The organism is Streptomyces sp. NPDC014764, from assembly GCF_043082785.1.
GTDB classification, from domain to species: domain Bacteria; phylum Actinomycetota; class Actinomycetes; order Streptomycetales; family Streptomycetaceae; genus Streptomyces; species Streptomyces althioticus.
In genome coordinates, this window is record NZ_JBIBXY010000007.1 from 163962 (window position 1) to 219662 (window position 55701).

Annotated in this window: 51 protein-coding genes and 1 pseudogene (2 of these 52 running past the window's edge); 20 read left to right on the forward strand and 32 right to left on the reverse strand. The window is 72.9% G+C overall.

From position 1 onward, the window contains the following. On the forward strand, positions 1-574 hold the 3' portion of the coding sequence (locus tag ACF1AG_RS19510; protein ID WP_359604208.1) for a metal-dependent hydrolase. Its footprint begins 221 nt before the window's first position; only the last 574 of its 795 coding nucleotides appear in the window; its start codon lies beyond the left edge, outside the window; it ends in the stop codon at positions 572-574. Positions 575-629: 55 nt separating this feature from the next. Here ACF1AG_RS19510 and ACF1AG_RS19515 read toward each other — a convergent pair whose 3' ends face one another. The 5 genes from ACF1AG_RS19515 to ACF1AG_RS19535 form a co-directional block, all read right to left on the reverse strand. After that, positions 630-902, reverse strand: coding sequence for a type B 50S ribosomal protein L31 (locus ACF1AG_RS19515; RefSeq protein WP_359604206.1), 273 nt, complete (start codon positions 900-902; stop codon positions 630-632). Positions 903-953: 51 nt separating this feature from the next. Beyond that, a complete protein-coding gene (locus ACF1AG_RS19520; RefSeq protein ID WP_359604204.1) occupies positions 954-1424 on the reverse strand; it encodes a DUF5709 domain-containing protein in 471 nt (156 codons plus the stop codon). Between the two features lie 452 nt (positions 1425-1876). Further along, positions 1877-3658, reverse strand: coding sequence for an ABC transporter ATP-binding protein (locus ACF1AG_RS19525; protein ID WP_359604202.1), 1782 nt, complete (start codon positions 3656-3658; stop codon positions 1877-1879). Beyond that, positions 3655-5499 carry an ABC transporter transmembrane domain-containing protein gene (locus ACF1AG_RS19530; RefSeq protein WP_387797122.1) on the reverse strand — a complete coding sequence of 615 codons (1845 nt, stop codon included), beginning with the start codon at positions 5497-5499 and terminating at the stop codon, positions 3655-3657. The genes ACF1AG_RS19525 and ACF1AG_RS19530 overlap by 4 nt, the downstream gene beginning before the upstream one ends. Positions 5500-5644: 145 nt before the next feature. Next, complete coding sequence (locus ACF1AG_RS19535) at positions 5645-6133, reverse strand: MarR family transcriptional regulator (protein WP_359604199.1); 489 nt, start codon at positions 6131-6133, stop codon at positions 5645-5647. 85 nt (positions 6134-6218) lie between these two features. On the opposite strand from ACF1AG_RS19535, the gene ACF1AG_RS19540 reads away from it, so the two are divergent. Then, positions 6219-8021 (forward strand): ABC transporter ATP-binding protein, encoded by a 1803-nt coding sequence (locus ACF1AG_RS19540; protein ID WP_387797119.1) that lies wholly within the window; start codon positions 6219-6221, stop codon positions 8019-8021. A gap of 43 nt (positions 8022-8064) precedes the next feature. After that, positions 8065-8922, forward strand: a complete 858-nt coding sequence (gene mltG, locus ACF1AG_RS19545) for an endolytic transglycosylase MltG (RefSeq protein ID WP_387797118.1) — start codon at positions 8065-8067, stop codon at positions 8920-8922. Positions 8923-8929: 7 nt separating this feature from the next. Here mltG and ACF1AG_RS19550 read toward each other — a convergent pair whose 3' ends face one another. After that, the gene (locus ACF1AG_RS19550) at positions 8930-10006 is read right to left on the reverse strand and encodes an NAD(P)-binding domain-containing protein (protein WP_391810097.1); all 1077 of its coding nucleotides are present in this window, start codon (positions 10004-10006) and stop codon (positions 8930-8932) included. Positions 10007-10097: 91 nt separating this feature from the next. On the opposite strand from ACF1AG_RS19550, the gene ACF1AG_RS19555 reads away from it, so the two are divergent. After that, positions 10098-10520 carry a secondary thiamine-phosphate synthase enzyme YjbQ gene (locus tag ACF1AG_RS19555; RefSeq protein WP_359604191.1) on the forward strand — a complete coding sequence of 141 codons (423 nt, stop codon included), beginning with the start codon at positions 10098-10100 and terminating at the stop codon, positions 10518-10520. Positions 10521-11249: 729 nt separating this feature from the next. Here the strand turns inward: ACF1AG_RS19555 and ACF1AG_RS19560 are convergent. The 4 genes and pseudogenes from ACF1AG_RS19560 to ACF1AG_RS19575 all read right to left on the reverse strand — a co-directional run. Further along, positions 11250-12734, reverse strand: a pseudogene (locus ACF1AG_RS19560) (exo-alpha-sialidase); the annotation flags it as partial. Between the two features lie 416 nt (positions 12735-13150). Further along, on the reverse strand, positions 13151-15559 hold the full coding sequence (locus ACF1AG_RS19565) for a family 20 glycosylhydrolase (RefSeq protein WP_387797115.1): 2409 nt from the start codon (positions 15557-15559) through the stop codon (positions 13151-13153). 239 nt (positions 15560-15798) lie between these two features. After that, positions 15799-17097, reverse strand: a complete 1299-nt coding sequence (locus ACF1AG_RS19570) for a GDSL-type esterase/lipase family protein (RefSeq protein ID WP_387797113.1) — start codon at positions 17095-17097, stop codon at positions 15799-15801. A 747-nt stretch (positions 17098-17844) separates the two neighbouring features. Then, positions 17845-18681: a universal stress protein gene (locus ACF1AG_RS19575; RefSeq protein WP_359601603.1), complete on the reverse strand. Its 837-nt coding sequence runs from the start codon at positions 18679-18681 to the stop codon at positions 17845-17847. A 303-nt stretch (positions 18682-18984) separates the two neighbouring features. Between ACF1AG_RS19575 and ACF1AG_RS19580 the strand changes: the two genes are divergently transcribed. Next, entirely contained in the window at positions 18985-19455 is a 471-nt protein-coding gene (locus ACF1AG_RS19580) for a TrkA C-terminal domain-containing protein (RefSeq protein WP_359601604.1), read from the forward strand. Positions 19456-19459: 4 nt separating this feature from the next. Next, positions 19460-20707: a cation:proton antiporter gene (locus tag ACF1AG_RS19585; protein ID WP_359601605.1), complete on the forward strand. Its 1248-nt coding sequence runs from the start codon at positions 19460-19462 to the stop codon at positions 20705-20707. A 141-nt stretch (positions 20708-20848) separates the two neighbouring features. Here the strand turns inward: ACF1AG_RS19585 and ACF1AG_RS19590 are convergent, their stop codons facing one another. Further along, positions 20849-21922 (reverse strand): MerR family transcriptional regulator, encoded by a 1074-nt coding sequence (locus ACF1AG_RS19590; protein ID WP_391810098.1) that lies wholly within the window; start codon positions 21920-21922, stop codon positions 20849-20851. A gap of 158 nt (positions 21923-22080) precedes the next feature. Here ACF1AG_RS19590 and ACF1AG_RS19595 point away from each other — a divergent pair, with 158 nt between their 5' ends. After that, complete coding sequence (locus tag ACF1AG_RS19595; protein WP_359601607.1) at positions 22081-22674, forward strand: hypothetical protein; 594 nt, start codon at positions 22081-22083, stop codon at positions 22672-22674. Here the strand turns inward: ACF1AG_RS19595 and ACF1AG_RS19600 are convergent. Then, a complete protein-coding gene (locus ACF1AG_RS19600; protein WP_387797109.1) occupies positions 22643-23128 on the reverse strand; it encodes a hypothetical protein in 486 nt (161 codons plus the stop codon). The two genes, ACF1AG_RS19595 and ACF1AG_RS19600, sit on opposite strands and share 32 nt — an antisense overlap. 185 nt (positions 23129-23313) lie before the next feature. Next, a complete protein-coding gene (locus ACF1AG_RS19605) occupies positions 23314-23715 on the reverse strand; it encodes a DUF5997 family protein (RefSeq protein WP_359601609.1) in 402 nt (133 codons plus the stop codon). Between the two features lie 82 nt (positions 23716-23797). Here ACF1AG_RS19605 and ACF1AG_RS19610 point away from each other — a divergent pair, with 82 nt between their 5' ends. Next, complete coding sequence (locus ACF1AG_RS19610) at positions 23798-24586, forward strand: LysR family transcriptional regulator substrate-binding protein (RefSeq protein WP_391810099.1); 789 nt, start codon at positions 23798-23800, stop codon at positions 24584-24586. Positions 24587-24605: 19 nt separating this feature from the next. Here the strand turns inward: ACF1AG_RS19610 and ACF1AG_RS19615 are convergent, their stop codons facing one another. The 3 genes from ACF1AG_RS19615 to ACF1AG_RS19625 all read right to left on the reverse strand — a co-directional run bounded on the left by ACF1AG_RS19615 (position 24606) and on the right by ACF1AG_RS19625 (position 26702). Further along, the gene (locus ACF1AG_RS19615; RefSeq protein WP_391810100.1) at positions 24606-25355 is read right to left on the reverse strand and encodes a DUF4142 domain-containing protein; all 750 of its coding nucleotides are present in this window, start codon (positions 25353-25355) and stop codon (positions 24606-24608) included. A gap of 143 nt (positions 25356-25498) precedes the next feature. Then, complete coding sequence (locus tag ACF1AG_RS19620; RefSeq protein ID WP_391810101.1) at positions 25499-26206, reverse strand: HAD family hydrolase; 708 nt, start codon at positions 26204-26206, stop codon at positions 25499-25501. Positions 26207-26225: 19 nt separating this feature from the next. Further along, positions 26226-26702 carry an Lrp/AsnC family transcriptional regulator gene (locus tag ACF1AG_RS19625; RefSeq protein ID WP_391810102.1) on the reverse strand — a complete coding sequence of 159 codons (477 nt, stop codon included), beginning with the start codon at positions 26700-26702 and terminating at the stop codon, positions 26226-26228. A gap of 203 nt (positions 26703-26905) precedes the next feature. Between ACF1AG_RS19625 and ACF1AG_RS19630 the strand changes: the two genes are divergently transcribed. Beyond that, entirely contained in the window at positions 26906-28393 is a 1488-nt protein-coding gene (locus ACF1AG_RS19630) for an FUSC family protein (RefSeq protein ID WP_391810103.1), read from the forward strand. A 355-nt stretch (positions 28394-28748) separates the two neighbouring features. Here the strand turns inward: ACF1AG_RS19630 and ACF1AG_RS19635 are convergent, their stop codons facing one another. The 5 genes from ACF1AG_RS19635 to ACF1AG_RS19655 form a co-directional block, all read right to left on the reverse strand. After that, on the reverse strand, positions 28749-29672 hold the full coding sequence (locus ACF1AG_RS19635; RefSeq protein WP_359601615.1) for a hypothetical protein: 924 nt from the start codon (positions 29670-29672) through the stop codon (positions 28749-28751). An 84-nt stretch (positions 29673-29756) separates the two neighbouring features. Next, on the reverse strand, positions 29757-30764 hold the full coding sequence (locus ACF1AG_RS19640; protein ID WP_387797102.1) for an N-acetylglucosamine kinase: 1008 nt from the start codon (positions 30762-30764) through the stop codon (positions 29757-29759). Beyond that, a complete protein-coding gene (locus tag ACF1AG_RS19645; protein WP_359601617.1) occupies positions 30761-31438 on the reverse strand; it encodes a uracil-DNA glycosylase in 678 nt (225 codons plus the stop codon). The genes ACF1AG_RS19640 and ACF1AG_RS19645 overlap by 4 nt, the downstream gene beginning before the upstream one ends. A gap of 73 nt (positions 31439-31511) precedes the next feature. Further along, a complete protein-coding gene (locus ACF1AG_RS19650; protein ID WP_387797100.1) occupies positions 31512-32666 on the reverse strand; it encodes a WD40/YVTN/BNR-like repeat-containing protein in 1155 nt (384 codons plus the stop codon). A gap of 135 nt (positions 32667-32801) precedes the next feature. After that, on the reverse strand, positions 32802-34490 hold the full coding sequence (locus tag ACF1AG_RS19655; RefSeq protein ID WP_359601619.1) for a DNA alkylation response protein: 1689 nt from the start codon (positions 34488-34490) through the stop codon (positions 32802-32804). A 199-nt stretch (positions 34491-34689) separates the two neighbouring features. On the opposite strand from ACF1AG_RS19655, the gene ACF1AG_RS19660 reads away from it, so the two are divergent. Then, on the forward strand, positions 34690-35454 hold the full coding sequence (locus ACF1AG_RS19660) for a PaaX family transcriptional regulator C-terminal domain-containing protein (RefSeq protein WP_391810104.1): 765 nt from the start codon (positions 34690-34692) through the stop codon (positions 35452-35454). 83 nt (positions 35455-35537) lie between these two features. On the opposite strand, the gene ACF1AG_RS19665 is transcribed toward ACF1AG_RS19660, so the two are convergent. Both ACF1AG_RS19665 and ACF1AG_RS19670 read right to left on the reverse strand, forming a co-directional pair. Beyond that, entirely contained in the window at positions 35538-36341 is an 804-nt protein-coding gene (locus ACF1AG_RS19665; protein WP_391810105.1) for a pectate lyase, read from the reverse strand. A gap of 263 nt (positions 36342-36604) precedes the next feature. Beyond that, on the reverse strand, positions 36605-37684 hold the full coding sequence (locus ACF1AG_RS19670; protein ID WP_391810106.1) for an NADH:flavin oxidoreductase/NADH oxidase: 1080 nt from the start codon (positions 37682-37684) through the stop codon (positions 36605-36607). Between the two features lie 123 nt (positions 37685-37807). Between ACF1AG_RS19670 and ACF1AG_RS19675 the strand changes: the two genes are divergently transcribed. Continuing rightward, on the forward strand, positions 37808-38161 hold the full coding sequence (locus tag ACF1AG_RS19675; RefSeq protein WP_359601623.1) for a helix-turn-helix transcriptional regulator: 354 nt from the start codon (positions 37808-37810) through the stop codon (positions 38159-38161). A gap of 125 nt (positions 38162-38286) precedes the next feature. Here ACF1AG_RS19675 and ACF1AG_RS19680 read toward each other — a convergent pair whose 3' ends face one another. Next, on the reverse strand, positions 38287-38910 hold the full coding sequence (locus ACF1AG_RS19680) for a TetR/AcrR family transcriptional regulator (RefSeq protein WP_391810107.1): 624 nt from the start codon (positions 38908-38910) through the stop codon (positions 38287-38289). An 89-nt stretch (positions 38911-38999) separates the two neighbouring features. Between ACF1AG_RS19680 and ACF1AG_RS19685 the strand changes: the two genes are divergently transcribed. Beyond that, complete coding sequence (locus tag ACF1AG_RS19685; RefSeq protein ID WP_391810108.1) at positions 39000-40442, forward strand: amidase; 1443 nt, start codon at positions 39000-39002, stop codon at positions 40440-40442. Between the two features lie 138 nt (positions 40443-40580). Here the strand turns inward: ACF1AG_RS19685 and ACF1AG_RS19690 are convergent, their stop codons facing one another. Next, positions 40581-41939: an FAD-dependent oxidoreductase gene (locus ACF1AG_RS19690; RefSeq protein WP_359601626.1), complete on the reverse strand. Its 1359-nt coding sequence runs from the start codon at positions 41937-41939 to the stop codon at positions 40581-40583. 203 nt (positions 41940-42142) lie between these two features. Between ACF1AG_RS19690 and ACF1AG_RS19695 the strand changes: the two genes are divergently transcribed. Further along, positions 42143-42598, forward strand: a complete 456-nt coding sequence (locus ACF1AG_RS19695) for a DUF6214 family protein (protein WP_359601627.1) — start codon at positions 42143-42145, stop codon at positions 42596-42598. Between the two features lie 39 nt (positions 42599-42637). Here the strand turns inward: ACF1AG_RS19695 and ACF1AG_RS19700 are convergent, their stop codons facing one another. After that, positions 42638-43300 carry a DUF305 domain-containing protein gene (locus tag ACF1AG_RS19700; protein WP_359601649.1) on the reverse strand — a complete coding sequence of 221 codons (663 nt, stop codon included), beginning with the start codon at positions 43298-43300 and terminating at the stop codon, positions 42638-42640. 208 nt (positions 43301-43508) lie between these two features. Here ACF1AG_RS19700 and ACF1AG_RS19705 point away from each other — a divergent pair, with 208 nt between their 5' ends. Further along, positions 43509-45011: an LVIVD repeat-containing protein gene (locus tag ACF1AG_RS19705; RefSeq protein ID WP_391810109.1), complete on the forward strand. Its 1503-nt coding sequence runs from the start codon at positions 43509-43511 to the stop codon at positions 45009-45011. On the opposite strand, the gene ACF1AG_RS19710 is transcribed toward ACF1AG_RS19705, so the two are convergent. From ACF1AG_RS19710 to ACF1AG_RS19725, 4 genes are all read right to left on the reverse strand, one after another. Next, positions 44999-45676, reverse strand: coding sequence for a helix-turn-helix domain-containing protein (locus tag ACF1AG_RS19710; RefSeq protein ID WP_359601629.1), 678 nt, complete (start codon positions 45674-45676; stop codon positions 44999-45001). The genes ACF1AG_RS19705 and ACF1AG_RS19710 overlap by 13 nt on opposite strands. An 86-nt stretch (positions 45677-45762) precedes the next feature. Next, positions 45763-46548 carry a phosphatase PAP2 family protein gene (locus ACF1AG_RS19715; RefSeq protein ID WP_391810110.1) on the reverse strand — a complete coding sequence of 262 codons (786 nt, stop codon included), beginning with the start codon at positions 46546-46548 and terminating at the stop codon, positions 45763-45765. A gap of 452 nt (positions 46549-47000) precedes the next feature. Beyond that, a complete protein-coding gene (locus tag ACF1AG_RS19720; protein WP_387797089.1) occupies positions 47001-47936 on the reverse strand; it encodes a M56 family metallopeptidase in 936 nt (311 codons plus the stop codon). A 125-nt stretch (positions 47937-48061) separates the two neighbouring features. Beyond that, a complete protein-coding gene (locus ACF1AG_RS19725; RefSeq protein WP_387797088.1) occupies positions 48062-48628 on the reverse strand; it encodes a DUF5134 domain-containing protein in 567 nt (188 codons plus the stop codon). 158 nt (positions 48629-48786) lie between these two features. Between ACF1AG_RS19725 and ACF1AG_RS19730 the strand changes: the two genes are divergently transcribed. Both ACF1AG_RS19730 and ACF1AG_RS19735 read left to right on the forward strand, forming a co-directional pair. Next, a complete protein-coding gene (locus ACF1AG_RS19730) occupies positions 48787-50679 on the forward strand; it encodes an FUSC family protein (RefSeq protein ID WP_391810111.1) in 1893 nt (630 codons plus the stop codon). Continuing rightward, positions 50676-51263, forward strand: a complete 588-nt coding sequence (locus tag ACF1AG_RS19735; protein WP_359744838.1) for a MarR family transcriptional regulator — start codon at positions 50676-50678, stop codon at positions 51261-51263. Before ACF1AG_RS19730 ends, ACF1AG_RS19735 begins: the two co-directional genes overlap by 4 nt. Before the next feature lie 153 nt (positions 51264-51416). On the opposite strand, the gene ACF1AG_RS19740 is transcribed toward ACF1AG_RS19735, so the two are convergent. Then, positions 51417-51815, reverse strand: coding sequence for a VOC family protein (locus ACF1AG_RS19740; protein ID WP_391810112.1), 399 nt, complete (start codon positions 51813-51815; stop codon positions 51417-51419). Between the two features lie 137 nt (positions 51816-51952). Here ACF1AG_RS19740 and ACF1AG_RS19745 point away from each other — a divergent pair, with 137 nt between their 5' ends. Beyond that, positions 51953-52528: a GNAT family N-acetyltransferase gene (locus ACF1AG_RS19745; RefSeq protein WP_387797083.1), complete on the forward strand. Its 576-nt coding sequence runs from the start codon at positions 51953-51955 to the stop codon at positions 52526-52528. Here the strand turns inward: ACF1AG_RS19745 and ACF1AG_RS19750 are convergent. Beyond that, positions 52518-53201, reverse strand: a complete 684-nt coding sequence (locus ACF1AG_RS19750) for a glycerophosphodiester phosphodiesterase family protein (RefSeq protein WP_359601637.1) — start codon at positions 53199-53201, stop codon at positions 52518-52520. The genes ACF1AG_RS19745 and ACF1AG_RS19750 overlap by 11 nt on opposite strands. Before the next feature lie 254 nt (positions 53202-53455). On the opposite strand from ACF1AG_RS19750, the gene ACF1AG_RS19755 reads away from it, so the two are divergent. The 3 genes in view from ACF1AG_RS19755 to ACF1AG_RS19765 are tightly spaced (at most 38 nt apart) and all read left to right on the forward strand, a layout consistent with a single transcriptional unit that may run on beyond the window. Then, positions 53456-54853, forward strand: a complete 1398-nt coding sequence (locus ACF1AG_RS19755; RefSeq protein WP_359601638.1) for a DUF6421 family protein — start codon at positions 53456-53458, stop codon at positions 54851-54853. Between the two features lie 38 nt (positions 54854-54891). Continuing rightward, positions 54892-55638: an SDR family NAD(P)-dependent oxidoreductase gene (locus tag ACF1AG_RS19760; protein WP_359601639.1), complete on the forward strand. Its 747-nt coding sequence runs from the start codon at positions 54892-54894 to the stop codon at positions 55636-55638. Next, positions 55635-55701, forward strand: partial view of a low specificity L-threonine aldolase gene (locus ACF1AG_RS19765; protein WP_359601640.1) — the 5' portion only. 1004 nt of this gene lie beyond the right edge of the window; the window shows 67 of its 1071 coding nt (coding positions 1-67); it begins with the start codon at positions 55635-55637; its stop codon lies off the right edge, out of view. The genes ACF1AG_RS19760 and ACF1AG_RS19765 overlap by 4 nt, the downstream gene beginning before the upstream one ends.

The window sequence follows — 55701 nt, forward strand, 5'->3', positions numbered from 1 at the left end:
GTCCTACGCCGTCTACAAAGCGACGAAGAAGCCGGCCGACCCCCGTCGCTCGGGCGGTCACCGCACCCTCACCCACACCTGGCTGTGGGCGGTCATGATCGGCGGCGGCACTTCGGCGCTGGCGATCACCGGCGACCGCTGGGCTGTGCTCTTCATCCTCTTCGTGCACATGGTGCTGGCCATCGAGGGCCTGCTGTGGCGGGCGACCCGAGGCTCCAGCAGCGACGTACTGGTGTGGCTGCTGGCCGCGACGAGTGCCTGGATCATCGCGGGCATCCTCGACGAGCCCGGCAACGGCGCGAGCTGGCTGTTCACGGAGCCCGGTCAGGAATACCTGTGGCTCGGCCTGCCCATCGTGCTCGGCGCGATCGTGCACGACATCGGGGACGCGCTGACCGTCTCCGGCTGCCCGATCCTGTGGCCCATACCCGTGGGGCGCAAGCGCTGGTACCCGATCGGCCCGCCGAAGGCCCTGCGGTTCCGCGCCGGCAGCTGGGTGGAGCTGAAGGTGTTGATGCCTGCCTTCATGCTGCTGGGCGGGGTGGGCTGCGCAGCGGCGCTCAACGTCATATAGCGCCCGACGTCATGCAGTGCCCGACGTCATGCAGTGCCCGACGTCGGAGGGCGGGTCAGCTGTCGCTCCCGCCGCCCTCGACCCCTTCGCCGCCGTAACGGCGCTGGAAGCGGGCGACACGGCCCTCGGTGTCCACCGTCCTGGCCTTGCCCGTGTAGAACGGGTGGCTCTCCGAGGAGATCTCCACGTCCACCACCGGGTAGGTCTCGCCGTCGTCCCATTCGATGGTCTGCGCGCTGGACGCGGTCGACCGGGTGAGGAAGGCGTAGCCGGCGGCCCGGTCACGGAAGACGACCGGGTGGTAGTCGGGGTGCTTGTCCTTCTGCATGGGTGCTCCTCGGGCGGCTGGGTTCCGCGAGCGCGGCCGGAAACGGCGGGGTCAGCCGGGCAGGCTGTCCTCGTCGACGATGTGCACGGCGGCCTCCTCGGCGGAGGCGGCGGCGCCGTCGATGCCCACGTCGTAGGCGACCAGCGCCTCCTCGTCGTCCTCGTGCGCCCCTTCGTCGGGGGCGACGAGCCGGCCGGAGCGTGCCGCACCGACCTCGTTGTCCAGGAGTTCCCCGTCGGTGCCGGTGGAATCACCGACGCCGTCGCCGTCCGGCACGGGCAGATCCGGCAGCTCCTCGGTCAGCCGCTGCTCCAGGGTCTCGCCCTCGTGCTGCTCGGCGGCGGTCACACCGTAGTGCTCCACGGCCCAGGGCCGCTCGGGAGGGGACCAGCCCCGGTCCAGGGGGTCGGCGACACCGTCGGTCTCCAGCGTGTCCTCGGCGTCCAGCAGTCCGGCGTCGTCCTGGATCTCGGACGCGTCGGGCTGGTAGACGTCGTCTCCCCAACCGTCACCGCTGTTCACGGACACCTCCAGGGGGTGGGGCGGGCCGCGTTGCCCGCCGTGGCCCGCACCCGGGCCGTCTCCACGGGCACCGGACCCGCCAAGACCCGATCACCGGGCCCCGGACGCTCCCGTAGCCGATGCCTGCTTCCAGCCTTCCACCGGATCTCCCGACCCCGCAACGCCACAGGTGGTGACCGCCGGGGGCCGGCCCGCTGTCCCAGGCGCCGTCGCCGCCGACCCGAGCACCACCCACGGGGCGCACGCCGCCTGTGGAGGAGGGTTCGGATGGCCCGTTCGCGAGCCATGCGCGCGGGGTGTGGGCTCACCTGCCGACGGCGAGGCGCCCGGTTGCCCCGCCTCCGGGGTTGCCCCTGGGGCCCGCCCCGCCCCTGGGGACCCGCCGGCCTGTGTCATACCCGCGATCCGACAGTCCCCGCGGGCCCAGGGCAGCCCCGGGGCGTGAGCCCCGGTCACCCGTGCCAGCTGCGCCACAGGGCCGCGTACGCCCCGTCCGCCGTGACCAGTTCCTCGTGGCTGCCCAGTTCGCTGATGCGGCCGTTCTCGACGACGGCGATGACGTCCGCGTCGTGGGCCGTGTGCAGACGGTGGGCGATGGCGACGACGGTGCGGCCGTCGAGGACGCGGGCCAGGGACCGCTCCAGGTGACGTGCCGCGCGCGGGTCGAGCAGCGAGGTCGCCTCGTCGAGGACCAGCGTGTGCGGGTCGGCCAGCACCAGCCGGGCCAGCGCGATCTGCTGCGCCTGTGCCGGGGTGAGCGCGAACCCGCCCGAGCCGACCTCCGTGTCCAGGCCGTCCTCCAGTGCCCGCGCCCACGCGTCCGCGTCGACCGCGCCGAGCGCCGCCCACAGTTCGGCGTCCTCCGCGTCGGTGCGGGCGAGTCGCAGGTTGTCGCGCAGGGAGCCGACGAAGACGTGGTGCTCCTGGTTGACGAGGGCGACGTGGGAGCGGACCCGTTCCGCGGTCATGCGGGACAGTTCCGCGTCGCCGAGGGTGACGCGTCCCTCCCGGGGCGCGTAGATCCCCGCGAGCAGCCGGCCCAGCGTGGACTTGCCCGCGCCCGAGGGACCCACCAGGGCCATCCGGGTCCCCGGCGGCACGTCGAGGGACACCTTGCGCAGGACGTCCACGCCCTCCGCATAGCCGAAGTGCACGGTGTCCGCCCGCAGCCGCCGCCCCTCGGGCGTCATGCCCGGGTCCCCGGCGTCGGGCTCGATGTCCCGCACGCCGACCAGCCGGGCCAGCGACACCTGGGCGACCTGCAGCTCGTCGTACCAGCGCAGGACGAGCCCGACCGGGTCCACCAGCATCTGCGCGATCAGCGCGGCCGTCGTCAGCTGGCCGACGCCGATCCAGCCCTGGAGCACGAACACCCCGCCGATCATCAGGACCGACCCGAGGACCGTGACGTGGGTGATGTTCACGACGGGGAAGAGCACCGAGCGCAGCCACAGCGTGTAGCGCTCCCAGGCCGTCCATTCCCGCACCCGCTGGTCCGTCAGCGCAACACGGCGCGGGCCGAGGCGGTGCGCCTCCACCGTCCCCCCGGCGTCCACGGTCTCGGCGAGCGCGGCGGCCACCGCCGCGTACCCGGCCGCCTCCGAGCGGTAGGCGCCCGGCGCCCGGCGGAAGTACCAGCGGCAGCCGGCCACCAGCAGCGGCACCGCGACCAGCACCGCGGGCGCCAGCTCCGGCGCGGTGACGACCAGGCCGCCGAGCAGCAGGGCCGCCCACACCACGCCGATCGCCAGCTGGGGCACGGCCTCGCGCATGGCGTTGCCGAGCCGGTCGATGTCGGTGGTGATCCGCGACAGCAGGTCACCGGTGCCGGCCCGTTCCAGCACGCCCGGCGGCAGTCCGACCGACCGCACCAGGAAGTCCTCGCGCAGGTCGGCCAGCATCCGCTCGCCGAGCACCGCCCCGCGCAGCCGCACCTGCCGCACGAACCCCGCGTGCACCACGAGGGCGGCGACGAACACGGTCGCGGTGAGCCCCAGGTGCAGCTCCCGCGCGCCGGACGAAACCCGTTCCACGAGCCCGCCCAGCAGGTAGGGGCCGACCATCGAGGCGATCACCGCCACCGTGTTGACGGCGACCAGCAGCAGGAAGGCCCGCCGGTGCCGGCGCAGCAGCTCGGCCACGTAGGCGCGTACGGTCGCGGGCGTGCCCACCGGCAGCGTGCTGGCCGCGGTGGGTGCCGCCGGGTCGTACGCCGGTGGCGCGACGCCGATCATGCCGTCTCCTCGATCTCTTCGAGCGTTTCCAGTTCCTCGAGGACGTCCGGGACCTCGTCCGTGCGCCGCCCGGCGCCGTCGGCACGGTGCGCTGCGGACGACGCCGTCTCCTCCTCCGTCTCGCGGGTCACCACGGCCCGGTAGCGGGGCTCGGTGCGCACCAGTTCCCGGTGGCCGCCCGCTGCGACGACCGTGCCCTCGTGCAGGAACACCACGCGGTCGGCGCGGTCCAGCAGCAGCGGGGACGAGGTGAACACCACCGTGGTGCGCCCGGACCGCAGGCCGCGCACGCCCTCGGCGATGCGCGCCTCGGTGTGCGAGTCGACTGCCGAGGTCGGCTCGTCCAGCACCAGCACCTCCGGGTCGGTGACCAGCGACCGGGCGAGCGCGAGCCGCTGGCGCTGCCCGCCGGACAGCGACCGCCCGCGTTCGGTGATGCGGGCGTCCATCGGGTCCTCCGCGCCCAGCGACCCCTGGACCAGCGCGACCAGCACGTCCTGGCACTGCGCGGCCTCCAGCGCCGCCCCCGGGTCCACCGAGCCGGACGCGGGCACGTCGAGCAGCTCCCGCAGCGTGCCGGAGAGCAGCACCGGGTCCTTGTCCTGCACCAGCACGGCCGTGCGGGCACTGTCCAGCGGCAGTTCGTCGAGGGGCACCCCGCCGAGCAGCACCGAGGTGCCTTCCTGCGCGGCGTGCCCGCCGAGCCGCTCGGCCAGCCGTCCCGCCGCGTCAGGGTCCCCGCACACCACGGCGGTGAGCAGCCCGGACGAGGCGCACAGCCCCGTCTTCGGGTCGTACAGCTCGCCCGCCGGGATCTCGGCGGCGCGTGTGCCGGCGGTGTCCGTGGCCCGCTCCAGCGACAGAACGCGCGCGGCCCGCCGGGCCGAGGGGCGCGAGAAGGAGTACGCCATGGCGATCTCCTCGAAATGCCGCAGAGGGTAGGTCAGGAGCATCACCGAGCTGTAGACGGTGACCAGTTCGCCGACGTCGATCCGGCCGTCGCCGGCCAGACGGACGCCGTACCAGACCACCGTGATCAGCAGCAGGCCCGGCAGCAGCACCTGGACGGCCGCGATCAGCGCCCACATCCGCGCGCTGCGCACGGCCGCGTGGCGGACCTCCTGCGAGGCGCGCCGGTAGCGGTCGAGGAACAGGTCCTCGCCGCCGATGCCGCGCAGCACCCGCAGACCGGCGACGGTGTCGGAGGCCAGCTCGGTGGCCCGTCCGGCCTTCTCGCGCTGGACGTCGGCCCGCCGGGTCGCCTGGGGCAGCAACGGCAGTACCGCGAGCGCCAGCACGGGCAGTCCCACGGCGACGACGACACCCAGGGCGGGCTGGTAGACGAGGAGGCCGACGGTGACCGCGACGATGGTGACCGCGGCGGCGGTGAACCGAGACAGGGCCTCCACGAACCAGCCGATCTTCTCCACGTCACCCGTGGAGACCGCGACGACCTCGCCCGCGGCCACCCGCCGGGTCAGCGCCGAGCCCAGCACGGCGGCCTTGCGGCCGAGGAGCTGCTGCACCCGGGCGGCGGCGGTGATCCAGTTGGTGACGGCGGCGCGGTGCAGGAAGGTGTCGCCGGCCGCGACGCCCGCGCCGGCCAGTGCCAGCAGCCCGCCCGCCAGCGCGAGCCGCCCGCCGGAGCGGTCGACCGCGGCCTGGACGGCGGCGCCGACGCAGAACGGCAGCGAGGCGACGGACGCGAAGTGGAGCAGGCCCCAGGCCAGCGCCTTCAGCTGTCCGCCGAGCTGGTTGCGGAAGAGCCACCACAGGAATCGAGGACCCGAGCGGGCGTCGGGCACGCCCGGGTCGGGATACGGAAGGTCGTGAATCTGCATGGTGTCCCAGTGGCTCGGAGCAGGGCCGCGGACGTCCTCGGACGGCGGCAGCAAACCGTGACAGGTTGACTCCGCCACGTACCCCCGGGCAACTGGTTTTCCCGGCCACGGCCGGCGCGCGGGACGCGTGCGTCCGGGACGGGCGTCAGCTCTCGCCGTCGTCCGGTCGCGGAGCCGCGCCCTCCTCGCACGGCGGCCCGGGCGGACCGTCGACCAGGGTGTCCAGCAGCTCCCCGAGCTGCTCCCGCTCCCGTTCACCCAGCGGGGCGAGGATCTCCGACGCCGCCGCCCGCCGCGCCGCGCGCAGTTCGCGGAGCGTCTCACGGCCCTCGTCGGTCAGCTCGATGCGGATCACCCGCCGGTTGGCCGGATCCGGGGCCCTGCGCACTTTGCCGTGTGCCTCCAGCCCGTCGACCAGCGTGGTCACCGCGCGGGGCACCACCTCCAGCCGCTCCGCGAGGTCGGCCATACGGGGCGGCGAGCTGTAGTGCGCGAGGGTGCGCAGCAGCCGGGACTGGGCAGGAGTGATGCCGAGCTCGCGCCGCTCCAGATGGCGTTTCTGGATGCGATGCACCCGGCGGGTGAGCCGGAGCAGCTGCTCGGCCAGCAGGCCGTCGGGGTCGGGGGCGGTCATGCGGGAACATTATCAGGATGGCGCTCATTGTGAGTACAGGTAACAATGAATACTGTTCATCGAGAGCCGCACCCCGAAGGAGACCATGCACCCCGATCACGCACCCGCGTGGACGCCGCCCGCCGGAGCCGAGCAGGAGCCCCGGCAGGTGCGGCGCATCCTGCGCCTCTTCCGCCCCTACCGGGGCCGCCTCGCGATCGTCGGACTGCTCGTCGGGGCGTCGTCGCTCGTGTCGGTCGCCTCGCCGTTCCTGCTGAAGGCGATCCTCGACGTCGCGCTCCCCGAGGGCCGCACCGGCCTGCTCAGCCTGCTGGTGCTCGGCATGGTCCTCAGCGCCGTGCTCACCAGTGTCTTCGGCGTGCTGCAGACCCTGATCTCCACGACCGTGGGCCAGCGCGTCATGCACGATCTGCGCACCGCCGTCTACGGGCGTCTTCAGCGCATGTCGCTCGCTTTCTTCACCCGCACCCGCACCGGCGAGGTGCAGTCCCGCATCGCCAACGACATCGGCGGCATGCAGGCCACCGTCACCTCGACGGCGACCTCGCTGGTCTCCAACCTCACCAGCGTGGTCGCGACGATCGTGGCGATGCTCGCGCTCGACTGGCGCCTGACGGCCGTGTCGCTGGCACTGCTGCCCGTCTTCGTCTGGATCAGCCGCCGCGTCGGCAACGAACGCAAGAAGATCACCACCCGGCGCCAGAAGCAGATGGCGACGATGGCGGCCACGGTCACCGAGTCGCTGTCGGTCAGCGGCATCCTGCTCGGCCGCACGATGGGCCGCTCCGACTCGCTGACCGCCGCCTTCGCCGACGAGTCGGAGCGGCTGGTCGATCTGGAGGTGCGGTCGAGCATGGCGGGCCGCTGGCGGATGGCGGTCATCACGATCGTCATGGCCGCCATGCCGGCGGTCATCTACTGGACGGCCGGCCTCGCCCTGCACTCGGGCGGCCCGGAAGTGTCGATCGGCACCATCGTCGCGTTCGTCTCGCTCCAGCAGGGTCTCTTCCGCCCGGCGGTCAGCCTGCTGTCCACCGGCGTGCAGATCCAGACCTCGCTCGCCCTCTTCCAGCGCATCTTCGAGTACCTCGACCTGCCGATCGACATCACCGAGCGCGAGGACCCGGTGCGCCTGGACGGGGTGAAGGGCGAGGTCCGTTTCGAGAACGTCTCGTTCGGCTACGACGGCAAGGGCGGCCCGGTGCTCGACGGCATCGACATCATCGTCCCGCCCGGCGGCAGCCTCGCCGTCGTCGGCCCGACCGGCGCAGGCAAGTCCACGCTGGGCCACCTGGTGCCGCGGCTGTACGACGTCACGGGCGGGCGGGTCACCCTCGACGGGGTGGACGTGCGCGACCTCGACTTCGACACCCTGGCCCGCGCGGTGGGCGTCGTCTCCCAGGAGACGTACCTCTTCCACGCGTCGGTCGCCGACAACCTGCGTTTCGCCAAGCCCGGCGCCACGGACGAGGAACTGCACGCGGCGGCGAAGGCGGCCCAGATCCACGACCACATCGCGGCCCTGCCGGACGGCTACGACACCGTCGTCGGTGAGCGCGGCCACCGCTTCTCCGGCGGCGAGAAGCAGCGCCTGGCGATCGCCCGGACCATCCTGCGCGACCCGCCGGTGCTCGTCCTCGACGAGGCGACCAGCGCGCTGGACACCCGTACCGAGGCGGCGGTCCAGGCCGCGATCGACGCGCTGTCGGCCGACCGGACCACCATCACGATCGCCCACCGGCTGTCCACGGTCCGCGGCGCGGACCAGATCGTGGTCCTGGACGCGGGGCGCGTCGTGGAGCGCGGGGCCCACGAGGAACTGCTGGAGCGCGGCGGCCGGTACGCGGCCCTCGTGCGACGGGACGCCCGACTGGAGCCGACAAGCTGAAAATATGCCGGGTTTGTGGCGATATGCGGGTTACCGTGCCCGCATGCAGACGAACACTCCGTCACGGAACTCGATCCGACTGACGCGCCGCGGCCGTTTCGCCCTGGCGACGCTCGGGGCCGTCGTGGCCGGCACCGCCGTGGCGGTGCCGCTGCTGATCATGGCCGACGAGGAGGAGCCCCGTCCCGACGCCCTCGTCGTCCCCGCGGGATGGCGGGCGAGCCAGGTCTACGCCGCCATCGACAAGACCCTCGACCTGCCCGCGGGCACCACCAAGAAGTCCCTCGCCAAGGCAGGCCTCAAGCTGCCGAACGAGGCCGAGGGCAACCCCGAGGGCTACCTCTTCCCGGACACGTATCCGCTCCCGGAGAACGCCACCCCGCAGAAGCTGCTGGCCCGCATGGTCGACACGGCCAACAAGAAGTTCAACGGCGCTCCCGTCGCCGCCGGCGCGCAGCGCAACGCGATGAACGTCTACCAGGCGGTCACCGTTGCCAGCATCGTCCAGGCCGAGGCGGCCACCAAGGCCGACATGGGCAAGGTGGCCCGGGTGATCTTCAACCGCCTCGAGCGCGGCATGCCGCTGCAGATGGGCTCCACGGTCGACTACGCCCTCAACCGCAGCAAGGCGCGCACCGCCCCCGCCGACACCGAGGCCGACAGCCCGTACAACTCCTACCGGCGCATGGGGCTGCCGCCGACCCCCATCGACAACCCCGGAGAGGACGCGGTGCGCGCCGCGATCAATCCCACTCCGGGTGACTGGCTGTACTTCGTCACGGTCCGGCAGGGGGAGACGCGCTTCACCGCGGACCTCGCGGAGCACCAGCGCAACGTGGCGGAGGCGGAGGCCGAACGGAAGAAGGCGACGGAGAGGTCCGCGGAGCCGTCCTCGACATGACCGCAGGTCAGGCCGCGGCGGGCTCCTCGGCCAGCAGCCGCCTGATGTCCCGCACGGCGGCCCGTCCGGCCCGGTTGGCGCCGATCGTGCTCGCCGAGGGGCCGTAGCCGACCAGGTGGATCCGCGGGTCGGCGACCGCCCGGGTACCCTCCACGCGGATCCCGCCGCCCGGCTCCCGCAGCCGCAGCGGCGCGAGATGGTCGATCACGGGACGGAAGCCGGTCGCCCAAAGGATCACGTCCGCGGCGACCCGGCGCCCGCCGTCCCACACCACGCCCTCGGGCGCGATGCGGTCGAACATCGGCAGGCGGTCGAGCACTCCCTCCTCGAGCCCTCGCCGGATCGCGTCGTTCAGCGGCAGCCCCGTCACGGAGACCACGCTGCGCGGGGGCAGCCCCTGCCGCACCCGCTCCTCGACGAGGGCGACGGCCTCACGGCCGGCGTTCTCGTCGAACGGCTCCTCCCGCCAGACGGGGGGCCGGCGGGTCACCCAGGTGGTGGCCGCCGCGTACGGGGCGATCTCCAGCAGATGCTGCGTGCCGGACGCGCCACCGCCCACCACGACCACCCGCAGCCCGGCGAACGCCTCGGGCCCCGGGTACTGCGCGGTGTGCAACTGCCGTCCTCGGAACGTCTCCTGGCCGGGGTAGCGGGGCCAGAACGGCCGGTCCCAGGTGCCGGTCGCGTTGATCAGCGCGCGGGTCGCCCAGGTGCCGTGCGAGGTCTCCACCAGCAGCCGCCCGCCGGGCCCCTCCCGCACCGCGTGCACGTCCACCGGACGGCGCACCCGCAGGTCGAACGTCCTCTCGTAGCGGTCGAAGTACGCGCCGATCACCTCGGAGGAGGGCCGCAGCGGATCGGCGTCCGTCAGCTCCATCCCGGGCAGCGCGTGCATTCCGTGCACCTTGCCGTACGTCAGCGAGGGCCAGCGGAACTGCCAGGCGCCGCCGGGGGCGGGGGCGTGGTCCAGGACGACGAAGTCGCGGTCCGGCTCGAAGCCGGTCCGCCGCAGGTGATAGGCGCTCGACAGTCCGGCCTGCCCGGCGCCCACGACGACCACCTCGACCTCGCGCACATCGTTCACGTCTGCACCAACACCCCGGGTGCGGTGGATCTTCCCGGACGCGCAGCGCCGGGACGCACGGCCGGGGCGCCGAGTGCGTCAGGATGGGCGCATGTCCGACGCCTTCACCACCCGAGTCCTGACCTTCACCACCGGCTCCACCGAGCGGGTCGTCGACATCACCGGCGACTGCGAGGCCTTCCTGCGGGAGGCGGCGGCCGGCCGGGACGGCCTGCTCAACGTCTTCGTGCCGCACGCCACGGCCGGCATCGCCGTCATCGAGACCGGCGCCGGCAGCGACGACGACCTGCTGTCCGCGCTGCACACCGTGCTCCCCGCCGACGACCGCTGGCAGCACCGCCACGGCAGCCCCGGCCACGGCCGCGACCACGTCCTCCCCGCCTTCGTCCCGCCCCACGCGACGCTCCCCGTGATCAACGGCCGTCTGGAACTGGGCACCTGGCAGTCGGTCTGCCTGGTCGACACCAACCGAGACAACCCCGACCGCAAGGTCCGGCTCAGCTTCCTCGGCTGACCACTGCGCCCGGCACAGGTGACGCGTACCCGCCGGCCGAGCAGGCGGTCAGCGGGGGCGGCCGACACGTGCCGGTCACCCGTCCGACCCGCATGGCGCGGACGCCGCGGCCGGGGGGGGGGGGGGGGGGGGGGGGGGGGGCGGCCCCCCCCGCGGCGCCCGGCGCGGGCGGGGGCGCCCCCCCGGGGAGGCGAGGGGGCGACCGCCCGGCCGGGGGGGGGGCCCCCCCCCGGGCCCCCCCCCCCCCCCCCCCCGGGGGGCGCGGGGGGGGGGGGGGGGCCCCCCCCCCCCCCGGGCCCCCCCCCCCACGGCCGCGGCGTCCGGCTCGTGCGCCCGGTCACCCGGTGGACTTCGCGAAGTCCACCGCGGCTAGTGGATCCGGGCGCGGTCCCCGGTGACGGTCGAGGACACCTGGGTTCCGTCCGGGGCGGTGCCGACGACGGTCACCTGCGGGGCGAAGCCCTGGTCGAGGTCGGCCTGGGTGACGGTGCGCCTGGCGCCCTTGCACACGTACTCGGCGCCGGGAGCCAGCGTCGCCCTCGCGCATGCGGTGAGGTTGGTCAGGTTCCCGCTCAACTGGACGTCGCTCAGCGTGGTGTTGCCGACGTTGGACACGCGGGTCCAGTACACCATCGTGTCACCGACGGGACCGGTCGCTCCCGCTGCCTGGAGGTTGTCCAGGACGGGCAGGGACGAGATCGCGGGCGCCGCGGGGGCGCCGGCCGCCGCGGTGACGTTGAAGGTCCCGGTTCCGTAGGAGCGCGCGTCCCGGACCGAGTACACGCCCTTGGCCTGCCGGAGGCCGACAGCGGTCAGGGGGACATCGACCGTCACCTTCATGGTGGCGCCCTGCCCCGGATTGAGGGCGGGCACCGTCGCCGCCGTGGCGTCCCAGCCCTCGGGGAGGTCGAGATCGACACTGCCCGCGGGCAGGGGGCGGTCGTTCTGGTTGACCACCCGGACGTCGAACACGGCCTTCTCGCCCGCCCTCACGGTCGCGGGCGCCGTGACCGTGACGGGGGCGCAGACCCCGCCGAGCCACTTCAGGTCGAAGGAGGAGTAGGACATGTGCTGGTAGCCCTGACGCTCCCAGAGCATGCCGACGCGGGGGTTGGAACCGGTGCCGTCGGACAGCGGGGTGAGCGTGGAGTACGCGGACGCGCCCGTGTTGAGGACCTTGCGGATGGGCCAGGTCCTGCCGTCGTCGCAGGACATCTTCACGGTGAGGTTGCGCCGGATGCCGGTGTCCTCGGTGTTGCTGAACAGCAGCCACTTCGACCTGGGGTGGCTGGCGGGCACGTCCGGCGCGAAGCGCGTGACCGATCCGTTGTTCGCCGGGTCGGGGAGCGCCGTGTCCCTCTGGTAGGGGGTGTAGGTGACGCCGCCGTCGGTGGAGTAGGCGATCGTGCGGTACGGCGCGGAGCGGTTGTTGAGCATGATCCGGCCGTCGGACAGTTCGACGACCTTGTTCTCGTCCCCGCCCCCGGCCGTGGGTGTACCGGCCTTCCAGGTCTCGCCGTGGTCGTCGCTGTAGACGCTGACCGCGCGGTTGGCGCCGTCGGCCCGGACCGCGTACTGCTGGATCAGCCTTCCCTTGTGGGGGCCGTGCCGCAGCTGGATCCCCTCACCGGAGGCGGCGAACATGCCGGCCCAGGCCGGGTTCTTGATCTGCGCGGTGATGCGCCGGTGCTTCCAGGTCAGGCCGTCGTCGTCGGAGTAGCTGTAGTCGGCCTGCCGGACGTTGGGGTTGGTCTCGTCGTTACCGGTCTCCGAGCCGGCGAAGCCCCGGTTCACCGTGGACGAGTAGAAGAGGAAGATCCGGCCCGTGTCACGGTCGACGAGAAGACTGGGGTCTCCGTTGCCGTTGGGTGCGGGCTCGCTCCGGACGGTCTGCTGCGTCTGCCAGGTGGCGCCGCCGTCCGTGCTGCGCCGGACCACCACGGAGATGTTGCTGGGCAGATCGGCCATCGAAGGACGTGCGTCGTAGGCGGCGATGAGCGTGCCTTTGACGGTCCTCGTCAGTGCCGGGATGCGGTAGACGGGAGATCCGTCGTTACGGGTCGCCAGATCCTGGGTGACCAGGCCGTCGGCGGCCGCCTGTCTCTCGACGGCCGGCGCGGCAGGAGCGGCGGGGGCGCCGTGCGCGGTGTGGGCGGCGGCCGGCGTGGCGGTGATGGTGAAGGACAGCAGGAGAGGGACGATTCTTCGCTGCATGTGATCCCTTTCGGGGACGGAGGCCTGGTGCTGCGCGCGTCAGCCGGGAGAGCCTCATCTGTGGTTCAGAAACCAGACCGCTAAGACAGCAGACGTCTGATGTTCGGAGGAATGGGAGGACAGTAGGTCGACCTGTGGCCGTCGTCAAGGGAACGTCCGTGTCCCGGTGAGCCGGGCATGCTGCCGCACGCCGGAACGACGAGGACGCCGGTCGCCGTTCAAGGCAGTCGAGCCGAAAGCCCTGCGTGGGAAGGGGTTTTGAGGAGCGCGCCGGGCAGCCGGACGCATGTGCCGGATGCCCGACACGCCGGCCGGGCAACCGGACTCCTGCGCTGGATGCCCGCTACGGTGGCCGCGGCGTCCTGTTCCGAGGAGGAGCGCCGCGGTCGCCGTCGTCCGGTCCGGCCCGGGCCGGGTCAGCCGAACGACCAGCGCCGGTCGGCCGCCCCGGTGTCCGCCTGCTGGACCAGCGGGGCGCCGTCGCCGGTGCCACCCGCGGCCAGCACGAGTCCGCTCTTCTTCGACTTCACGGCGAAGCCGCCGCCCGGATGGGCGGTGACGGACCAGCGCTGGTTCTCCCCGCCGGTGCAGGTCCACTGGACGATCTCGGCGCCGGCCGTCGACGCCCCTCCGCGCAGGTCGAGGCACAAGCCGTTCTTCACGTTCCTGATCGTGTGGCTGCCGTCGGGTGCGGAGACCGCCGTGAAGGTCTGGTTGCCGCCGCCGTGCGGCGCCCAGGTGACCAGCGGGGTGCCGGGCGTCGCACTCGAGGCGGGCACGTCGACGGCCTTGCCGGATCCCGCGTTCAGCATCGAGAACGTACTGCCGGGCCCCGGGACGGAAGCGGGTGTCAGGAGCGTGAGTTCGGCGGCACCCGCGTGCGTGAGGCCGTTCCCGGCGGAGAGCGCGACGAGCCTCACGTAGCGGGCCTGGGCCGGCGCGAAGGTTGTCTCCTTCTCCGTCACGTCGTCCGCGAAGGTGCCCCGGGCCACCGTCTGCCAGGAGGCGCCGTCGGAACTGACGTCGAGGGTCCAGCCGCTGATGCGCCCGTTGGCCGCGCCGTCCTGCCGGGGCAGGTAGCGGAAGCCGGCGAGCCGCCGCTGTGCGCCCAGGTCCAGGGTGACGTGGTGCGGCAGCGGCGTCGTGGCGGGGGTGTAGGCGGTGTGCCAGGCCGTGTACGGGTTGTCGTCGACGACATTGGCGGCACGTCCGTTCTCGGCGGAGGTCTCCTGACTGTCGGCGGTGACGGTGATGCCCGCCTTGGGCAGGGCCGTGAGGTGACCGGCGGGGGAGCCCGGCGGGCCTCCTACGGCGTCCACCCGGGCCAGGAACTCCCACACGGAGGAGGACCGCGGTGAGCCCCAGGCGCGTTCGGCCAGCACCTGCAGGGGCCTGCGCGCGAAGTGGTCGAAGAAGGCGGTGCTCTTCGTCTCAGCCTTGTCGGCCCAGCGGGCCACCTTGTAGCCGAGGACGCGTCCGCCTCCCTGCTCGGGGGTGGGGAAGGCGTAGTTCTCGTACACCTCGCCGATGTCGACGTAACCGTACTGGCCGGGCCTCTGCCCGAGCCCGGGGCTCACGTACAGCACGGCTTCCGGAGCGGCGACCACGGTGTAGCCCTTGGAGACCAGCGGCGTCGGGTCACGGTCGATGTAGTCGTCGAAGACGATCGTCCTGTCGGGCTGGATCGACGACTTCTGCCCGTACTGGTCCCACCACTCCCACGCCTGTGTGGTCTTGCCGTGCGAACGGACCTGGTCGTTCAGAGTGTTCAGGAAGTCGACGAAGACGTCTCCCGCGTAGGTGAAGCCGCGGGCCTTCTGGTGGGCGACCAGCTCCGGGCAGGCTTCCTTGCGGTTGTCCAGACCGATCTCGTCACCGCCCACGTGGAAGTACTCGCCGTCGAACAGGGGGATGACGGCCTCCAGGAGGTCGTGCACGAAGGTACGGGTGTGTTCCTTGGTGATGTCCAGGGTCCAGCCGCCGTTCTCCCCGCCGGGCCATGTGCCGTAGTCCATAGAGGCGCAGGCGAAGCGCAGCGACGGGTCGTAGGAGGTGATGGCGGTGGCGTGTCCGGGCAGGTCGATCTCAGGGACGATGTCGACGTGGTACTTGCGGGCGTAGTCCTGCAGTTCCCGGAGCTGGGCGGGGGTGTAGGCGTCGTCCGAGGCGAGGCCGGGGAAATCGTCGAGCTGGATGCGGAAGCCGTTCCAGTCGGTGAGATGCAGATGGAACGTGGTCAGTTTCCGCCAGGCCATCTCGCGTATCTGCGCCTTGAGTTCGTCCAGGGGGAAGAACTTGCGCCCGAGGTCGAGCATCTGTGCTCGCTGCTCGACGGCGGGCCAGTCCCGGGCGCTGCCACGAGGTACCGACCTGCGGTGCTCGTCGAGCTTGAGGGCCTGCTCGACGGTCTGGGTGGCGTAGAACACCCCGGTTTCACCGGCGGCCGTCACGGCCAGCACCTCGCCGATGTCCAACGCGTAGCCCTGGACGCCGAGTTCGGGATCTTCCGGGCCGATGCGCAGGCTGATGTCACCGGGACGGGGGGAGCCTCCGGTGACGACGGGGAGGGTCTGTCCGGTGACGATCGCGAGATCGGCGGCGAACGTACGGGCGGTGTCGGCGAGTGAGGAGCCCTCGACGACGATCCGCGAGGTGGGTTTCAGACGGAACGTGCCCTCGCCGCCCTGCCACTCGCGCAGGGCGGGGTGGACGGCGGGGGCGGCGTTGCCGGCGGCGGAGGCGGGGCTCGCGGCCCCCAGGTGCAGGAGTCCCGCGGTCAGCAGGACGGCCATCAGGAGAGGAAGAACGGATTGTCTCGTGCGCATGACCACCTCAGTCAGGGCTGGGTCGATCGACAGGACATGGGACGCCTTGCGTGTCGGAAGGACTGGGTGTGGTGCGGGCCTTCTGTTCCTCGGGTTCGCTTCAGCGGCGAGGCCCTTGGGGCGCCCGGCTTTCCGGCCTGCCGCCCGAGGGCCTCACTCGTCGTGCTCCGCGGTGTCGCGTGATCAGGTGCGGCTCGGTGCCCCCCCCGGCTGCCCGATCCCGGTCCCGTCCCGTCGCGCTAGGGAATGGTCAGGGAGCAGACGCGGCTCCCGGGGTCGAAGATGCGCAAGTCCTTGATCATCTTGTGGGCCAGGAACAGGTGTCCGCGCTGGTCGGGGTGGAGCCCGTCCGCCAGGAGCCGGGTGGGCGCGCTGCCGCCGTTGGACGCCAGCCAGTGGGTGTGGTGATCGATGAGGACGACACCTTCCGCCTGCGCGACCTCCCGCATGGTCTCGGCGTAGTCGCCGAGTGCCGTGCGGTTGCTCCACCGGGTCAGGTCGACGGCGTTGGGCGTCTGCAGGATCGGTATGACTCCGCCGGGCAGGGCCCGGACGGCGTCGACCAGCCTGACGAGGTTCGCCCGGTAGACCGCCCGGCTGATGGCCGCGGTCGCGACGTCGTTGGTGCCCAGCATGATCGACACGACACGCGGTGTGAACGCCGTCACCCGCTGGGAGAACACGGCCACGAGGTCGTTGGTCGTGCTGCCGCTGACACCCGTGTCGACCACGAAGTCGCTGTTCTTGGTCTTGCCCAGCTCCCAGCGGACGCGCTCCTGGAAGTGTTCGGCGTAGCTGCGCCAGCCGTACGTGTACAGAGCGCCGTGCGTGATGCTGTCCCCGGTGATCACCCAGTTGGCCGGAGTGTCGGAGTTGAGGATCGTGGAGATGGTGCCGAAGTCCGCGACGTCCACGCGGACGCTCTCCGCCTGCAACTCGGCCTGGGTCAGCACCCGGTCGTAGACGGAGACCCGGCGGATGCCGCCGGTGTAGAACCATTCGCCGCCGGGGCTGGTGCTGTCGACGTTGCGTCCCACGTTGACCGAGGCCATGCCGGAGACGGCGGAGAAGAACGCGGTGTTCGCCAGGGTCAGCACGGGGCGTCCGTCGGCGTGGAAGGTGGTGCCGCCGGCGGACACCGTCACGGCGAAGGTGTGCCATTCGCCGTCGTCGTACATCGTGCGGGTGAGGCGGTTCACCTTGACGGAGGCCTTGTCACGGACGACGAACTGCAAGGCGCCGCCCGCCAGTCCGAAGAAGACCTCACTGGAGGGGTCCGCCGGGTTCGAGGCGCTGAGCAGGGTCATCGCCAGATTGCGGCTGGTCGTCCTGCATGTGGCGAGGATGGTCCCGGAGGTCAGTCCTCTGACGGCGCCCACCTGCGCGGAGAGGTCTGTGTACGACCTGCCGTCGTAGGTCTTCTCGATCCGGTGGTCCAGCACCGGTCCGACCGTCTGCGCGGCGAACGCCCGCCCCGTGGGGATGGTGATCGCGGCGGCCAGGGAGCCGGCGGCGGCCAGCATTGCTCGTCTTCGCATCTCTGCCCTTCGTGTTGATCGGCCCGTGCGGGCCGCTTCGATCGACTCCGGGGTGGGCCTCGTACGGATGGCCGAGGACGTGACGGGTCCTCTCCCGGCCAGGCCTGGTGGTCGGCTGGACTGCGGGCCGAAAGCCCGCGTCCGGATCGCGGTGGAGGCGGACGGCTGCCGGATGAGCGTGGTGATGCCGCAGACGGCGTGGACGGCAGCCGAGTCGTCCGTGTTGCTTCTGACGCACACCGGCCCGGACAGGCGCACAGCCCTGACAGCAGACGTCTGATGTCTTGACCACTGGACGGTAGGAGACGGCGAGAGGCGTCGTCAAGAGGCAGGGACGCCACAACTCCGGTCCTGCCACAGCGATTTCACAAGGTGAGGCAGGCCAACCGGGACGAGGTGCAGCGAGGTTCGTTTCGCGTCGGTCGTGGTGTTCCTGTTGCCGCGTGCCCCGTCCCGCATGTGCCCGTCGTCCCGCATGTGCCCGTCGTCCCGCATGTGGCCGCCGTCCCGCATGTTGCCGCCGTCGTCGGCGGGTCAGGGGCGGGTCAGGGGCGGGTCAGGGGCGGGTCAGGGGCGGATCGGGGGTGAGGCCGGGGCGGACGCCACCGGGCTGTGACACGAGGCCGACAAGGCTGCGCCGCCCAGGCCACACTTCTGGACTCGCATGTCGCCGACGAGATCGGACCGTTCCCAACCGGGCGGCAACCCCGACCGTCCGGTCCCGCCGGGCTTCTCGGCCGGCCGATCTCAGGCCAGGGACCGCACCACGGTGACCGGACACTCGGCGTGGTGCAGCAGCGCCTGGCTGACCGAGCCGAGCAGCATCCCGGCCACCCCGCCGTGGCCGCGTGCCCCGGCCACCACCAGCTGCGCCTCGTGTGTCGCCTCCAGGAGCGCCTGGCGGACGCGGCCCCGTTCGAGTCGCGGCTGCACCATGACGTCCGGGTGGGCGGCCATCCAGGGCTTCATCGCGTCCCCCAGCAGGCGCCGGTGACGCGCTTCGAGCTGGTCGAGGTCCACCACCACGCTCAGCGGGTCGCCCGGTTCCTCGTACGGCGTGGGCTCGCTCCAGAGGTTCCAGACGTGCATCGCCGTCAGCGGCGCCCCGCGCAGTGCGGCCTCCGTGAACGCGAAGGACGCGGCGGCGTTCCCGGCGGGCGAGCCGTCCGTGGCCAGCAGGATGGGCCCTTGCGGGTCGGGCCGCCCGCGCAGAACCATCAGAGGGCCGTGCCCGTGCGCCGCCAGTTGCATGGTCGTAGAGCCCAGCAGCAGATCACCGAAGCGGCTCCGGCCGCGCCGCCCCAGCACGGTCAGCACCGCGTGCCGCGACTCGGTCCGCAGCACCGTCAGGGCGTCGCCGGCCACCACGGTGCGCGTGATCTCCAGTCCGGGGACACGCTCGTTGATCCGCTGCTCCGTCTCGGCCAGCACCCCGTGGATCATCGGATCCAGGTCGGAGGGCCGGGCGAAGGCGTGCACGATCCGCAACCGGGCCCCGCGCAGCCTCGCCTCCTCGGCCGCCACGTCGGCTGCGGCGAGGCTGGAGGAGGAGCCGTCCACTCCGACGATCACCGTGTCGTCCACCACACACTCCCGTCCCCGGAGGGTGTCACCGAGTACCCACACGGGCGGTCCACTACGCACCGCAATCCCATGCTTTGTCTGGTGTGCCCCGTTGACCTGCGACGACACGACGGCCTCGAAGATCCTTGCGGCGGCTCCGGAACCTGTCCATCCGTGGCAACACCCATGTTCCGGCCGAATGGCGGGATGGCACCATTACGGCAGTGGGGGTTGCCACCCGGTGCCGAGCGCCGGTTCGTTCAGCCCGCACGCCGGACGACATGAGAAGAAACGGGAAGGGGACGGGCTGTGCCTGCTCCACGGATGAGCGCGACACCGCTGCCGGGCATCGGTGTGAAATACGACCTCACCACGCGTGAGCACGAGCACCTGTCCGTCATCGCGCACCGCGACGGCGCCCGGACGGTGAACGTCTACCGCTCCGACGACCCCGACGCCTGCGCCCGCTCGCTGCGGCTCAGCATCGCCGAGTCGGCCGCGCTCATCGACGCGCTGATGCCGGCCCACCACAGCCCCAACCTGCTGCACACCACCGACCTGGGGCTGGTCGCCGAGCGCATCGAACTGTCCTCGGTCTCCCACTGGAACGGCCGTCTCCTGGGCGAGACCCGGATACGCACCGACACGGGCGCGTCCATCGTGGCCGTCCTCCGCCGCGCGGAGGCGATCCCGTCGCCCGCCCCGGACTTCCGCCTCGCCGGCGGAGACACCCTGATCGTCATCGGCACCCGCGAGGGCATCGACGCCGCCGCCGAGATTCTCGGGCGGGAGTGAGCGCGTGCACTCTTCCGCGATCTTCCTCATCGAGTTCGGCGCGATCATCCTCGGCCTCGGCCTGCTCGGCCGACTCGCCGGACGCCTCCAGTTCTCGCCCATCCCCCTCTACCTGCTGGCCGGCCTCGCGTTCGGCGAGGGCGGTCTGCTGCCACTCGGCGCCAGTGAGGAGTTCGTCGCGATCGGCGCCGAGATCGGCGTCATCCTGCTGCTCCTCATGCTCGGCCTCGAGTACACGGCCAGCGACCTCGTCTCCAACCTCAAGACGCAGTACCCGGCCGGTCTCGTCGACATGACGCTGAACGCCCTGCCCGGCGCCGCCCTCGCCCTGCTCATGGGCTGGGGCCCGGTCGCCGCCGTGGTGCTCGCGGGCGTCACCTGGATCTCCTCCTCCGGCGTCATCGCCAAGGTCCTGGGCGACCTCGGCCGGCTCGGCAACAGAGAGACCCCGGTCATCCTCAGCATCCTCGTGCTCGAGGACCTGGCGATGGCCGTCTACCTGCCGATCATCACCGCCCTGCTGGCCGGCGTCAGCCTCGCCACGGGCAGCGTCACCCTCGCCATCGCCCTCGGCGTCGCCGGCCTCGTGCTCTTCGTCGCCGTCCGCTACGGCCGCGTGATCTCCCGCTTCGTCTCCAGCGACGACCCGGAGAAGCTGCTGCTCGTCGTCCTCGGCCTGACCCTGCTGGTCGCCGGCATCGCCCAGCAGCTCCAGGTCTCGGCGGCCGTCGGCGCGTTCCTTGTCGGCATCGCCCTGTCCGGCGAGGTCGCGGAGGGCGCGCACAACCTGCTCGCCCCGCTGCGCGACCTGTTCGCCGCGGTGTTCTTCGTCTTCTTCGGCCTGCACACCGACCCGCAGTCCATCCCGCCGGTCATCCTCCCGGCGCTGGGCCTGGCCGTCGTGACCGCCCTGACGAAGATCGCCACCGGCTGGTGGGCGGCCCGCCGGGCCGGCATCTCCGCCAAGGGCCGCTGGCGCGCGGGCGGCACCCTGGTGGCGCGCGGCGAGTTCTCCATCGTCATCGCCGGACTCGCCGTCACCGCCGGCATCGAGCCCCAGCTCGGCCCGCTGGCCACCGCGTACGTCCTGGTCCTGGTGATCATCGGGCCGCTCACCGCCCGCTACACCGAGCCGATCGCTATGCGTCTGGCCGGACGCGGCACGCCGCCGGCCGACACCGTGCCGGCCCAGCGCGGCACGCCCGTCGCGGAGTCGCTGGAGCCGATGGAGGACAGCGGCCGCGACCGCTGACCCCGCCGACCGTACGTAGGGCCCGGACGGCCCCCGCGAGGGAGCCGCCCGGGCCGTCGTGCGTTCCGGGACCTGGGCCCGCCTCAGTCGGCTTCCGTGACCGGGGACCGCTTCAGTCGGGTTCCGGGACCAGGAGCCGCCTCAGTCGGACAGGCGCACGGGCATCAGCAGCGAGAACGTGTGCTCGTCGCCGGGCCGGCGGATCGCGAGCGGAGCCGTCGGGGCCCCGAACTCCAGGACGAGCCGGCCGTCGGCCGCCGCGGCGAGCGCGTCCAGCAGGAACACCCGGTTCACCGCTACGAGGTCCGGGCCGTCGGCGCCCTCCGGCACCGGTGCGACCCGGCCGTCCTCCGACACCTCGAGCACCGTCAACTCGGACTTCGCGCCGCCGTCCTCGTGCAGTCGCACCGGACCCGTGCGCACCGCCTCCGTGAACGCGGGCACGTCCACCTCGGCACGGCGTCCGGCGGGCAGCCGCACCAGGCGCCGGTAGTCCGGGAAGTCCTGCTCCGCGCATGGGCCACCCGTCCGCCGGTCACCGGCCTCCAGGCTCACACGCCCGCCCTCCACGGCGAGACTCACCTGGTCCTCGCCGTCCAGCAGCGCCCGCATCGCGTCGACGAGCGGCAGTGGCACGGTCGTCCGCACCCGGCCGCCTCCGTGCCCGCCGACCGCGGTGCGCGCCACCGCCATCCGGTAGCGGTCGGTCGTCACGACGTGCAGCGCGTCGCCCTCGGCGTCGAGATGGACGCCGGCCAGCACCGGCAGCTCGGGGTCGGTCCCGGCGGCGAAGCGGACCGCGTCCAGCGCGGCGGCCAGACCGGGACCGGACACGGACAACCGGGCGGCGGAACGGGGTGAGGTCATGAGGGGGTTCTCCCTGTCGTCGAGAAGATCACGAAGTGCGGAGAACTCGACGCGGGCGGCCGACAGCCCCTCCTCCAGCCGACGCAGATGCGCCTCCAGAAGCCGGCGTACGAGATCGGTGTCGGCGGCCGTCCAGCCCGCCAGCACCAGCCTGACGTCCGCCAGCGGCATGCCCGCACGGCGCAGCCGGGCCAGCACCCGGGCCTCACCGAGCTGCTCCGGCGCGTACCAGCGGTAGCCCGTGACCGCGTCGACCTGGTCGGGAACCAGGACCCCGGCACGGTCGTAGAACCGCAGGGCGCTGACGCCCAGCCCGCTCTCGCGGGCCATCTCACCAATGCTGCGCATCTCGCTCTCCACACCTGGGACCCTGCCGCCTCGACCAGGTCGAGGGTCAAACCCCGGCCTCCCCGACGCGTACGGCCGACCGGGTGACGATGTCACCCCCGCGGGCGGAGGTGGAGCCCACGGCGTACCACGGGCGCACGGAGGCGCGTTGCTCCGGCATGGACAGCACTGAGACGGCGCGGCGCCTTCTCGGGCACGGCGCCGTGAGCCGGCCGTACGCGCAACTGACCGGCGGCCATGTGGCGAACACGCCGATCTACGCGGAACTCGTCGCGGAGTGGCGGGCAATGGGGCACACCGTGCCGGGGCACCGGGAGGGGGCGTGGGCGTCCTTCGCGGTGCTGACCCCGGCCGACCGCGGCCCGGTGCCCGCCGTACCGTTCTGCGTCCCCGTCCTCCTGCCGGCGGCGGGGGAGCGGGAGCGGGTGTCCGGCGGGAGGTCCGGGCAGGCGCCTTGCCAGGAGGCGGCGGAGGCCAAGCCTTCCGACGAGACCTCGGAGCGGACGTCCGGCGAGGTGCATGAGGCGATGTCGGAGGGAAGACCCTCCCAGTCGCGCGGGACGACGCCGTCCGGCGGGCCGCCGGAGGACGCGCTGCCGCACTCTCGGCGCTCGCGCGAAGTCATGTCTTTGCGCGAGCGCTCGCGCGGGATGCCGGACGAGACGCCCGGGGCGGCGGCGCCCCGGGGCGCCGTACCGGAACAGGCGCCGGATCCCGAGATCACCAGCAGTCAGGACTCGGCTCCGCGCTGACCGGCGCCAGCACCGCCAGCGTGCCCGTCGCCCGCCGCAGCGCCCGTTCCAGTGGCTCCGCCGCGTGCAGCGTGCCGGTGCCGTCCGGCGGGACCAGCCACTCCAGCCGACCGGAGGGCCGGTACGGAGGCGGCACCGCGATCCACGACCCGCGTCCCACATGACGAACCCCGAAGCCCACCCACTCACTGTCGGGGTCGGCCGGCAGGAAGAACCCCACCCGGCGTGCCGTGACGTCCACCAGCGTCGGCCCGGGCATCTCCAGGGGGTCGTTCCACAGGAGGTCCAGGGCCAGCAGCCCGAGGCGGTCGGGCACGCTCAGCACGTCCCAGTACCGCCCGGCCGCGAGCAGGGCCGTGCCCTGGCCGTGGTCCCACTGGCGCTTGCACTCCTGCGGGTCCGTGGCCGCCGCGGCCAGCCATTCGACGGCCTGCTTCCACCTGGTGTCGTGCATGTCCCACCCCGGGCGCGGTCGGGCGCGCCGCCACAGGCGCGTGCGATAGCGCCACATGGTGGTGCATATATCTGTTCTCCGGAAGGGGTGGGACGATGCCCGATTTCCAGGCACGCGGGGACGGAAGCGGAAACACCCCCGGACCGGGAACCCGGCCGGGGGTGTCTGGCGGTCGAAGGGGGGCCTCAGTCGCCGTTCTCGGCGCTCTCCGCGCTCTCGCGTTCACGCTCCTTCAGCCGGGCCGTCTCCTTGCGGACCTCGGCCTGGGTGGCGCGCTCCCGCTCCAGCCACTCGGGGCGCTCCTGCTTCAGCGCCTCGATCTGCTCGGTGGTGAGCGGCTCGGTCACGCCGGCACGGGCCAGACCGGAGATCGAGACGCCCAGCTTGGCCGCGACCACCGGGCGGGGGTGCGGGCCGTCGCGCCGCAGGTCCCGCAGCCACTGCGGGGGGTCGGCCTGGAGCGCGTTCAGTTCCGCGCGCGAGACCACGCCCTCCCGGAACTCGGCGGGGGTGGCCTCGAGGTACACACCCAGTTTCTTCGCCGCGGTCGCGGGCTTCATCGTCTGGGTGCTCTGGTGCTGCGTCATGGCGTCCAGGGTATCGAGCGTGTGCACGGCCGCCGACCACGGCCGATGCAGGGCCGCCGGTCACGGCCGGTAACCTGGCCAGGTGACCGGCCCGGAAGTGTCCCCCTCGTTCCGCCTCGTGTACGTCCCCGGTGTGATGCCCGACAAGTGGGTGCGCGTCTGGAACGAGCGGCAGCCCGACGTCCCGCTGACCCTCACCCAGGCGCCCGCACAGCCCGCCCACGGAATGCTGCTGGACGGCGAGGCCGACGCGGGTCTCGTCCGGTTGCCCGTCGACCGGACGGTGCTGAGCGCCATCCCCCTCTACACCGAGCAGACCGTCGTCGTGGTCCCCAAGGACCACCTGGTCACCGCCGCCGACTCGGTCACCGTCGAGGACCTCGCGGACGACATCGTGCTGCGCCCCCTCGACGACGTGCTCGACTGGGAGACCCTGCCAGGACGCCCCGCGCTGGAACGCCCGGCCACCACCGCCGACGCCGTCGAGCTGGTCGCCGCAGGCATCGGCGTGCTCGTGGTGCCCCTGTCGCTGGCCCGGCTGCACCACCGCAAGGACCTCGCCCACCGCCCGCTGGATGACGCGCCCGCCTCGAGCGTGGGCCTGGCCTGGCCGGAGGCGGCGACCACGGACCTGGTCGAGGACTTCATCGGCATCGTGCGGGGCCGCACCGTCAACAGCACGCGCGGCCGCCGCCCGCAGCCCGCGCAGGAGAAGCAGACGAAGCAGAAGAAGGACCGGTCGGGCCAGGGAGACGGCGGACGCGGCCGGCAGCCGTCCGCCGGGGCAGCGGGCCGTGCCCGGCGGGGGACCGGCGGAGGCGGCGGAGGCGCGAAGAACCCGCGACGGGGGAAGCCCCGCCGCAGGTCCTGAACCGCGGGCCGCGAACCCGTCAGCGCACCGTGCCGGACGGCGACGGCACCGGGGAGGCCGTGTTGAGGTCCTCGAGCTCCTTCGGGATCGGCAGGGCGATCACCGGCGCGCCCGCCTGCGGAGCCGGCGGCGTCACCTGCTCCCGGGGCAGCTTCGGCGGGCTGGTCTGCTGGAAGTTGACCTGCTCGTGATTGACCAGGCCCGTCTTCTCCAGCACCGTGATGTGGTCGAGCACGGTGTCGTTGGCCTGGTCCGCGAGCTGCCGGATCAGCGTGTTGCGGGTGTTCGCGCGGATGTTGGCGATGGCCGGGAAGATCTGCCCGTGGGTCACCCGCATGATGTTCACCGCCGTGGAGTCGAACTCCTTGCCGCTCGTGGCCTTGATGGTCTCCACGAAGCCCTGCTGCTGCGGTGACGCCTGGTTCGGCAGCGTGATGCCGAGCTCCAGGGCGATTCTGCGGCAGCTGGCGTCCAGCCGGCCGTGGCCGACGACCAGGTGCTCGCCCGCCTCCTTCATCTCGGGCGTCGTACCCCGCTCCATCGCCAGCAGACCCAGGGGGTGCTCCCACAGCCCGGCCGCACGCACCTTCACCACGAAGTCGCGGTCCGCCTCGGTCATCGGGCCGTAGTTGGTGTTGGCGACCACCCGGTCCGCCTTGGTGGAAGTGGTCTGTACGCCCAGCATGGTGGGATAGGCGAGCGCGGTGAGGGTGAGGATCATGGCTCCGCCCACGAACGCGGTTCCTGCCGTGCTGCGCGAGATGCGCATCGTGCCTCCTGGGTTGAGAACGGCCCAACACCAGGAAGTACGGACGCGGAGCGCGTAACAATCACCGTTCCGGAAAGAATCTTCGGCCGCTTCGGGAAGCGGACCCCGCGCACGGCGGCCGACGGCTCCCGAGCCGGTGCGGGTCAGCTCCGGCGGGCGGTGCCGGCCTCCGTCCCGGTCAGCCACTCCCAGGCCGCCCGCGCCGTGAACTCCGACTGGCCGCCGCGCAGCAGCAGGCCCGCCGTGACGAACTCCGGCGCGTCGGCCTGCGCGGCGACGTACGGGACGGCGATGCAGCGCATCCCGGCCGCGTGCGCGGCGGCCGCACCCGGCGCCGCGTCCTCGACCACCACGCAGTCCGCCGGGTCCGCGCCGAGCCGACGCGCCGCCTCCAGGAACACATCCGGGGCAGGCTTGCCGTGGGGGACCTCGTCGGCCGAGACGACGGTGCGCAGATGCGCGTCCAGGCCGGTGCCGGCCAGGATCACGTCGATCGCCTCGGCCGAGGATCCCGACGCCACGGCCATCGGGACGCCCTCGTCCGCCAGCCGCTCCACGAAGGCGCGCATCTCGGGGAACACCGTCGTCTTCGTCCGGGCCAGCTCCAGGTAGTGGCCGTTCTTGACCGCGACCAGCTCGTCCACCGACGCGGACAGGCCGTAACGGTGGCGCCAGTCGGAGATCGTCTCCCGGGTGCTGATCCCGACGTACCTCTCGTGCTCCGCCCAGGAGAAGTCCGGGACGCCGTACTCGACGAGCGTGCGGCGCCCCGCCTCGTAGTAGTTCGGCTCGCTGTCCACGAGCGTTCCGTCGAGATCGAAAACGACCGAGAGGGTGCCGAGTGCGCTCATGCGTCCAGCATGACAGGGGCTAGGCGCGCGCCGACCGGCCGATCGACTCCACCAGTGGCAGCAACCGGTGCGGCACCCGCTCCCGCAGCGCCACCTCGGTACGGGTGCGGACCACGCCCGGCATCCCGATCAGTTTCTGGATCACGTCCTCCAGATGGGCGTTGTCCCGGGCCACCACCCGGGTCAGCAGGTCGCCGCCGCCCGTGATGGAGAACGCCTCCACGATCTCCGGCACCGCCGCCAGCGCCTCCCCCACCTCGTCCAGATGACCTTGGGTGACCTCGATGTGCACGAAGGCCAGCACCGGGTGGCCCAGCGCGGCGGGGGAGAGGGCGGGGCCGACTCCGGTGATCACCCCCTCGCGCTCCATGCGGTCGAGCCGCGCCTGGAGCGTGCCGCGTGCCACGCCGAGGATCCGCGCGTACTCACGCACGGAGGTGCGCGGCTGTTCCAGCAGCAGCCGCAGTATGCGGGTGTCGAGTTCGTCCACGGCCACGAGGTCGTCGCTCCGGAGTCGGCCATTGGCACGGCGATGGCCCAAGAGATGCCGACATGACTATACCAATGGACCACTCTGACAGGGCTGGGTTGAGCCACTGGCGGCGAGATGCTGATATGGGTGCGTCGATGGCGCTGCGGGACCCGCGGCGCCTTTCTCATGCCACGACGCACGTCGTACGAGAAGCCAGGGGGCGGTAGGTGCTGAAGAAGGTGTTCATGGCTCCGGATCCGGGACGGATCCGGCTGCGGTTCGCGACGCGGGCCGTGCTCGGCATCGGGTTGGCCGTCGTCGCCTGCGGGCTCGCCGGGCACTCCCTCACCGGCGCGATCACCGGCGGACTCGCCGCGCTCCTCGCCCTGTTCACCGTCACCGACGCCACCGTCCGGGAGCAGGCCGTCACCACGGCCCTGCTGCCCGCCGCCGGCCTGCCCGTGCTGGCCACCGCCGCGGCGCTCCAGGACCACGCCGTGGCCCGCGACGTCGCCTTCCTCGCCGTCGTCGGGCTCGGCGTGTACGCCAGGCGCTGGGGGCCGCGCGGACACGCCCTGGGCATCTTCGCCTTCATGCTCTTTTTCGCGGCGCAGTTCCTGCACGCCCGCACCGGCCAGCTCGCCGAGCTGTCCGCCTCCGTGCTGCTGTCCGTCGCGACCGCGGGCGCGGTGCGCTTCGGCCTGTGGTGCTACGAGAGGCGGCTGCCCCCCGCGGCCGTGCCCGCACCGCCCGGCGGCACCGGGCTCGCCCGCATCACCACCCGCCAGGCCGTTCAGGCGACGGCCGGCGCGGGGTTCGCCCTGCTCGTCGGGCAGCTGGTGTCCGGCGAGCGCTGGTACTGGGCCGTCGGCGCGACGTGGTGGGCCTTCGTCAACACCACCTCGCGCGGCGAAACACTGGTGCGCGGCTTCCGCCGCGTGCTGGGCACGATCATCGGCGCCGGACTCGCCCTGTTCGTCGCCGTCCCCGCGCACGGCGACGCGGTGCTCACCGTGCTGGTCGTCGCCGTCTCCGTCTTCGGCATCTTCTACACGGCGGCCCTCTCCTACACCTGGATGATGCTCTGGGTGACGGTCCTCGCCGCCATGCTGTACGGCCTGCTGGGCGTGCTCACCCCGTCCCTGCTGGCCCTGCGGATGGCGGAGACCGGCGTCGGCGCGCTCGGCGCGGCGCTGGCGGTGGTCTTCGTACTGCCCGTGTCCACGCACAGCGTCACCGACGCCTGGATCCGGCGGGCGCTGCGCTGTGTGCACGCCTGCACGGCGCAGACGGCCGCACGGCTGGCCGGCGACCCCGACGCGGACCCGGCGCCCACGGTCGGCGAACTGGAGCAGCTCCTCGCCCGCGTACGCCTCTCCGTGGCGCCCCTCGTACACCCGCTGAACCCGATGCTCGGCCGCAAACGGCGGGCCCGCCAGGTGCTCGCCCTGCTCGACGACTGCGCTCGCGAGATCCGCGGGCTGGTCGCCGTCGCCGCCGACCCCGAGGCCTCCCACGACGCCCGCCTGGCCGCGGCCTGCTGGCGCGTCGAGGCGGCGGTCGAGGCCCTCACGACGGGCCGCGACATCCCACCGCGCACGGCCCCCTCCGCAACGGAACCGGCCCTGGCGCACCTCCATACCCTGGAACGCACCCTCGCGGAACTGTCGACCCCTCTGCGGACACCGTCGGGCTCGCCTTTGGTGGGCGCGTGAGACTCGGGCCTTCGCCCGCCTATTGACCTCGGGTCGCGGTGGAGCCGCCGCCCCGGGGAAGGTGCGGCGGCCTTCCGCCGGGGTGCGCGTCCGGCCAGGCGCCGCTCACGCGCCCGCCCAAGCCCCGTGCGCGGTGCCGCGGGCTTCCGCCGCCACTGGACCGGCGGTGCCGTCAGGCGGGCAGCTCCATGCGCCGGTACTCACCATGGTGGCGCCGTGACGCCCGCAAGCGGCTCGCGCCCAGGGTCGCACCCCGCGTCAGACCCGGCCGAGCAGGCCGGCCACCCACGCCAAAGGGCCCGCTCCGGTGACCGGAGCGGGCCCTTCAGGCGTCCTGCGAGATGAACTGCCCGCGTCAGCGGGCCGGCGTGCTCTGGGGCTGCTGGGGGGAGATCCCCAGGGCCGTCGTGTACTTGGCCAGGGCCAGCTTGCCGATCGCCGGGTAGGGACCGAGCGGCTCGGACGCCGGGCAGTCCGCCTCCTTCGCGGCCTCCTCGACGAGCGAGGCGTCGATCTCCGGGCCGATCAGATACGGCGCCAGCGCCAGCTGCTGCGAACCGGCGTTGCGCAACTGCTCCGCCACGGAGGAGATGGAGCCCTCCTGGTCGAGGGCCGCGGCCATCACCGGCACGGCGAGGCGCGCGGCGAGCAGCATGCCGGTGATGCCGGCCGCCTGCACCGCCTCGTCACCGCCCACGGAAGCCAGGATGATGCCGTCCGCGGCGGTCGCCACGGTGAACAGACGGGCACGGTCGGCGCGGGCCAGACCGGCCTCGGAGAGCCGCACGTGCAGCGCCTCGGCGAGCAGCGGGTGCGGGCCGAGGACGTCGGTCAGCTCGGCGGCGACGCGGCTGTCCATGACGGCCTGGCGGACCTGGCGCAGCAGCGCGCTGTCCGGGCCGGCGAGCAGCGGCACGACGACGGCGACGGGGCCGTCGGGCTCCTTGACGTCGGAACCGGCGGCACGCGCCTGCTCGTAACGGGCGGTGCGCTCCTCGGCCGCGTTCGCGAGGACGGAGGCCAGCGAGGGGAACTCCTCCTCGCCCCCGTCGAGGTGGCCGATCCGGGCGTCGAGACCGGGCAGCTCGGACCGTGCGATGCTCACGACCTCGTCGGCGAGCGAGCGGGTGGCACTACTGGGCTTACCCGGCACGGCGAGGACGAGCGCGGGCGCGTCCTCGGGAGCCACCAGGGGTTCGGGACGGCGGTGCCGTCCGGGCTGGCGGGGGCGCGGCATTCGTACGGGCAGGCCGGACGCGGGCCCAGTGGGGGTGCTCATGTTGCGGCATGTTAGTGGCTTCCGGGGGTCTCCTGTTCGGGGAGGGTGCAGGTGAGCGGTATCCGTCCGGTTTTGTCGGATGAGTTACGTACGGGTGTCGGCCGTGAGGGTGACGTCCGTTCCCCCCGTGCTCGTCACGCACAGCATTCTCCCGTCACTCGGAAGAGCGAGCGGACCAGCGGAAAGGTCCTCGGCGAGCCGCACCGCACCGTCGAGCGGACCACCCTCGGCGGGCACCCGCCGCGCGTCCGGCAGCAGCTCCGCCAGCCGCTCGTCCAGCGGGCCCAGCAGCACCTCGCCGAGCCCGAGAAGACCGCCGGTGCAGCCGACCACAGGGGCGCCCTCCGCCGGGCACACCGCGGCCGCCGATTCGGCCATGTGCCGGGCCGCCTCACGCACGATGTCCACGGCCACGGGGTCCCCGTCCTCCGCGCACGCGCCCACGCGCGGAGCGAACGAGGCGAGCACCGCCGCCCGGTCGGCACGCGGGTACACCTGACCCGGCAGCCCCGTCACCGGACCGAACATCTCCTCCGCGTCCGCCAGCAGCCGCGCGGAACCGCCGTCCCGCCCGTCGTGCGCGCGGAGCGCGGCCTCGAGCCCGGCCCGCCCGATCCACGCGCCGCCGCCGCAGTCGCCGAGCAGATGCCCCCAGCCGTCCGCCCGCCGCCAGCCGGCCAGATCCGTGCCGATCGCGATGAGGCCCGTACCCGCCGCGATCACCGCGCCGGGGCGCGGCCCGAGCGCGCCCACGTACGCCGTGACCGCGTCGGCCGCCAGCACCGCGCGCCTGACGCCCAGCTCCCGCCCGAGCCCGTCCGGCAGCTCCGCGCGCAGGGCGTCGCCCAGGCTGGCCATCCCCGCCGCGCCGATCGCGGCCGTGTCCAGCCGCTCCAGTCCCGCCTCGGCGCTCATCGCCCGCGCCATCGGCACCAGTTGCTCCAGGAAGTGCCCCGGGTCGATCCCCCGCTCTCCCGTGCGCACCGGCACGTCCGAGGAGGCCCGGGCCAGCGGACCTCGCCCGGGCGCCCCGACGACCGCCCGCAGGCCGGAGCCCCCGCTGTCCACGGCGAGGTAGCCGGCCCGGGTCACGGCAGACGCCAGTCCACCGGCTGCCCGCCCTGACGGATCAACAGGTCGTTGGCCCGGCTGAACGGCCGCGAGCCGAAGAACCCGCGGTCCGCGGACATCGGCGAGGGGTGCGCCGACTCCACGGCGGGCAGATCACCCAGCATGGGGCGGCAGTTGCGGGCGTCCCGCCCCCACAGGATGGAGACGAGCGGCTTCCCGCGGGCGGCCAGCGCGCGTATCGCCTGCTCGGTGACCTCCTCCCAGCCCTTGCCGCGGTGGGCGCCCGGCTTGCGCGGGGCCGTCGTCAACGCCCTGTTGAGGAGCAGCACGCCCTGCTCGGTCCACGGGGTCAGGTCGCCGTTCGACGGCTGGGGCAGGCCCAGGTCGCCGTTCAGCTCGCGGAAGATGTTGATCAGGCTGCCGGGCAGGGGGCGCACGTCCGGGGCGACGGAGAAGCTCAGGCCCACCGCATGCCCCGGCGTGGGGTACGGGTCCTGCCCGACGATCAGGACGCGTACCTCGTCGAAGGGCTGCTGGAAGGCCCGAAGGACGTTCGCCCCCGCCGGGAGGTAGGTGCGGCCCGCGGCGACCTCCGCGCGGAGGAAGTCCCCCATCGCGGCGATCCGCCCGGCCACCGGTTCGAGGGCCTGCGCCCAGCCCGCTTCGACGATTTCGTTCAAGGGTCGTGGTGCCACGGGCGTCACCCTACTGCCGCGTCGGCGGCGGCTATCAACCCGTGGCCCGAACCCGGCGGGATCCGCACGGACCTCATCCGACGACCGCCGCCCGCACGCACATGACGTCCGGCAGGTGGGTGGCCAACTGCTCCCAGCTGTCGCCGTCGTTCGCGGACGCGTACACCTCGCCGTTGCGGTTGCCGAAGTAGACGCCGGCGGGGTCGGCGTCGTCGCTGCACATCGCGTCGCGCAGCACGGTGCCGTAGTGGTCCTCCTGCGGCAGCCCCGCAGACAGCGGCTCCCAACTGCGTCCGGCGTCACCGGTCCGGTACACGCGGCATCGCCGGTCCGCAGGGACCCGGTCGGAGTCGGCGTTGATCGGGAAGACGTACGCCGTGTCGCCGCGACGGGGATGCGTCACCATCGCGAACCCGAAGGTCGAGGGCAGCCCTTCGCCGATGTCCGTCCAGTGCGCGCCCGCGTCGTCGCTGCGGAAGACCCCCCAGTGGTTCTGCAGATAGAGCCGGTCCGGGTCCGCGGCGTCCCGGGCGACCTTGTGCACGCACTGCCCGAACTCCGGGTTCGGGTCCGGCAGGAACACCGCCGACACCCCCGAGTTGGACGGGGCCCAGCTCGCGCCGCCGTCCAGGGTGCGGAACACGCCCGCGGTGGAGACGGCCACCGTGACCGCCAGCGGGTCGCGCGCGTCGGTCAGCACGGTGTGCAGACCCTCACCGCCGCCGCCCGGCACCCACTTGGAGCGCGTGGGATGCTCCCACAGCGGTCTGACCAGCTCGAAGGACTCCCCGCGGTCCTCCGAGCGGTACAGCGCGGCCGGTTCCGTGCCCGCATACACCACGTCCGGTTCGGCCGCCGCCGGGTGCAGCTGCCAGACCCGCTCCAGCGAGGCCCCGGTGTCGGGCGGGAACTTGACGGCAGGCCGGGCCGGTTCGGTCCAGGTGCGGCCCAGGTCGTCGGAGTGGAACACCGACGGCCCCCAGTGCGCGCTGTCCCCGCCGGCCAGCAGCCGAGGGCTCTGCCCCCGGGTGTCGATCGCGACCGAGTACACGGCCTGCGCGTTGAAGTAGGGGGACTCGTCGAACTCCCAGGAGCCGCCTCGCCGGCGTCCGATGAACAGGCCCTTGCGGGTGCCCACGGCGAGCAGTACCTCGGTCATGCCGATCACCTCCGTGACATCGCCTTCGACGTCCTCGATCAGGACACCGGTCAGTGTGCACCCCACCACTGACAGTCACTGTCGGACGCGGCATGACCGCAGGTCACGGCGGTGCGGCGGGCCTGTGACGGACGACCCGAGACACGTCCGACCGCCGTCCGCCCGCTCGGCGAGAGCCCTCGCTCCCCAGCCGGAGGCCCCGCCTCACTCCCGCCCGGGCAGCGCCCGCTCCAGAATCGCGTCCAGCCCCGCCCCCGCCGGCAGCGTCCCGAACGCGTGTCCCCAGTCGCCGCCGAGCCGCGTCGCGCAGAACGCGTCGGCGACCGCGGCAGGCGCGTGCCGCACCAGCAGCGACGCCTGCAGCGTCAGCGCCATCCGCTCCACCAGCCGGCGGGCCGTCACCTGCGACCCCTCGGCCAGCTGGTCCTTCAGTCCGGCCACGGCCGCGTCCAGACGGGCGTCCGCGCCACGCGTCAGCGACAGCTCGTCGAACAGCGCCTGCGCGGTCGCGGCGTCGCGGCCGAGCGCCCGCAGCACGTCGAGGGCGTTGACGTTGCCCGAGCCCTCCCAGATGGACAGCAGCGGGGCCTCCCGGTAGTGACGGGGCATCCCCGAGTCCTCGACGTACCCGTTGCCGCCCAGGCACTCCAGCGCCTCGGCGGTGAAGGCGGGACCCCGCTTGGTGACCCAGTACTTGCCGACGGCCGTCGCGATCCGCCGGAACGCGGCCTCCCCGGTGTCCCCGCGCACCGCGCGGTCCGCCGCACCCGCCAGCCGCAGGGTGAGCGTCGTGGCGGCCTCGGACTCCAGCGCGAGGTCTGCCAGCACGTTGCGCATCAGCGGCTGGTCCACCAGCCGCGCTCCGAAGGCGCTGCGGTGCCGGGCGTGGTGGCCGGCCTCGACGAGCGTCTTGCGCATCAGGGCCGCCGACATCATCACGCAGTCGAGACGCGTGCAGTTGACCATCTCGATGATGGTCTTCACGCCCTGCCCCTCGGGCCCGACCAGCCAGGCCACCGTCCCGTCGAACTCCGGCTCGGAGGAGGCGTTGGAGCGATTGCCCAGCTTCTCCTTGAGGCGCTGGATGCGGAAGGTGTTGCGGGTGCCGTCGGGCAGCACCCGTGGCACGAGGAAGCAGGACAGCCCGCCCGGCGCCTGCGCCAGCACCAGGAACACGTCGCACATCGGCGCCGAGGTGAACCACTTGTGGCCGCGCAGGGTGTACACACCGGGCTCGGTGGTCGGCGTCGCGGCCGTGGTGTTGGTGCGGACGTCGGAGCCGCCCTGCTTCTCGGTCATCCCCATGCCGGCCAGCAGCCCGCGCTTCTCCGTCGGCACGCGCAGCCCGGGGTCGTACTCCCGGCTGGTCAGCAACGGCTCGTAGACCTTCGCCAGTTCGGGCTGCTTGCGCAGGGCGGGGATCGCCGCGTACGTCATGGATGTGGGGCAGCCGTGTCCGGCGTCGGTGTGGCCCCATACGAGTCCGCCGGCGGTGCGGACGACGTGCGCGCCGGGGCGGTCGTCCGCCCAGGGCGTGCCGGCCAGTCCCTCGGCGACGGCGGTGCGCATCAGGTGGTGCCAGCTCGGGTGGAAGTCGACCTCGTCGACGCGGTGCCCGTACCGGTCGTGGGTGCGCAGCTCGGGCTCGTGACGGTTGGCCTGGTCGGCCCACTCCTGCGCCTCTTCACCGCCCGCCAGCCGTCCCAGCCGCCGCAGGTCCTCCTCCGCCCAGCCGGCGCCCTCCCGCCGCACCCCTTCGAGCAGGGCGACGTCGTCCGAGGCGTCGTACGGGGCCGGGTGAGGGGGCTGGTTGGTGACGTCGTGGGTGGCGCCGCCGAGGGCGCCGAGTCCGAAGGGGGTCTGCTGCAGCTCGTCGGCGCGCGTGATGGTCATGACTGAGTGTTGCACTATCGCTGCGGGTGCAGCAACAGTGCAACACGCTGAAGCGCGTCGCCTCAGCCGTGCCGGTCGATCAGCGCCCTGTACGTGTCGAAGGCGGGCTCGGGCGTTCGAAGGTCGTGCGAAACGACAGGGGAGCGGGTGGGGCCACCTCGAGACAACCGCACCCTGGAAGGGGCCTAAAGTACGGCTCATGCGGAGCGACGACCCGGCGGAGCCGGCACCGGACGGGCTGCGGCTGCGTCCGCTGTCCGCGCGGTCGGTCGTCCTCAGTCTGCTGCTGGGCACGCACCCGCCTGAACTGCCGGCGCGGGAGCTCGGACGGCTGGTGGAAGGCTTCGATCTCGGCGGATCGACGCTGCGGGCCGCGCTGAGCCGGATGGTCGCCGCAGGGGACCTGCGCCGCACGGACACCGGCTACCGCCTCAGTGACCGGCTGCTCGAACGCCAGCGCCGCCAGGACGAGTCCGTGCGACCGCGCACCCGCCCCTGGGAGGGGGACTGGGAACTGGTCGTCGTCACCGCGACCGGGCGCGGCCCCGCCGAACGGGCGGAGTTGCGCACCCGGCTGGCCGGACTGCGTCTCGCCGAGCTGCGCGAGGGCGTGTGGCTGCGCCCCGCCAACCTGGACCGCCCGCTGCCCGCCGCTCTCGACGAGGTCGCCGAACGCGGTACGACCCGCCCCGCGCGGCCCTCGGCCGAACTCGCCGCACGCCTATGGCCGTTGGACGCCTGGGCGGACGCGGCCCGCGAGCTGCTCGGGCACGTGGGACGCACCGGGCGTCCGGCCGGGCGGCTCACCCTGTTCGCGGCCGTGGTGCGCCATCTGCTCGCGGACCCCGTGCTGCCGCCCTCCCTGCTCCCCGCCGGCTGGCCGGGCGACGAACTGCGGGCCGCGTACGCGGAGTACCGGCGGGAGCTGGAGGGCGAGGTCCGCTCCCTGGTGGGCGGGAGCTGACCGCACGGAGGCGGCGTCGAGAAGGCCGGCGGCCGTAGGGGGCGCCACTCGGGACGTCCCCCACGGCCGCTGCCCGTGGGGGGCTACCGGTAGGTGACGTCGGACGAGCTGTACTTGCAGTACGTGCCGTCAGGGCCGGAGCCGTTGCTGCTCGGCTCCTTGCCGGTGTTGTTGCCGATGTACTTCTGACACGGCACGACCTTCCTGCTGCTGTCGCCGACGATCGTGATGTTCCGCAGGGTCGCGCTGTCGCCGTAGTTGGTGTTGATGCCGGCGATACGGCCGCCCTTCCAGGTCACCTCGATGGAGTTGAGGTTGATCGTCCGCTTGTACTGCGTGGAGCAGTTGCCGCAGGAGCGGACGAACGTGCCGAAGTTCTGCACGGCGAAGTCGGACACGTTCAGCGTGCCCGCGCCGTTGAACTGGAAGACCTTGTCGCTCGCCTCCTTCGCGCCGCCGCCGCTCACGGTGTAGACCGCCCCGGACGACTTGCCCTTGAAGGTGGCCGCGTCCTCGCCGACGTCCTCCCACCAGACGTTCTGCAGCGTGCAGGAGCCCTCGCAGTGGATGCCGTCGGCGGCGGGGGCGCCGAGGATCACGTTCTTGAGGACCGCGCCGTCGGCCAGCTTCAGGATCGGGCCCTGGTCCTCGTCCTGGCCGCCGGAGCCCAGGTCGCCGGTGCCGTAGAGGCGCTTCATCCCGTAGTCCTTGGTGCCGGACACCGAGATGGTGGAGGGGACGCCCTGGCTGCCGTTGGGGGTCGGCCAGGTGGCGGCCTGCGCGGACGGGGCCGCGGTAGTCATGATCATGCCAACCGAGAGGCCGAGGGTGGCGAGCGCGCCGATCGGTGCGCGGCGTGGGGTGCGCGGTCGTGTCGCGGGTGTCATGTCGTTCCTTCTGTCGCGGTGTGGGGGTGTCGAGCCATGTGGGTGAACGACGTTCATGCAGTTGTACGACATGCGGGCTTCGGTCGTTCAACGGTCACGAGCCGGTCACGTCGATGAACGGAACGTAAGGGGAAAGCGCTTTCTGGTCAACGCTTCCCGCGGTCCGTATTCGGCCAGGAACGCAGGGAACGGCACAAGCCGGCGGCCCCGGACCCTTCGAGGGGTCCGGGGCCGCCGGCGCGTCGCGGGGAGCGGTGAGCAGGTCAGACGGAACGGTGGTACTGGTTCGGCACGCTCACTTCCGCGTCCAGCTCGCGGGCGGCCTGGCGGGCCCAGGAGGGGTTGCGCAGCAGTTCACGGCCCAGGAGCACGGCGTCCGCCTCGCCGTTGGCGAGAATCTTCTCCGCCTGCCCGGCGTCCGTGATCAGACCCACGGCCGCGACCGGCATCGGCGTCTCCTGGCGCACCCGCGCGGCGAACGGCACCTGGTAGCCGGGGCCGGCCGGGATGCGGACGCGGGGGGCGTTGCCGCCGGTGGAGACGTCGAGCAGGTCGACGCCCCGGGCGTGCAGGTCGGCGGCGAGGCGGACGGTGTCGTCCGGGGTCCAGCCGTCCGCGTCCAGCCAGTCCGTGGCGGAGACGCGGAAGAACAGCGGCTTGTCGTCCGGCCACTCCTCGCGCACGGCGTCCACCACCTCGAACGCGAACCGCGTGCGGTTCTCGTACGAGCCGCCGTAGGCGTCGGCGCGGTGGTTGGAGTGCGGGGAGAGGAACTCGTTGATCAGGTAGCCGTGGGCGCCGTGGATCTCGGCGATCTCGAAACCGGCGGCGAGGGCGCGGCGGGCGGCGGCGCGGAACTGGCCGACGATCTCCTGGATCTCCTCCGCGCTCAGCTCGTCCGGCACCTGGTGATCCTCGGCAAAGGGGACCGCGCTGGGCGCGACCGGCTGCCAGGCGCCCTCTCCGGGGCCGAGCGGCGCTCCGCCCTTCCAGGGCTGGTCGGTCGCCGCCTTGCGCCCGGCGTGCGCGAGCTGGACGGCCGGCACGGTGCCCTGTGCGGCGAGGAAGCGGGTGATCCGCCGGAACGCCTCGACCTGGGTGTCGTTCCAGATGCCGAGGTCGTACGGCGAGATGCGGCCCTCCGGCGACACCGCCGTGGCCTCGACGACGATCAGTCCCGTGCCGCCGGTGGCGCGGGCGGCGTAGTGCGCGAAGTGCCAGTCGTTCGGCGCACCCGCCTCCGGGCCGTCCGGCGCGGCCGAGTACTGGCACATCGGCGCCATCCACACGCGGTTGGGGATCGTCAGGGCGCGCAGGGTGTACGGCTCGAAGAGCGTGCTCACGGTGGGCTCCGTTCGGAGGAGGCGGCGAGTGTGCGACTCGTACGATAGCCGTCGTAGTACGCGAGATGTCAAACTACGAAGGCTCTCGTACAATGAGGCTTCCCGGAGCACCATGGAGCCGCCGTGACGACCGCCCCACCCAGCCCCCGTGTCCTGCCGCACCCCACGCGGGACGAGATCCGGCTGGACTCACTGCTGCACGCGCTGTCCGACCCCGTCCGGATGCGCATCGTCAGTGAACTGGCGGACGCCGAGACCGCGTTGTCCTGCTCCCGCTTCGACCTCCCGGTCACCAAGTCCACCACCACGCACCACTTCCGCGTACTGCGCGAGAGCGGCGTGATCCAGCAGGTCTACGAGGGCACCGCCAAGATGAACGGCCTGCGCCGCGACGATCTGGACGCCCTGTTCCCGGGCCTCCTCGACGCCCTCCTCGTCGCGGCACACCGCCAGGCGGCACGGGACGCGCAGGCCTGACGGCCCGGTCGGCGTGGTCAGCCCCCTGTCTCGGGGCCGATGGCACCGAGGCGAGGGCTCGGTCGGGGTGTTCACCCCCTGCCTCGGGGCCGGTGACGTCGGGACAGGGGCCCGGTCGGTGTGGATCAGCCCTCTGCCTCGGGGCCGGTGACACCGAGGCGGGCCCAGAGGCCGGCCAGGTGTGCGTGCAGTACGCCCCCGGCCTCCTTCGCGGTCAGGTGGCCGATCAGGACGTGGCCGGTCAGGCCGTCCGTGAGTGCGAGCAGCGTGCGCGCCTCGCGCACAGCGTCCGACCCGTCGGCCGTGCCGCTCGCGGCCGCCTCCGTGATCAGGCGGACGAACAGCTCCTGCAAGGCTGCATAGCTCTTCCTCAGGGGCTCGGCGAGTGACGCGCTGACGGCGGCCTGGGCGACGAACGCCAGCCAGATGCGTGCCTCGGCGCGGTGTTCCTTCCCGAGCAGTGCGATCTCGTCGGTCGCGTGGCCGAGCGCGGTGGCGGCCGACTGCGCAGGACCCGCCCCGATGCGCGCCCTCACCCGTTCCGTCACACGCTCGCCGACGTGGTCGACGGCGAACAGGAGCATCTCCTCCTTGGTGCGGAAGCAGCGCTGCACGGCGCCCAGCGAGACCTGCGCCCGAGCCGCCACGTCCCGCATGCTCACCCCCTCCGGCCCCTGCTCGTCGGCCAGGAGGCAGACGGCCTCGGCGATCCGGCGGCGCCTGCTCTCGTAGTCCACCTGCTTGGGCATGGTCGGTCGGCCTCCTTATTCCGATACGACTGTATCGCTTCCGTAGTACGGTCGGGCACGAGCACCACACGACAGGGAGCAGGAGTGCGATGAGCGGGCAGGACACTATGTGGGCCACGACGGCGGCCGACCAGGCGGCGGCGGTCCGCAGCGGCAGGATCTCGGCGGCCGATCTGGTCGACAGCCATCTGGAACGCATCGCCGAGGTCAACCCGCGGGTCAACGCGGTGACGCAGCTGATGGCCGACCGGGCCCGCGCCGACGCGGCACGCATGGACCGACGGCGGGCCGCGGGCGAGGAGCTCGGGCCGCTGGCGGGCGTTCCGTTCACGGTGAAGGAGACCACCCCGGTCGAGGGCGTGCCGACCACCTTCGGGCTGCCGCGCTTCCGCGACCTCGTGGCGGCGGCCGACGCGCCTCCGGTGGCACGGCTGCGCGCGGCGGGGGCCGTGCCGATCGGTCACAGCAACATGCCCACGCTGGTCCTGGCCGGGATGCACACCCGCAGCGAGCTGTTCGGCGACACCGTCAACCCGTGGGACCCGAGCCGGACCCCGGGCGGCTCCAGCGGTGGTGACGGAGTGGCCGTCGCCACCGGCATGGCCGCCCTCGGTCTCGGCAACGACTCCGGCGGATCGGTGCGGATCCCGGCCTCCTTCTGCGGTGTCGCGGGGCTGAAGCCGACCCCCGGGCGGTTCCCCGCCGACCACCGAGTGCTCGGCCCGGACGACCCCGGGCCGGCCTCGCAGATGCTGGTCACCGACGGGCCCCTGGCGCGCACGGTCGCCGACCTGCGGTTGGCGTACGAGGCGCTGGCCGGGACCGATCCACGGGACCCGCGGGCGGTTCCGGTGCCGCTCGACGGCCCACCGCTGCCGGGACCGGTCAGGGTCGCGCTGGTCGCCGACCCCGGTGGCCGCGGCGTGCACCCTGCCGTCCGTGAGGCGCTCACCGCGGCGGCCGACGCGCTGAGCGACGCGGGCTACGACGTGGCGGAGGTGGCCGACGTCCCCAGGCACGACGAGGCGCTGGAGGCGTACGGCAGGATCACCCTGACCGAGTTCGCGCCGACCTGGCCGGCCGTGCGGCAGCTGCTCGGTGACGGCGGGGACCGGTACATCCAGCTGGCCCTGGAGAAGACGCCGCCCGCCGACGCCGCGGAACTCGTGCGGCTGATGGGCGTCTGGCTCGGCATCCGCCGCTCGTGGGCGGAGTTCCTCGACGCCGATCCGCTGCTGCTCGGGCCGGTGTTCACCGAGCCGCCCGTGGAGCCGGGGCTGGAGTCACGGGACGCGGCGGGGCGCGAGCGGGTCGCCGACGGGATGCGGCTGTGCACGGTGACCAGCTTCGTGGGCGTGCCCGCGGTGGCGGTGCCGACCGGGATCCGCGACGGGCTGCCGTGCGGGGTGCAGGTTGTGGGCCGTGCGTTCCGGGAGGACATGTGCCTGGCCGCTGCGCAGGAGATCGAGAACCGCCTCGGGGTACTGACGCCGGTCGACCCCCGGCAGGCTTCCGCGACCGAGACGAGGTAGGCGGGCCACGGACACGTGAAGGGGTGCGCCGGCGGACGGCCGGCAGCGCGCCCCGGGGGCATTGCCGTACTGGGAGTTCACCGTCTCCGTGCGGGAGCGATTGCGCCGACGCCCGGGTCCCCCGGGAGGCCGGCGCTGTCACGGCCGGGGATCGCCGCCGTCTGCTCCCCGCGCCGCCGTCAGCAGCGACTCCCAGTCCGGGAGCTTCACGACGCCCCGGCCGAGGGAGGCGCCCAGGCGGGACTCCGCGCGTTCGATGGACTCCCAGCCCCGCCAGGGGACCGGGTCCACGCCCTCGGCGCGGAGGGCAGGCAGGGGGTCGTCGGGGAGGGTGCGGGAGGTGAGGGACGGGGCGTCGTGGAGGAGGGACGTCACCGTCTCCTTCGCGCACGAGCGGTTGGTGCCGATGACGCCGGTAGGGCCACGCTTGATCCAGCCCGCGACGTACTCGCCCGGGGCGACGGCGCCCCCGCGCAGCACCCGCCCGGCGAGATGCGGCACCGTGCCCGTCGCCGCGTCGAACGGAAGCCCTTCCAGCGGCACCCCCCGGTACCCGACCGACCGGAGCACCAGCTGCCCCTCGACGTCCTCGAAGCGGCCCGTCCCGGTGACCCCGCCCTCGCCGTCGGGCGCCGTCCGCTCGAAGCGCACGGCGCCCACCCGGCCGTCGGCGGCGAGCAGTTCGACCGGGCGGAGGAAGAACCGCAGACGGATCAGGCGCCGGGCGTCCGGCCGCGGCGGCGCCGTCCAGCCGCGCAGGACCTCGACGTTGCGGCGCCGGGGCGGAGGCAGTCCGGACGGGTCGGCGAACGCCGGGTCGAGCGCCGCCTCGGCCGCGTCGGCCTGGACGGCGGTGTCCGGCAGGGTGCCCAGTTCGCGCAGCTCCTTGGTGGTGAAGCGGGCTTGCGAGGGGCCGCGCCGGCCGACCATGTGGATCTCCGTGACCCCGCTCGCCGCGAGGGCGGTCAGCGCCGTGTGCGGCATGTCGGTCGGCCGCAGCTCGCCCGCCCCGCGCGCCAGCATGCGCGTGACGTCCACGGCCACGTTCCCCACCCCGACCACCACCGCCGACCGAACCCCGCGCAGGAACCCGGTGTCGGCGGCGTCCGGGTGCGCGCTGTACCAGGACACGAACTCCGTCGCCGACCAGCTGCCGGGAAGGTTCTCGCCCGGGACGCCCAGATGCCGGTCCGTGGCGGCGCCCACGCAGTACACCACCGCGTGGTACAGCTCCCGCAGCCGGGCCGCCGGCACCCCGCCCGGTCCGACCGGCACCGCGCCGAGGAACCGCACCCGGTCGTGCTCCAGCACCGTGCGCAGGCTGCCCTGCAGGGACTTGATCTTCTCGTGGTCCGGGGCCACGCCGTAGCGGACCAGGCCGTAGGGGCAGGGCAGGCGGTCGAGGACGTCGACCCTCGCCCCCGGATCGAGCTGGACGAGATGCTGGGCGGTGTAGCACCCGCTGGGTCCGCTTCCGACGACGGCGACACGCAGCACGGGGAACTCCTCACCCCGAGGGGCACCGGCGGGGGACCCGCCTGTGCCTCCCAGCATGGCACCGCCGGCACTCCGCTGACAGGGTGCCGTCCGCCGTCCGGGGTGCGTGTTCTACGGAGGGAAACTGATCACGCCGTTACGTTGCCTGTGTGCTCGAGGCATCTTTTCTTCAACTTTCCGATCGCTCTCCTGCGGAGGGCGCGGTGGCCGTGTGGCCCGCGTGGGAGGTGCGGGAGGGCGAGCGCACCACGCGGTGGCTCCACGTGCGGCTGGCCTTCCGCGACGGGGCCACGATCGAGGCGCTGGCGTCCGTGGGCGAGGGCTGGGTCTGTGTGGAGGACGTCCAGGCCCGCCCCGCGCTCGCGCTGGAGGACCTGGCCGTGTTCGCGGACTGGATCGAGGGTCCGCTGGCGCGGGCCTGCGGCGCCGAGCCCGAGCCGGGGGAGGAGACCGGGGGCACGCACCACCGTGAGGAGCCCCGGGGAGGGCGGTCGCAGTGGCCGGTCGTGGCCCGGGCGTACCGGGCCGCGCAGGAGCGGGGCGCCGACCCGGTGCTCGCCGTGATGGACCAGACCGGCTACAGCCGGCGCGGGGCGCTCCGTCTCATCGGGCGCACGCGCGACGCGGGGCTCCTCTCCCCGCGCCACGCCCGCCGCTGACCGTCCCGCCCCTGACCGGACCGCCGCCCTGGCGGAACGTCACAGCAGGTCGCGCATCCGGTTGATCTCGCTGGTCTGCTGCGCGACGACGTCGTCCGCCATCTCCTCGACCTGGATGTTGTTCCCCTGACCCTTCACGTCCGTCGCCATGGTGATCGCGCCCTGGTGGTGCGTGATCATCAGAGTGAGGAACAGCTGGTCGAACGCCTTGCCCTCGGCCGCCCGCAACTGCCTGAGCTGCGCCTCGGTCGCCATGCCGGGCATCGCCGCGTGGTCGTGCCCCCGGCCCTCGTCCGTCTCCGTCTTGCCATGCGTGCGCAGCCACCCCTTCATCGCGCCGATCTCCGGCTTCTGCGCGGCGGCGATGCGCTCGGCCAGCTTGACCACCTTCGGCGACTCGGCACGGCCCGGCACCAGTTCGGTCATCTCCAGCGCCTGCGCGTGGTGCTGGATCATCATCCGCGCGTACGACACGTCCGCGGAGTTGGGGGAGTCGTCCTCCTTGCGCTCCTGCTGGGCCTCCTCGGCCGACAGGGTGCGGTTCTCCTCCCCGGGCGCGCCGGGCGCGATCACCGAAGGGCCGCTCGCGGGGGCCGACTTGGCGTCGTCGCCGCCGGAGTCGCAGCCCACGAGCCCGAGTACGGCCAGCGCGGTCAGTCCGGCGGCGACGGCGGACAGGCGTGGCACGCGGCGGTTGTGCACATGGACCTCCTGTGACTGGCGGTATGTCCGCTCGGCAGTGGTGCGGAACACCTCGTGAGTGTCGATGACCGTCCTAGCACGCTTCCGCGCAACTTCGATCAAAAAACTTTGTTGCGATGATGTGGAGCCCCTGTTGGTATGTGCATGTCGAAGACGATACTGCCGGTGCCACACCGTTCCGAAGTGAACGGAACCAGGGAGGAAAACAGTGATCCTGTTGAACGTTTCCCGAACCCGGCGGAGACGGCTGGGAGTTGCCGCGGCAGCGGGCGGCCTGCTGGCCGCGCTGCTCACGGCCGGGCCCGCCGCCGCGATTCCGGACCCGGGGGACTCGCCCGCCGCGCCGAAGGACGTGTCCCGCAGCGACCAGGCCGAGGCCCGCGCCGCCATCAAGAGCGGTGACATACCCGGCCAGGACGAGATCGTCCATTCCGCCAACATCACGCACGTGGCCAACATCCCCAAGGACGTGCTGTCCGGCACCAACTCGGACCTCGCCTTCCAGGGGAAGTACGCCTTCGCCGGCAACTACGACGGCTTCCGCATCTTCGACATCAGCAACCCGAAGAAGCCCAAGACGGTGGCTCAGGTGCTGTGTCCCGGATCGCAGAACGACATCTCCGTCTCCGGCAACCTGCTCTTCCTGTCGACGGACTCCTCGCGCAGTGACAGCAGCTGCAACAGCACCACGCAGCCCGCCACCGAGAAGTCCTCCTGGGAGGGCATGAAGGTCTTCGACATCAGCGACAAGCGCAACCCGCGCTACGTCGCCGCCGTCGAGACCGCTTGCGGCTCGCACACCCACACGCTGGTGCCCGACCGCAAGAACGTATACGTCTACGTCTCCTCCTACTCGCCCAACGCGGCCTACCCGGACTGCCAGCCGCCGCACGACGGCATCTCCGTGATCAAGGTCCCGCGCAAGGCGCCGCACAAGGCCGCCGTGGTCGGGTTCCCCGTGCTGTTCCCGGGTGAGGGCCCGGACGGCGGTGGCAACCCGGGCGCGCCCACCAACCCGGGCGTCTCCAAGACCACCGGCTGCCACGACATCACCGTGCTGCCCTCGAAGGACCTGGCCGCCGGCGCCTGCATGGGCGACGGCATCCTGTTCTCCATCAAGAACCCCGAGCGCCCGAAGGTGATCGACCGGGTCCAGGACAACGTCAACTTCGCGTTCTGGCACTCGGCGACGTTCAACCAGCGGGCCGACAAGGTCGTCTTCACCGACGAGCTGGGCGGCGGCGGCGCGGCCACCTGCAACGCGGAGATCGGTCCCAACCGCGGCGCGGACGGCATCTACGACATCGTGGGCAAGGGCGACCGCAGCAAGCTGGTCTTCCGCAGCTACTTCAAGATCCCCCGTCACCAGGCGGACACCGAGAACTGCGTGGCCCACAACGGCTCGCTGATCCCCGTCCGCGGCCGTGACCTGATGGTCCAGGCCTGGTACCAGGGCGGCATCTCGGTGTGGGACTTCACCAACTCGAAGAAGCCGGAGGAGATCGCCTACTTCGAGCGCGGACCGCTCTCCACCGACCAACTGGTCACCGGCGGTTCGTGGTCGGCGTACTACTACAACGGCTACATCTACTCCAACGACATGGCCAAGGGCTTCGACGTCCTCAGGATCGACGACAAGCGCACGGACCAGGCTCGCAAGGTCCACATGAAGGAGCTCAACGTGCAGACGCAGCCGGACTACTTCGACTGAGTCTCCGGCTCCGTCGCGAAGAACCGGGCCATGTCCGTCCGGTCCTTCTCCTCCGTCCCGCCGGTCCCCTCGGGGTCCGGCGGGACACCCATCTCCCAGTCCAGCCGGTAGCGCTTGAACAGTTCGGCGCGCAGCACCGGCACGGACATGGGCGCTCCCGGCATCACCGCCGCGTACACGGCGCCCATCAGCAGCGCCCGCAGCATCGGGTAGTCCGACTCGACGTCCTGGGAGCCGTTCCGGGCGACGGTGTCGCTCAGCAGCTCGGCCAGCCGCCGCTGCTCGGGGCAGGGCAGGAAGCCCTCCGCCTGCAGCAGTCCCGCCATGTGCTGGCGCATCAGCACCGGCCGGTCCCGCGCCAGCCCCAGGATCGCGTCGATGGCCCGCGCCATCCGCTCCCTGCCGTCGTCGGTGCGCGGCTCCCGCTCCAGCGCCTCCTCCAGGGTGCGGTGCATCAGCCGGTGCACGGCGGACTGCACGAGCTGGCGCTTCCCCGGGAAGTAGTACGAGACCAGACCCCGCGCGGAGCCCGCCCGGTCGGCGATGTCGCCCAGCGTGGTCGCGTCGTACCCGCGCTCGTCGACCAGCTCGACGGCCGCGTGCAGCAGCCGCTCCTTGGAACGCCGACGCAACTCTTCATTGACCAGGGCGCTGCGCGGGGACATGCTGGACTCCTGCGTTGACTGGCTGCCAGCCAACTATACTCAGCGCACCTGGAGAGGCCCCTGGCGGGCCCTCTTCGGGCTGCCGTTCACCTCGGGCGACGCGGGGGATCGTCCGAGGTGGACGGTTCGGGCGAGGGCGACGGCGTATGCGTACCGCCGGACCGGCCCGGCGCCGTGCCTCGGGGCGCGGGACGCAGCCGCCGGTGTGCCGCGACCGCCACGACCACCGTCAGCGCGCCGAACAGCCAGCCGCCCAGCACGTCCGTCGGCCAGTGCACGCCGAGCCAGATCCGGGTGAGGCCGACGCCGGTCACCGAGACCGCCGCCACCGCCAGCGCCGTGCGCCACACCACAGGGCTCACTACGTGACGGTGCAGCAGCCACAGCAGCAGCCCCAGCACGACCGTCGCGGTCATGGCGTGCCCCGAGGGGAACGCGGCGTAGTGCGCGGTGTCCACCGGGTCGGACCACACGGGGCGCTCCCGCCCCAGCGCCGCCTTCAGCCCTTGCTGCACGGCCGTGGCCAGCGCCACCACCACGACCAGCCACCCCGCGGTCCACCGGGCGGCCGGACGCCGGAACAGCAGGATCACCGCCACCGCGCACAGCAGACGCATCGTCCACGGGTCCCACACCCAGTCCGTCAGCACGCGGGCCGCATGCGTCAGTCCGTCCTCCGCCACCGCCCAGCGGTGCGTGGTGCGGGAGATGCCGCCGTCCAGGTCGAGCAGGGGCCGCCACTCGACGGCGACCAGGGCCAGCAGCAGCGCGGAGGCCGCGCCGAGCAGGACGGCCGCCGCCGGCGGCGCCGACCGGGCCGGCGTACGCGGTCCGGAAGGCGTGGGCGGTGCGGGGGCGTGGGGGGTATGCATGGGCTGATCCTCGCCGACCGGAAGCGCCGGGGCCATGACCCGGCACGCCCGGTCCTGCCTCGTCGGGGCCGTCGCTACCCCAGTGCCCGCGATCGGGACAGGAACGCCAGGGGGTTGGCGCGAGCGCCGTCCGGTGACGCGGGGTGGTCGGCCGTGACAGGCGGATCGGGGGTGGGCGGGCGCCGGGGCGTGAGGGGTGGCTGGGTCGGGTGTGTCCCTGTCGGTGGGCCGGAGGGTGTGCCTGCGCGGGGACGGGATCACTTCAGTGGCCGTGACCGGGGCAGGCCTGTCAGGGGGTTGCAGTGGCGGGCGGACCGACGGACTGGTGGCGCGGGGGCGGTCCGCCGTGACCGGCGGATCGGGGGAGACCGGTCACAGGGATGTGCGGGCGGCTGGGTCGGGAGGTGTGCCCCTGCCGGTCGCGTCGGACGGTGTGCCTGGGCGAAGGCGGATCACCCCAGGGCCCTCAGGCCCGGCAGGAACGCCACGAGGACGGGGAGGGCCGGTACCAGGGATGCGACCGCGGTCAGGCGCAGGCGGCGGCCCGGGGGGAGGCGGTCGCCCGGGGTGAGCAAGCGGTGCACGCGGGCCGGGACGTGCGCCTGGGCGGTGGGGCAGGGGCCGAAGACCCCGCGGTCCTCGTTGAGTTCGACCAGGGCCAGGGCCGTGGTGAGCCGGCCGAACCGCCGTGACGCCGTGTCGTCCGCGGCGAGTTCCACCAGCCGGTGCATCTCGTCCCGGAACGCGGAGAACACCGGCACCTGCGGGAAGCCGTCCGCCAGCGCGGACGAGCAGTGCAGCAGCCAGTCGTGCCGGGCGCGCGCGTGACCACGCTCGTGCGCCAGCACCGCGTCCAGCTGCCGTCCCTTCAGACGCCGCAACGCAGCTGTCGTCACCACCAGTTGGGGCGGGGTGCCGGGCAGGCACCAGGCGTCCGGACGGTCGCCCTCCAGCACCACGAGCCGGTCGGAGCCCGGCTCCTCACCCGGCAGCAGCGGGGCCCGGCGCCGCAGTTCCGCGCGGCGTGCCCGGCGCCGGGCACGGGCCCGCGCGATCTCCCGGACCAGCATCGCCCCGCTCCACAGCCCGCCGCACGCCAGCACCACGGCGGTGACGTGCGCCCACGCGCCCGCCGTGCCGAGGGTGTACGCCTCCACGACCGCGATCGGCGCGCCGGCGAACACGTGCCCGCCGACCGCCCGCCAGGCCGCAGCCGCGCTGAACGTCATCGACAGGGCGCAGCACAGCAGCACCGCCGCGATCACGCACTGCCAGGCCCACAGGGCCACCACAGGTTCACGGTCGGGCCAGTCCGCCCGGGCGAGCAGCCGGGGACCCACGACGGCGGTCAGCACACCGAGCAGCAGCAGGACCGCGGGGAGGATCATGGCAGCAGCCTAGAAGCGCCGACGCCCCTTGCACACGGGCCCGCGCTCCGAAGTGACGCAGACAACGGTCCCGCGCTGCCGGCCGCACGGCCCCTGGCGGTCTCACGTCGACCCCTCCGCGCGCCTCACATCATCAGCAGCATCGCCACCATCGCGATCCCCATCGACAGGCGGCAGGCATGCGCCAGTTCCGGCCGGTCGCCCCACCCGCCGCCGGACCCCGCGCCCGGCCCCGTGCCCGGCCCTCCCGCCATGGCGGCCACCGGCACCAGCCGCGCGCCCGTCACCAGCACGTACGCCGTGAAGTACAGCAGCAGAGCGGCGGTCAGCGCGGGTATGCCCGCAGTGCCGTGATGCGCCCCCTGCGGGGCGGCCGCCATGACCACCGCCATGTAGACCATCGCGCCCGCGCCCACCGCATGGTGCAGATGGCGCGCGGAGGCGCGGGCCGCCCACAACGCGTGCAGCCCCGCCGCCCCGAACACCACCGCCCACAGCGGCCACGCCCACGGCGGCGGCGTGAACACCACCGCCGGCACCGCCATCGCCGCCATCCCGAACCCCATCAGCGCCTCGCCGCCCGCCGCCCGGCGCTGCTCCTCCACACCGCTGCGCATCCGCAGCAGGCAATAGGCGCCGGTCACCGCGCAGAGCGCCACCAGCAGCCAGCCGGACGACCCCGGTCCGTGCACGCGAACCCCCCTCGAACCGCTTCACCGGACGGTCAGGGGATGCCCGTGCCCGACGGCGTGTACGCGAGCGCGAGGGGGTACGCGGGGGGCTCCCGGGGGCGCGAGCTGATCCTGTCAATAATTTTTCACGAGTAAAACACCTGTTAACCTTGCTCCTCATGAGCAGTGCCACCCCCATCCCCGCGCGCGTCCGGCGCTTCCCCGTCGTCGGCGCGCTGCGCCTCGGGCGACCCTCCGACGTCTGGTTCAAGCCCGCCCTGAGCGTGGTCGCCGCCGTCGGCCCGCCCAGCCTGCTCCTGATGATGCTCGGACGGCTCGACCTCGCCCCGTACACGATGGCGGGGTCGCTGTGCGCCCTGTACGCGCACAACCGCCCGTACGCCGCCCGCGCCAAGGTGCTCGCCTGGGTGATCCTCGGCATGCTCGGCGGGCTCGCCGTGGCCCTGGTCTCCGCCTCCCTCACCCGGAACGCCGTCGTCCTGGTCACCGTCGGCGCCCTGCTGGCCGCCGTGCAGAAGGCGGTGTGCGACGCCACCCGGGTCGGGCCGCCCGCGCACGTGATCCTCACCTTCGTCAGCTCCGCCACGCTGTTCGTCCCGCAGACCCTCGGTCAGGTCCCCGGCCACCTCGCACTCGCCGCGGCGGCCGGGGCGTGGGCCTGGCTGGTGGGCATGGCTCCCGCCCCGCTTCGCCCGCACGGCCCCGAGCGGCGGGCCACCGCCCAGGCGCTGAACGCGGCCGCTGCGTACGCCGAGACCGCGCGCGGCGGCGCGGAGGGCGCGGGAGCGCGGTCCGCCGCGTACGCCGCCGTGCACGCGGCCTGGCAGACCCTCCTCGCGGTGCGGAACCGGCCCTCCACGACCCGCCGTGCCCTCGAACGCCTCGTCGTCCGCGCCGAGGTGGCCCTCGCGGCCCCCGCGGACGCCGACCCCGCCCGGCTGCGCTCCTGGGCCCGCGCGATACGGGGCACGGGCCGGATTCCGCGCACGGGGGATCCGCGCAGGGAGGACGACGGTCTGCGCCGGGAGGACGACGGTCTGCGCCTGGACGAAGTTGATCCGCGCCCGGACGGCGTTGATCCGCGCCCGGACGGCGTTGATCCGCGCCCGGACGGCGCCGGCCCGAACCTGGACGGCGCCGGCCCGCGTCGGTCGGTCGGTGGTGCGCACCTCGACGACGACGGCCCGCGCCGGGACGGCGACCTGCTCCGTGAGCGGGACGAGCTCGTCGGGGTGGCCGCCGAGCGGGCCGTCGCACCGCGTCCGCTGCGGAGCCGGCTCGGGCCGCTGGCCCCCGTCGCCGTCCGTAGCGCCCTCGGCTGCGCCCTCGCCGGCTACGTCTCCCTCGCCCTCGGCGCCGACCGTCCCTACTGGGCGCTCGTCACCGCCGCCTCCCTGTACCAGGTCAACATCACCCTCACCTGGAGCAGGGCCGTGCAGCGCGTCGTCGGCAACCTCGTCGGCGTGCTGCTCTTCGCCGCCGTCACCCCGGTCGCCCAGCTCGGCCCGCTCGCCCTCGTGCTGTGCATCCTCGCCTGCAACTTCGGCGCCGAGGCGCTCATCGGCCGCAACTACTGGCTCGGCAGCGTCTGCGTCACCCCGCTGGCGCTGCTCGTCACCGAGCTGCCCGGCTACCAGCCCACCGGCGAGCTGGTCACCGGCCGGGTCGTGGACACGCTGGTGGGCGCCCTGGTCGGCTTCGTCGCCGCCGTCGCCGTCACCAACCGGAGGGCCGGCCGGCGCGTAGAGCGGGCGCTCACCGCCGTCGACCGCGCCCGCGAGCACGCCGCCCGCCTGGCGGCCGACCCCACGTCCACGCCCGCCGCCCTGGAGGCCGCCCGCCGCGCCCTCGCCGCCACCGTGGTCGACCTGCGCGCGACCGCCGACGCCGCGGCCGGAGAATGGTGGCAGCGCGCGCTGCCGCAGGAACGGGTGGTGCTCGCCGAGCAGGCGGCACACCGTACGCTCGCGGCGACGGTACGACGCCAGGGACTCCTCCCGGACCCCGGCACCACCAGCACGTTTACGCACACGGAGGGCGCATCGCCATGACGGCGACCCAAGGGCCATCGGCCGGCGACGGTGTCACCGGCACGCCGGACACCTCGAGCACCGCGGACATGTCCGCCTCCGGGCGCGACACCGTTGCCGAGGTCGTCCGGCAGTGGCGGGCGGTCCACCCCGACCTCGACACCGGGCCCATGGAGATCATCGGCCGCATCAACCGCTGCGCGGCCCTCTTCCAGCAGGCGGAGGACGCTCCGCTGCGGAGGGCAGGGCTCACCCGCCCCGAGTTCGACCTGCTCGGCGCGCTGCGCCGCACGGGGCACGAGCTGACGCCCAGCGAGCTGGCCCGCGAGACGTTCTCCTCAGGCGCCGCCGTCACCAAGCGGTTGAAGACGCTCACCGAGCGGGGGCTGGTGGAGCGGCGTGGGGACACCCGGGACCGCCGGGTGGCCCATGTGCGGCTGACCGACGCGGGGCGTGAACTGGTCGACGGCATTCTGCCGTCGCAGTTGTCCTACGAGAACGCGGTGCTGTCCGGGCTCGGCCCGGGCGAACTCGGTGACCTGGCCGGGCTGCTCGGGGGGTTGCTGGCGCAGTTGGAAGGGCGGCTCGGCGCGTTGCGGGCGTAGGGGGGACCCGTCCCGGGGCTGTGCCCCCGGACCCCCGTCGGCCCTGGCGGGCCTCGTCCTCAAACTCCGGACGGGCTGGAAGTGGCGGGCCGCGTCCCCCAAGTGCCCGCGGGCGGAAAGGACGCCGCGCGCGTCTCCGGAGCGGAGCACCGCTCAGATCCCCGGCCGGTACCGCAGCGGGTGCTTCTCCGGGATCTGGACCAGCACGATCGGTGTCCCGTCCGGGTCCTCGATCCACATCTCGATCAGGCCCCACGGCTCCTTCACCGGCGGGCGGACGATCTCCACGCCCCGGGCGCAGAGTTCTTCCCGCGCCGCTTCCGCGTCCTCCACCTGGAGCCACAGCCGCACGTCGGGCGATCCCGCCGGGGAGGCCTGCGCGCGGCCCGAGAGCTCCAGAAAGCCCCCACCGAGGAAGTAGACCGTGCCGCGCTCCGGGCCGGTGCCGAACTCGCGGTGGACGGCGAGGCCCAGGCGACGGCCGTAGAAGTCGCGGGAGCGCTCGGGGTCGGAGGGGCGGAGCAGGACACGGCTGCTGAGTACATGCACCATGCGGCCGAGCGTAGAGGGACGGGCCGGGCACCGCCGTCCGGAAAGTGGACCGGCCCTCCGCGGGCCGGGAACCGCGCGTTAATCTCGGGCCGTCCCGCCACGTCGAAAGAGATCCGCACGAATCGAGGAACCGCGCCATGGGAACCGCCGCCGACACCGCACTGACCTACCGTGATGCCACCGACGCGGACGTGGACGCCCTCGTCGAGCTGATCGAGTCGGCCTACCGGGGGGAGTCCAGCCGCACGGGATGGACCACCGAGGCGGACATCCTGCACGGGCAGCGGACCGACCGCGAGGGTGTGCTGGAGGTGGTCGAGGCGCCGGACAGCCGGCTGCTCACCGTGGAGCGCGAGGGCCGGATCGTCGCCTGCTGCCAGCTCGAACACCGCGGTGAACACGCATACTTCGGGATGTTCGCGGTCAGCCCCGTCCTCCAGGGCGCCGGGCTCGGCCGGGCCGTGATCGCGGAGGCGGAGCGGCAGGCCCGCGAGGCCTGGGGCGTGACCGAGATGCACATGACCGTGATCACCGTGCGCGAGGACCTGATCGCCTGGTACGAGCGGCGCGGCTACCGCCGCACGGGAACGACGACGCCGTTCCCGTACGGCGACGAGCGCTTCGGCATCCCGCAGCGCGACGACCTGGAGTTCGAGCTGCTGGTCAAGGAGCTGGTCCGACCGTCGGACGGCGTCCGCCCGCTCACGCCGTGAAGCGGCCGGTGCGCTTGATCTCCGGGTAGTCGGTGGTCGCCCCGTCCAGCCCCAGCGCCCGTACCAGCCGCAGGTGGTCCTGGGTGTTGACCACCCAACCGAACACCGACAGGTCCGCCTTGCGGGCGTGCTCCACGACCTCCAGGGTGATCCGGCGGATGTTGAGGCACAGCCGCGAGGCGCCGACGGCCACCGCCCGGTCCACGACGTCCGTTCCGTAACGTCCCGCGACGAGAGCGGTGCGCACGCCGGGCACCAGGCCCCGGATCTCGGCGATCGCCTCGTCGTGGAAGGACGCGACCTCCACGCGGTCGGCCAGCCCCCGGTCGTTCATCACCTCGGCCAGCGCGCGGGCCGCCCTGACGTCCTTGATCTCCGCCTGCAGCGGCGACCGGACCGCGTCCAGCACCTCCGTGAACAGGGGGACGCGCTCGCCGCGCCCGGCGTCCAGCGTGCGCAGTTCGTCGAGGGTCTTGTCGGCGATGGCGCCCGTGCCGTCCGTGGTGCGGTCCACGCGCGCGTCGTGCATCACCACGAGCGCACCGTCCTTGCTCAGATGCAGATCGAGTTCGATGACGTCGAGTCCCGCCTCCTGGGCGGCGACGAAGGACCGAAGGGTGTTCTCGGGCTCGACGCCCATGACTCCGCGGTGACCGATGGTGAGGAAGTTCAAGATCCGACCTGCTTCCGTCGACGGCGGCGGGGGGCCGCGTCCCTACGGCCCTCTGGGACCGTATCGCCTCTGCCCGCCGCGTCCATAGGCTGAACCCGGAACGCATGGAGCGCCGCCGTACGGGGTAGCCGACAGGAAAATATGCGGTTACTACCCAGGTAAGGCAGGATATTTTCCTGAGGTACCCCTTGCTGGGAGAAACGGCCTGTGTATACGGTGCGGTGTACGCAAGGTTCTCCTGTGGAGGATGGGACATGACGGAAATTCTTGTGCAGCAGGCTGCGGGGGAGCGGAATCCTTCGGCGACCAGGGTGGTGGAGCACCCGGCTTGGCCCGTGCTCAAGGATGCCGTGGAGCGGATCCGGCCCTGGCAGTCCAAGGACGGCTCCATCGACCTCGAGGCCGAGGGTGCTCCGTCCCGGGCCGACGCGGAGCACGCCGTGCGCACCGTGATCGGCGCCGTCGACGAACTGTCCCCGCTGCTTCCGCACGACCGCGCGTACCACGAGGCCCTGGGCAAGGACCTGGCCCGATGGGCCGAGGGCGGCTTCGAGGTGCCCGACTTCCTCGACTCGCTGCTGGCCTTCCAGCCCGCCGCGCACCGCGAGGACGGCCTCGAGCACCTGGTCGTCTTCCCGATGTACACGCAGAACGGCAACCCGGACCGCAACCTCGAGGCGGTCGTGTTCCGCATGGTCTGGCCCGACTGGCTGGCCGAGCTGGAGCGCACCCGCTACGACAACCCGCTGTTCTGCGGCATCACCTTCGAGGACTTCACCGCGGGCTACGACACCAACTCCGCGGTCCTCTTCCCCGAGACCATCGCCGTGAGCGAGGCCCCCGAGCGCTTCACCTGGGGCGCCATCTTCTGCGACCGCGAGGCCGCCCGCTTCCGCCGGGTCACCGACGCCGCCGTCGGCATCCTGGGCCTCGAACTGCCCGAGGACGTCGCCGCCATGGTCCACGACCAGAAGCGCTGCGAAGAGGCCTTCGTGCTCTGGGACATGATCCACGACCGCACGCACAGCCACGGCGACCTGCCGTTCGACCCCTTCATGATCAAGCAGCGCCAGCCGTTCTGGATGTACGGCCTCGAGGAGCTGCGCTGCGACCTCACCGCCTTCAGGGAGGCCGTGAAGCTCGCCGGCGAGGGCGTGCCGCAGGCCCGCGACGTCCAGATCGCGGTCATCTTCGACCGCATGTTCCGCTTCCCGGTGACGGGCGAGCGCGTGCGCAACTACGACGGCCTCGGCGGCCAGCTGCTCTTCGCCTACCTGCACAAGCACGACGTCGTCCGCTGGACCGACAACAAGCTCTCCATCGACTGGGAGCGTGCCCCGCAGGTCACCAACGAGCTGTGCGCGGAGATCGAGAAGCTCTACCGCGACGGCATCGACCGCCCCAAGCTCGTCCACTGGTTCGCCGGCTACGAGCTGGTCTCCCAGTACCTGTCCCCGCACCCCGGCTCCAAGTGGGCCAAGGGCCCCGAGGCCCTCGACCTCTCCCTGCCGCCGCGCAAGCTCGTCGATGACGTGCTTCCGGACGAGTTTCCGCTGAGCATGTTCTATGAGGCACTGTCCAAGAAGCTGAAGAAGGTGATCGCCTCCACCCGGGGCATCACGGCGGACGGCGCCGAGCGGGTCGCCGCGTGAGCGATCTCGTCCACAACACTGCTCAGGAGGCGAGAACCATGGGGAACGGGGCGCTCGAAGGCGCGGTGATCGCGGTGGCCGGCGCTGGCGGGCCCGCCGGACGCGCGGCGCTGCTCAGGCTCGCCGAGGCGGGAGCGGTCGTCGTCGGCTCGGACAACGATCCGGAGCGGCTGGCGTCGGCCGTGGACGCCGCGCGGTACGCGCACGGGGGCGCCACGGTCACCGGTGAGACGGTCGACCTGCTCGACCTGGAGTCCACCCGCGACTGGGCCGCCCGCACCGAGAAGGAGTTCGGCCGCGTCGACGGCCTGGTCCACCTCGTCGGCGGCTGGCGCGGCAGCGAGACGTTCACCAAGACCAGCCTGGACGACTGGGACTTCCTCGAACTGCTGCTGGTGCGCACCGTGCAGCACACCACGCTCGCCTTCCACGAGGCGCTCCAGCGCAGCGAACGCGGCCGCTACGTCCTGATCAGCGCGGCCGGCGCGACGAAGCCGACCGCCGGCAACGCCGCGTACGCGGCCGGCAAGGCCGCCGCCGAAGCGTGGACGCTGGCCATGGCCGACTACTTCCGCAAGGCCGGGGGCGAGCAGGGGCCGACCTCGGCTGCTGCCATCCTGGTGGTGAAGGCGTTGGTGCACGACGCGATGCGCGCGGACCGCCCCAACGCGAAGTTCGCGGGCTTCACGGACGTCGAGGACCTGGCCGAGGCCGTCGTCGACGTCTGGGACAAGCCCGCCGCGGAAGTGAACGGACAACGTCTGTGGCTGACCGAGAAGCCGTGAACCCCCCGCGGACCGACGCGCGTCGTCATCACGACCCGGAGGTCCGCGGTTTCGCCAGCGACA

What these genes read in the sequence shown, in the direction of transcription:
- ACF1AG_RS19515 (WP_359604206.1), bottom strand. Translation starts at nt 902, where the DNA reads ATGCAGAAGGACAAGCACCCCGACTACCACCCGGTCGTCTTCCGTGAC.
- ACF1AG_RS19525 (WP_359604202.1), bottom strand. Translation starts at nt 3,658, where the DNA reads ATGATCGGCGTCGCGCCACCGGCGTACGACCCGGCGGCACCCACCGCG.
- ACF1AG_RS19530 (WP_387797122.1), bottom strand. Translation starts at nt 5,499, where the DNA reads ATGCAGATTCACGACCTTCCGTATCCCGACCCGGGCGTGCCCGACGCC.
- ACF1AG_RS19535 (WP_359604199.1), bottom strand. Translation starts at nt 6,133, where the DNA reads ATGACCGCCCCCGACCCCGACGGCCTGCTGGCCGAGCAGCTGCTCCGG.
- ACF1AG_RS19540 (WP_387797119.1), top strand. Translation starts at nt 6,219, where the DNA reads ATGCACCCCGATCACGCACCCGCGTGGACGCCGCCCGCCGGAGCCGAG.
- mltG (WP_387797118.1), top strand. Translation starts at nt 8,065, where the DNA reads ATGCAGACGAACACTCCGTCACGGAACTCGATCCGACTGACGCGCCGC.
- ACF1AG_RS19555 (WP_359604191.1), top strand. Translation starts at nt 10,098, where the DNA reads ATGTCCGACGCCTTCACCACCCGAGTCCTGACCTTCACCACCGGCTCC.
- ACF1AG_RS19565 (WP_387797115.1), bottom strand. Translation starts at nt 15,559, where the DNA reads ATGCGCACGAGACAATCCGTTCTTCCTCTCCTGATGGCCGTCCTGCTG.
- ACF1AG_RS19570 (WP_387797113.1), bottom strand. Translation starts at nt 17,097, where the DNA reads ATGCGAAGACGAGCAATGCTGGCCGCCGCCGGCTCCCTGGCCGCCGCG.
- ACF1AG_RS19580 (WP_359601604.1), top strand. Translation starts at nt 18,985, where the DNA reads ATGAGCGCGACACCGCTGCCGGGCATCGGTGTGAAATACGACCTCACC.
- ACF1AG_RS19590 (WP_391810098.1), bottom strand. Translation starts at nt 21,922, where the DNA reads ATGCGCAGCATTGGTGAGATGGCCCGCGAGAGCGGGCTGGGCGTCAGC.
- ACF1AG_RS19595 (WP_359601607.1), top strand. Translation starts at nt 22,081, where the DNA reads ATGGACAGCACTGAGACGGCGCGGCGCCTTCTCGGGCACGGCGCCGTG.
- ACF1AG_RS19600 (WP_387797109.1), bottom strand. Translation starts at nt 23,128, where the DNA reads ATGCACGACACCAGGTGGAAGCAGGCCGTCGAATGGCTGGCCGCGGCG.
- ACF1AG_RS19605 (WP_359601609.1), bottom strand. Translation starts at nt 23,715, where the DNA reads ATGACGCAGCACCAGAGCACCCAGACGATGAAGCCCGCGACCGCGGCG.
- ACF1AG_RS19615 (WP_391810100.1), bottom strand. Translation starts at nt 25,355, where the DNA reads ATGCGCATCTCGCGCAGCACGGCAGGAACCGCGTTCGTGGGCGGAGCC.
- ACF1AG_RS19620 (WP_391810101.1), bottom strand. Translation starts at nt 26,206, where the DNA reads ATGAGCGCACTCGGCACCCTCTCGGTCGTTTTCGATCTCGACGGAACG.
- ACF1AG_RS19635 (WP_359601615.1), bottom strand. Translation starts at nt 29,672, where the DNA reads ATGAGCACCCCCACTGGGCCCGCGTCCGGCCTGCCCGTACGAATGCCG.
- ACF1AG_RS19655 (WP_359601619.1), bottom strand. Translation starts at nt 34,490, where the DNA reads ATGACCATCACGCGCGCCGACGAGCTGCAGCAGACCCCCTTCGGACTC.
- ACF1AG_RS19660 (WP_391810104.1), top strand. Translation starts at nt 34,690, where the DNA reads ATGCGGAGCGACGACCCGGCGGAGCCGGCACCGGACGGGCTGCGGCTG.
- ACF1AG_RS19665 (WP_391810105.1), bottom strand. Translation starts at nt 36,341, where the DNA reads ATGACACCCGCGACACGACCGCGCACCCCACGCCGCGCACCGATCGGC.
- ACF1AG_RS19680 (WP_391810107.1), bottom strand. Translation starts at nt 38,910, where the DNA reads ATGCCCAAGCAGGTGGACTACGAGAGCAGGCGCCGCCGGATCGCCGAG.
- ACF1AG_RS19685 (WP_391810108.1), top strand. Translation starts at nt 39,000, where the DNA reads ATGAGCGGGCAGGACACTATGTGGGCCACGACGGCGGCCGACCAGGCG.
- ACF1AG_RS19710 (WP_359601629.1), bottom strand. Translation starts at nt 45,676, where the DNA reads ATGTCCCCGCGCAGCGCCCTGGTCAATGAAGAGTTGCGTCGGCGTTCC.
- ACF1AG_RS19715 (WP_391810110.1), bottom strand. Translation starts at nt 46,548, where the DNA reads ATGCATACCCCCCACGCCCCCGCACCGCCCACGCCTTCCGGACCGCGT.
- ACF1AG_RS19720 (WP_387797089.1), bottom strand. Translation starts at nt 47,936, where the DNA reads ATGATCCTCCCCGCGGTCCTGCTGCTGCTCGGTGTGCTGACCGCCGTC.
- ACF1AG_RS19730 (WP_391810111.1), top strand. Translation starts at nt 48,787, where the DNA reads ATGAGCAGTGCCACCCCCATCCCCGCGCGCGTCCGGCGCTTCCCCGTC.
- ACF1AG_RS19735 (WP_359744838.1), top strand. Translation starts at nt 50,676, where the DNA reads ATGACGGCGACCCAAGGGCCATCGGCCGGCGACGGTGTCACCGGCACG.
- ACF1AG_RS19740 (WP_391810112.1), bottom strand. Translation starts at nt 51,815, where the DNA reads ATGGTGCATGTACTCAGCAGCCGTGTCCTGCTCCGCCCCTCCGACCCC.
- ACF1AG_RS19745 (WP_387797083.1), top strand. Translation starts at nt 51,953, where the DNA reads ATGGGAACCGCCGCCGACACCGCACTGACCTACCGTGATGCCACCGAC.
- ACF1AG_RS19755 (WP_359601638.1), top strand. Translation starts at nt 53,456, where the DNA reads ATGACGGAAATTCTTGTGCAGCAGGCTGCGGGGGAGCGGAATCCTTCG.
- ACF1AG_RS19760 (WP_359601639.1), top strand. Translation starts at nt 54,892, where the DNA reads ATGGGGAACGGGGCGCTCGAAGGCGCGGTGATCGCGGTGGCCGGCGCT.